The sequence below is a fragment of the Pseudorhodoplanes sp. genome (assembly GCF_059499825.1).
In genome coordinates this window covers 452,018-494,746 of sequence record NZ_JCABZI010000009.1, presented here as the reverse complement: position 1 = coordinate 494,746, position 42,729 = coordinate 452,018, and the positions used below count along the sequence as shown (strand labels likewise).

The 42,729-nt window shown below is 64.0% G+C and carries 43 protein-coding genes and 1 pseudogene; 18 read left to right on the top strand and 26 right to left on the bottom strand.

The annotated features are described in order from the left end of the window. The 4 genes and pseudogenes from AC5I5I_RS13795 to AC5I5I_RS13780 all read left to right on the top strand — a co-directional run. The coding region (locus tag AC5I5I_RS13795) for an FAD-binding protein (RefSeq protein ID WP_495973872.1) at positions 1-983 on the top strand (983 nt) is incomplete at its 5' end. 32 nt (positions 984-1,015) lie between these two features. Further along, entirely contained in the window at positions 1,016-1,795 is a 780-nt protein-coding gene (locus AC5I5I_RS13790; protein ID WP_495973870.1) for a succinate dehydrogenase iron-sulfur subunit, read from the top strand. Between the two features lie 35 nt (positions 1,796-1,830). Beyond that, positions 1,831-2,202, top strand: a pseudogene (locus tag AC5I5I_RS13785) (VOC family protein); the annotation flags it as partial. 224 nt (positions 2,203-2,426) lie between these two features. Further along, entirely contained in the window at positions 2,427-3,053 is a 627-nt protein-coding gene (locus AC5I5I_RS13780; RefSeq protein ID WP_495973868.1) for an OmpA family protein, read from the top strand. Positions 3,054-3,082: 29 nt separating this feature from the next. Here AC5I5I_RS13780 and AC5I5I_RS13775 read toward each other — a convergent pair whose 3' ends face one another. After that, a complete protein-coding gene (locus AC5I5I_RS13775; RefSeq protein ID WP_495973866.1) occupies positions 3,083-4,855 on the bottom strand; it encodes an alkaline phosphatase in 1,773 nt (590 codons plus the stop codon). Between the two features lie 228 nt (positions 4,856-5,083). Here AC5I5I_RS13775 and AC5I5I_RS13770 point away from each other — a divergent pair, with 228 nt between their 5' ends. Then, entirely contained in the window at positions 5,084-5,560 is a 477-nt protein-coding gene (locus tag AC5I5I_RS13770; RefSeq protein WP_495973864.1) for a pyridoxamine 5'-phosphate oxidase family protein, read from the top strand. 282 nt (positions 5,561-5,842) lie between these two features. Here AC5I5I_RS13770 and AC5I5I_RS13765 read toward each other — a convergent pair whose 3' ends face one another. Next, a complete protein-coding gene (locus AC5I5I_RS13765; protein WP_495973862.1) occupies positions 5,843-6,412 on the bottom strand; it encodes a hypothetical protein in 570 nt (189 codons plus the stop codon). Positions 6,413-6,517: 105 nt separating this feature from the next. Between AC5I5I_RS13765 and AC5I5I_RS13760 the strand changes: the two genes are divergently transcribed. Beyond that, a complete protein-coding gene (locus tag AC5I5I_RS13760; RefSeq protein ID WP_495973860.1) occupies positions 6,518-7,345 on the top strand; it encodes an OmpA family protein in 828 nt (275 codons plus the stop codon). A gap of 226 nt (positions 7,346-7,571) precedes the next feature. Here AC5I5I_RS13760 and AC5I5I_RS13755 read toward each other — a convergent pair whose 3' ends face one another. Continuing rightward, positions 7,572-8,573: a hypothetical protein gene (locus AC5I5I_RS13755; protein WP_495973858.1), complete on the bottom strand. Its 1,002-nt coding sequence runs from the start codon at positions 8,571-8,573 to the stop codon at positions 7,572-7,574. 12 nt (positions 8,574-8,585) lie between these two features. On the opposite strand from AC5I5I_RS13755, the gene AC5I5I_RS13750 reads away from it, so the two are divergent. Further along, a complete protein-coding gene (locus tag AC5I5I_RS13750) occupies positions 8,586-9,269 on the top strand; it encodes an OmpA family protein (RefSeq protein ID WP_495973856.1) in 684 nt (227 codons plus the stop codon). A 141-nt stretch (positions 9,270-9,410) separates the two neighbouring features. Here AC5I5I_RS13750 and AC5I5I_RS13745 read toward each other — a convergent pair whose 3' ends face one another. The 3 genes from AC5I5I_RS13745 to AC5I5I_RS13735 all read right to left on the bottom strand — a co-directional run bounded on the left by AC5I5I_RS13745 (position 9,411) and on the right by AC5I5I_RS13735 (position 12,028). Further along, complete coding sequence (locus AC5I5I_RS13745) at positions 9,411-10,652, bottom strand: argininosuccinate synthase (RefSeq protein WP_495973854.1); 1,242 nt, start codon at positions 10,650-10,652, stop codon at positions 9,411-9,413. A 197-nt stretch (positions 10,653-10,849) separates the two neighbouring features. After that, the gene (locus tag AC5I5I_RS13740) at positions 10,850-11,092 is read right to left on the bottom strand and encodes a DUF3551 domain-containing protein (protein WP_495973852.1); all 243 of its coding nucleotides are present in this window, start codon (positions 11,090-11,092) and stop codon (positions 10,850-10,852) included. 105 nt (positions 11,093-11,197) lie between these two features. Further along, the gene (locus AC5I5I_RS13735) at positions 11,198-12,028 is read right to left on the bottom strand and encodes a phosphatase PAP2 family protein (protein WP_495973914.1); all 831 of its coding nucleotides are present in this window, start codon (positions 12,026-12,028) and stop codon (positions 11,198-11,200) included. Positions 12,029-12,183: 155 nt separating this feature from the next. Here AC5I5I_RS13735 and AC5I5I_RS13730 point away from each other — a divergent pair, with 155 nt between their 5' ends. Continuing rightward, on the top strand, positions 12,184-12,792 hold the full coding sequence (locus tag AC5I5I_RS13730) for a 2-hydroxychromene-2-carboxylate isomerase (protein WP_495973850.1): 609 nt from the start codon (positions 12,184-12,186) through the stop codon (positions 12,790-12,792). Positions 12,793-12,955: 163 nt separating this feature from the next. Here the strand turns inward: AC5I5I_RS13730 and AC5I5I_RS13725 are convergent, their stop codons facing one another. Next, the gene (locus AC5I5I_RS13725) at positions 12,956-13,801 is read right to left on the bottom strand and encodes a YiiX/YebB-like N1pC/P60 family cysteine hydrolase (RefSeq protein ID WP_495973848.1); all 846 of its coding nucleotides are present in this window, start codon (positions 13,799-13,801) and stop codon (positions 12,956-12,958) included. 181 nt (positions 13,802-13,982) lie between these two features. On the opposite strand from AC5I5I_RS13725, the gene AC5I5I_RS13720 reads away from it, so the two are divergent. Next, a complete protein-coding gene (locus AC5I5I_RS13720; RefSeq protein WP_495973846.1) occupies positions 13,983-15,428 on the top strand; it encodes a flavin monoamine oxidase family protein in 1,446 nt (481 codons plus the stop codon). Positions 15,429-15,519: 91 nt separating this feature from the next. Here the strand turns inward: AC5I5I_RS13720 and AC5I5I_RS13715 are convergent, their stop codons facing one another. The 6 genes from AC5I5I_RS13715 to rpmI form a co-directional block, all read right to left on the bottom strand. Then, the gene (locus AC5I5I_RS13715; RefSeq protein ID WP_495973844.1) at positions 15,520-15,957 is read right to left on the bottom strand and encodes a BA14K family protein; all 438 of its coding nucleotides are present in this window, start codon (positions 15,955-15,957) and stop codon (positions 15,520-15,522) included. A 124-nt stretch (positions 15,958-16,081) separates the two neighbouring features. Further along, positions 16,082-18,499 carry a phenylalanine--tRNA ligase subunit beta gene (gene pheT, locus AC5I5I_RS13710; RefSeq protein WP_495973842.1) on the bottom strand — a complete coding sequence of 806 codons (2,418 nt, stop codon included), beginning with the start codon at positions 18,497-18,499 and terminating at the stop codon, positions 16,082-16,084. A gap of 4 nt (positions 18,500-18,503) precedes the next feature. Next, entirely contained in the window at positions 18,504-18,992 is a 489-nt protein-coding gene (locus AC5I5I_RS13705) for a hypothetical protein (RefSeq protein ID WP_495973840.1), read from the bottom strand. Between the two features lie 2 nt (positions 18,993-18,994). Then, positions 18,995-20,077, bottom strand: a complete 1,083-nt coding sequence (pheS, locus tag AC5I5I_RS13700; RefSeq protein WP_495973838.1) for a phenylalanine--tRNA ligase subunit alpha — start codon at positions 20,075-20,077, stop codon at positions 18,995-18,997. 105 nt (positions 20,078-20,182) lie between these two features. Further along, a complete protein-coding gene (gene rplT, locus AC5I5I_RS13695) occupies positions 20,183-20,548 on the bottom strand; it encodes a 50S ribosomal protein L20 (RefSeq protein ID WP_495973836.1) in 366 nt (121 codons plus the stop codon). A gap of 64 nt (positions 20,549-20,612) precedes the next feature. Then, the gene (gene rpmI / locus AC5I5I_RS13690) at positions 20,613-20,813 is read right to left on the bottom strand and encodes a 50S ribosomal protein L35 (RefSeq protein ID WP_495973835.1); all 201 of its coding nucleotides are present in this window, start codon (positions 20,811-20,813) and stop codon (positions 20,613-20,615) included. A 532-nt stretch (positions 20,814-21,345) separates the two neighbouring features. Here rpmI and AC5I5I_RS13685 point away from each other — a divergent pair. After that, the gene (locus AC5I5I_RS13685) at positions 21,346-22,323 is read left to right on the top strand and encodes a class I SAM-dependent methyltransferase (RefSeq protein WP_495973833.1); all 978 of its coding nucleotides are present in this window, start codon (positions 21,346-21,348) and stop codon (positions 22,321-22,323) included. Here AC5I5I_RS13685 and infC read toward each other — a convergent pair. Continuing rightward, positions 22,301-22,840 (bottom strand): translation initiation factor IF-3, encoded by a 540-nt coding sequence (infC, locus tag AC5I5I_RS13680; RefSeq protein WP_495973912.1) that lies wholly within the window; start codon positions 22,838-22,840, stop codon positions 22,301-22,303. The two genes, AC5I5I_RS13685 and infC, sit on opposite strands and share 23 nt — an antisense overlap. A gap of 176 nt (positions 22,841-23,016) precedes the next feature. Continuing rightward, positions 23,017-24,201 (bottom strand): glycosyltransferase, encoded by a 1,185-nt coding sequence (locus tag AC5I5I_RS13675; RefSeq protein WP_495973831.1) that lies wholly within the window; start codon positions 24,199-24,201, stop codon positions 23,017-23,019. A 285-nt stretch (positions 24,202-24,486) separates the two neighbouring features. Between AC5I5I_RS13675 and AC5I5I_RS13670 the strand changes: the two genes are divergently transcribed. After that, positions 24,487-25,284 (top strand): alpha/beta hydrolase, encoded by a 798-nt coding sequence (locus tag AC5I5I_RS13670; protein ID WP_495973829.1) that lies wholly within the window; start codon positions 24,487-24,489, stop codon positions 25,282-25,284. A gap of 46 nt (positions 25,285-25,330) precedes the next feature. Continuing rightward, on the top strand, positions 25,331-26,104 hold the full coding sequence (locus tag AC5I5I_RS13665) for an enoyl-CoA hydratase (protein ID WP_495973827.1): 774 nt from the start codon (positions 25,331-25,333) through the stop codon (positions 26,102-26,104). Between the two features lie 18 nt (positions 26,105-26,122). On the opposite strand, the gene AC5I5I_RS13660 is transcribed toward AC5I5I_RS13665, so the two are convergent. Beyond that, a complete protein-coding gene (locus AC5I5I_RS13660) occupies positions 26,123-27,583 on the bottom strand; it encodes a serine protease (protein WP_495973825.1) in 1,461 nt (486 codons plus the stop codon). 125 nt (positions 27,584-27,708) lie between these two features. On the opposite strand from AC5I5I_RS13660, the gene AC5I5I_RS13655 reads away from it, so the two are divergent. Further along, positions 27,709-28,515 (top strand): HesA/MoeB/ThiF family protein, encoded by an 807-nt coding sequence (locus tag AC5I5I_RS13655; protein ID WP_495973910.1) that lies wholly within the window; start codon positions 27,709-27,711, stop codon positions 28,513-28,515. A 51-nt stretch (positions 28,516-28,566) separates the two neighbouring features. Here the strand turns inward: AC5I5I_RS13655 and AC5I5I_RS13650 are convergent, their stop codons facing one another. Together AC5I5I_RS13650 and AC5I5I_RS13645 are read right to left on the bottom strand one after the other, a co-directional pair. Continuing rightward, positions 28,567-28,947: a hypothetical protein gene (locus AC5I5I_RS13650; RefSeq protein WP_495973823.1), complete on the bottom strand. Its 381-nt coding sequence runs from the start codon at positions 28,945-28,947 to the stop codon at positions 28,567-28,569. A 183-nt stretch (positions 28,948-29,130) separates the two neighbouring features. Then, the gene (locus AC5I5I_RS13645) at positions 29,131-30,132 is read right to left on the bottom strand and encodes a 2-hydroxyacid dehydrogenase (protein ID WP_495973821.1); all 1,002 of its coding nucleotides are present in this window, start codon (positions 30,130-30,132) and stop codon (positions 29,131-29,133) included. A 122-nt stretch (positions 30,133-30,254) separates the two neighbouring features. On the opposite strand from AC5I5I_RS13645, the gene AC5I5I_RS13640 reads away from it, so the two are divergent. After that, positions 30,255-30,803: an SH3 domain-containing protein gene (locus tag AC5I5I_RS13640; RefSeq protein ID WP_495764919.1), complete on the top strand. Its 549-nt coding sequence runs from the start codon at positions 30,255-30,257 to the stop codon at positions 30,801-30,803. A 51-nt stretch (positions 30,804-30,854) separates the two neighbouring features. On the opposite strand, the gene hisF is transcribed toward AC5I5I_RS13640, so the two are convergent. The 5 genes from hisF to hisB all read right to left on the bottom strand — a co-directional run bounded on the left by hisF (position 30,855) and on the right by hisB (position 34,431). Next, positions 30,855-31,634: an imidazole glycerol phosphate synthase subunit HisF gene (hisF, locus tag AC5I5I_RS13635; protein WP_495764918.1), complete on the bottom strand. Its 780-nt coding sequence runs from the start codon at positions 31,632-31,634 to the stop codon at positions 30,855-30,857. 10 nt (positions 31,635-31,644) lie between these two features. Next, positions 31,645-32,382 carry a 1-(5-phosphoribosyl)-5-[(5-phosphoribosylamino)methylideneamino]imidazole-4-carboxamide isomerase gene (gene hisA, locus AC5I5I_RS13630; protein WP_495764917.1) on the bottom strand — a complete coding sequence of 246 codons (738 nt, stop codon included), beginning with the start codon at positions 32,380-32,382 and terminating at the stop codon, positions 31,645-31,647. Between the two features lie 74 nt (positions 32,383-32,456). Further along, on the bottom strand, positions 32,457-33,107 hold the full coding sequence (gene hisH / locus AC5I5I_RS13625) for an imidazole glycerol phosphate synthase subunit HisH (protein WP_495764916.1): 651 nt from the start codon (positions 33,105-33,107) through the stop codon (positions 32,457-32,459). A 36-nt stretch (positions 33,108-33,143) separates the two neighbouring features. Continuing rightward, entirely contained in the window at positions 33,144-33,671 is a 528-nt protein-coding gene (locus AC5I5I_RS13620) for a DUF2628 domain-containing protein (protein ID WP_495973818.1), read from the bottom strand. 166 nt (positions 33,672-33,837) lie between these two features. Continuing rightward, positions 33,838-34,431 carry an imidazoleglycerol-phosphate dehydratase HisB gene (hisB, locus tag AC5I5I_RS13615; RefSeq protein WP_495973816.1) on the bottom strand — a complete coding sequence of 198 codons (594 nt, stop codon included), beginning with the start codon at positions 34,429-34,431 and terminating at the stop codon, positions 33,838-33,840. Between the two features lie 129 nt (positions 34,432-34,560). Between hisB and hslV the strand changes: the two genes are divergently transcribed. The 4 genes from hslV (at position 34,561) to AC5I5I_RS13595 (ending at position 39,411) form a co-directional block, all read left to right on the top strand. After that, entirely contained in the window at positions 34,561-35,118 is a 558-nt protein-coding gene (gene hslV, locus AC5I5I_RS13610) for an ATP-dependent protease subunit HslV (RefSeq protein ID WP_495973814.1), read from the top strand. Beyond that, complete coding sequence (locus AC5I5I_RS13605; RefSeq protein WP_495973812.1) at positions 35,108-35,647, top strand: GNAT family N-acetyltransferase; 540 nt, start codon at positions 35,108-35,110, stop codon at positions 35,645-35,647. The genes hslV and AC5I5I_RS13605 overlap by 11 nt, the downstream gene beginning before the upstream one ends. Next, the gene (gene hslU, locus AC5I5I_RS13600; protein ID WP_495973810.1) at positions 35,644-36,948 is read left to right on the top strand and encodes an ATP-dependent protease ATPase subunit HslU; all 1,305 of its coding nucleotides are present in this window, start codon (positions 35,644-35,646) and stop codon (positions 36,946-36,948) included. The genes AC5I5I_RS13605 and hslU overlap by 4 nt, the downstream gene beginning before the upstream one ends. Positions 36,949-37,206: 258 nt before the next feature. Continuing rightward, positions 37,207-39,411 carry a TonB-dependent receptor gene (locus AC5I5I_RS13595; RefSeq protein WP_495973808.1) on the top strand — a complete coding sequence of 735 codons (2,205 nt, stop codon included), beginning with the start codon at positions 37,207-37,209 and terminating at the stop codon, positions 39,409-39,411. A gap of 22 nt (positions 39,412-39,433) precedes the next feature. Here the strand turns inward: AC5I5I_RS13595 and AC5I5I_RS13590 are convergent, their stop codons facing one another. From AC5I5I_RS13590 to AC5I5I_RS13580, 3 genes are read right to left on the bottom strand one after another with little or no spacing between them, the layout of a single operon-like run. Continuing rightward, a complete protein-coding gene (locus AC5I5I_RS13590; protein ID WP_495973806.1) occupies positions 39,434-40,009 on the bottom strand; it encodes a Smr/MutS family protein in 576 nt (191 codons plus the stop codon). Then, positions 40,006-41,811, bottom strand: coding sequence for an MltA domain-containing protein (locus tag AC5I5I_RS13585; RefSeq protein WP_495973804.1), 1,806 nt, complete (start codon positions 41,809-41,811; stop codon positions 40,006-40,008). The genes AC5I5I_RS13590 and AC5I5I_RS13585 overlap by 4 nt, the downstream gene beginning before the upstream one ends. A gap of 58 nt (positions 41,812-41,869) precedes the next feature. Beyond that, entirely contained in the window at positions 41,870-42,565 is a 696-nt protein-coding gene (locus AC5I5I_RS13580; RefSeq protein ID WP_495973802.1) for a Tim44/TimA family putative adaptor protein, read from the bottom strand. Between the last annotated feature and the right edge of the window lie 164 nt (positions 42,566-42,729).

The window sequence follows — 42,729 nt, the reverse complement described above, 5'->3', positions numbered from 1 at the left end:
CCGAGGGCGAGCGCTTCATGGAGCGCTACGCGCCGTCGGCCAAGGACCTCGCCTCACGCGACGTCGTCTCGCGCTCGATGACGATCGAGATCCGCGAAGGCCGCGGTGTCGGCAAGAACAAGGATCATATCTATCTGCACCTCGACCATCTCACGCCCGAGGTGCTGCACGAACGTCTGCCGGGCATCTCCGAAAGCGCCCGCATCTTTGCCGGCGTCGACCTGACCAAGGAGCCGATCCCGGTGCTGCCGACGGTGCATTACAACATGGGCGGCATCCCGACGAACTTCCACGGCGAGGTGCTGACCAAGAAGAATGGCAATCCCGACACCGTGGTGCCGGGCCTGATGGCACTCGGCGAAGCGGCCTGCGTGTCGGTACACGGCGCCAATCGCCTCGGCTCGAACTCGCTGATCGACCTTGTGGTGTTCGGACGCGCCGCCGCGGAGCGCTGCAGCCAGACCGTGGAGAAGAACGGCAAGCAGCCGGACCTGCCGAAGAATTCGGCAGACCTCTCGCTCTCGCGTCTCGACAAGTTCCGTCACGCCAATGGCGGCACCCCGACCGCTGACCTGCGGCTCAAGATGCAGAAGGTCATGCAGGGTTACTGCGCGGTGTTCCGCACCGGCGAGACCCTCGACGAGGGCCACAAGCTGATCCACGAGGTCTATACCGGCATGCCCGACGTGCGGGTCACCGACCGCTCGCTGACCTGGAATTCCGATCTGGTCGAGACGCTCGAACTCGACAACCTGATCGCCCAGGCGGTGGTGACGATGGATTCGGCACAGAACCGCACCGAGAGCCGCGGCTCGCACGCGCGCGAGGACTTCCCCGATCGCGACGACAAGAACTGGATGAAGCACACGCTCGCGTGGTTCGATCCGAAGACCGGCAAGGTCTCGATCGAGTACCGGCCGGTGCACACCTACACGATGACGAACGACATCGCCTATATCGAGCCCAAAGCTCGGGTTTACTGATGGCGCGGGTGTACTGAGGAAGCACACAGATCATGGTCGAATTCACGCTGCCGAGAAATTCCAAGGTCACCGAAGGCAAGACTTGGCCTAGCAAACCGGGTGCGAAGAACGAGCGCGAGTTTCGCGTCTATCGCTGGAATCCGGACGACGGCAACAATCCGCGTGTCGACGTCTACAAGGTCGATATGGACGATTGCGGCCCGATGGTTCTGGATGCGCTGATCTGGATCAAGTCCAACATCGACGCCACGCTGACCTTCCGGCGCTCATGCCGCGAGGGCGTGTGCGGCTCTTGCTCGATGAATATCGACGGCACCAACACGCTCGCCTGCACGCGCGGCATGGACGAGATCAAGGGCACGGTGAAAATTTATCCGCTGCCGCACATGCCGGTGATCAAGGACCTGGTGCCCGATCTCACCCAGTTCTATGCGCAATATGCGTCGGTCGAACCATGGCTGAAAACCGAGACGCCGACACCGCAGAAGGAATGGCGCCAGAGCGAGGACGACCGCAAGAAGCTCGACGGGCTTTACGAGTGCATCCTGTGCGCCTGCTGCACCACATCCTGCCCAAGCTATTGGTGGAATGGCGACCGCTATCTCGGCCCGGCCGCGCTGCTGCAGGCCGGCCGCTGGCTGAAGGATTCGCGCGATGAAGCAACCGGAGAGCGGCTCGACTTCGTCGAGGATCCGTTCCGGCTGTATCGTTGCCACACCATCCTGAACTGCTCGAAGGCCTGTCCGAAAGGCCTCAATCCGGCGAAGGAAATCGCCGACATCAAGAAGATGATGGTCGAGCGGCAGGTCTAGCCGCCGCTCGCGAGCCTTCCCGATTATGCGGTTTCATGATCGACCATATCGGCTTTCCTGTTTCCGACTATGCGCGCGCCAAGGCCTTCTACGCCGCTGCGCTCGCACCGCTCGGCTACACACTGATCGTGGAAGTCCAGCAAGACCATAATGGCGCCTCCGCTTGCGGCTTCGGCATCGGCGGCAAGCCGGATTTTTGGATCGGCGGCGAAGGTTCGCTGAACAAACCGCTTCATGTGGCATTCGCGGCGAAAGACCGTGCCTCCGTCGATGCCTTCTACACCGCCGCGCTTGCGGCAGGCGGTCGCGACAACGGCGCGCCCGGCATACGCGCGCATTATCATCCGAGTTATTATGCGGCCTTCGCGCGCGACCCGGACGGTCACAATATCGAGGCGGTTTATCACGGTGAGGGCGATGCCCCGGTGCAATCGGCGTTCACCAGCAGCAAAACCTGGCGCCGCAGCTTGATCGCGCTTTGGCTTCCGGTCGCGCAACCGTGATCGCAGCGCCTTGACACCCACGGGATTCGCCGCAATCCGCCGTTAAGCATGCCGGTCTAATCATCCGAACGCATGCGCGTTTGCATGCGTCGAAGACCGCGAACGCCCGTTTCAATCGGAGGCTTGTCATGCGTGAGGTTTGCGTAAGCCTTTTGCTCCTGCTCGCCAGCGCGATGTCGGCAAGCGCCCAAGGCACCATTCAGCAGCCGGGGCAGATCCAGGCACCAAAGGGCACCATCCAGACACCGGGCGAGATCCGGGTCCCGAAAGGCACCATTCAGACACCGGGCGAGATTCAGGTGCCTCGCGGCACCTGGCAGGTCCCGGGCGACATCCAGGTCCCGAAGGGTATCCAGGCGGTGAAGACGATCCAGAGCGGCGCATGCGAACGCCGTCTGAGCGTGGTCGGCGACGCGCTGTTCGATTTCGATAAAGCCGCTCTGCGCATTGATGCGGAAGAAACGCTTGTCGCCGCGTTGCCCGAAATCCAGAAGCTCGGCAGCAAGCCGGCGCTGGTCGAGGGCCATACCGATGCGATCGGTTCCGACAGCTACAACCAGAAACTGTCCGAAGCGCGGGCCAAGACTGTGCGCGACTGGCTGTCGCAACGCGGCGCCATTCCGGCAGCCACCGCGATCAAGGGGTACGGCAAAGCCAAGCCGGTCGCAGCCAATACGACCGAAGACGGCAAGGATTATCCGGAAGGTCGCCAGAAAAACCGGCGTGTGGAAGTCGTGTTCGATAGCTGTCGCTAGGGTGATTACGAAGCTAAAGCAGATCAAACCTATGGTGCGGCCTTCGATGTCGTGCTGCTAGCCGAGCCGAGCCCCAGCGCCTCCGCCATCACGCGGAACACATCCGTGTTGTCCAACTGGCCGCGGACGCCCTCGCTGCCCGGACCGGACGCGGTGACGATGATGTCCTCGCCGGAATGCACGCTGGAATTGACGAGCCGCGGCAGGTTTCCGAGCCGGAACACTGCGCCGGGCATGCTCTTGTAGCGCTCGTTGGCCTCGAAGCTGCCGGGCACCTTGCCAGCAACTGTCGGCTGGTTCGGATCGTCGAGCCTGGGCCGGAAGGTTTCGTAATGGTCCGGCAGGCTCGCAGAGAACATCGCCAGTCTCCGGCTGACATCGACGCGAGCGGGGTAGCCCTCCTCATCCGGCGCGGCGTAATTCGGGAAGCCGGCCGCGCCGTAGACGCGCACACGCTCGCGTAATGGCACGTTCGGTTCGCTGGCCATGTCGTCATCGATGGTGCCGACGATTGCAACCGGATGGGCGTGGTCGGCGAGCACCAGGATCAACGTGTCGTCGCCGCGCGCCTTCGACCAGTCGCGCACCAACTTCACCGTGTTATCGAACATGATGGTGTCGTAGACCGCACGCTCCATGTCGAGCAGATGCGTGTATTTGTCGATCATCCCGGCTTCGACCATCAGGAAGAAGCCGTTCGGATTCTGCGACAGGATATCGAGCGCCTTCGCGGTCATCTCGGTGAGGTCCGGTTGATCGGCAAAGCGCCTGACGCTGCCGGCTTTCAGGAATTTGCGATCCAGCACGCCGTCCATGTTGCGCAGATTGAACAGGCCTAGCAGGCGCCGCGTATCCTGCGGCAGCGCCTTCAGCTCGGCCGCGTTCGCCGCGAAGGCATAGCCCGCGTCCTTGAACCGCGCGACATAGTCGATCTGATCACGCCGCCGCGCACCTTCGGCGCCCTGGGGCAGGAAATTTGCAAGTCCGCCGCCCATCAGCACGTCGGGCTGCGCGGCAAAATATTGCGCGACGATCTGATCGTAGGCACCCCGCCGCCGCGTATGTGCGACCATCGCGGCCGGCGTCGCATCCTGAATCTCGGTATCGGTGACGATCCCTACCGCCATGGCGTTGCGCCGCTTCACCAGGCTGACAAGGGTCTCGACGCGAGGGTCGTCGAACGGGTCCGCCGTGCGGTCGGCATAGACGCCCATCGCACCGGCCGCGGTCTTGTGTCCGGTTGCATAGGCGCTCGCGGAGTTTGCGGAATCGGTGATGATCGAATCGGTGCCGGCGGTGGCGACCAGCGCCATCTGTGGCATGTCGTCCATCGCAAGCTTGCCGAAGGCCTTGCCCTCGGCGATGCCCTTCGACAGCAGGCGCGCGGCGGTCCGGTGCGCGAGCGAGAGCCCGTCCCCGATCAGCAGCACGACGTTCTTCGCCTTGCGCGGTGGCGTGTCGTAAACGGTCCAGCGAATTTCACCGGAGACGCCCGGCGCCGCGACCTTGACGAGATATTCGCCCGGCCGGTCGAGCGACACATCGCGCAGGATCAACGCGGATTGCTCCTTGCCGTCCTCGCGCGCGATGAATTGCGCGGCCTTGCCGAAGATGGCTGCGTGGTCGGCGCCGTTCACGGTCAGCATCGTATCGCCAGGCGCAACGAGGCCCGGGAACTCGACCTTCACGTCGAAACGCGCTCCCGCGAGAATGCCGGCGCGATCGACCGGATAGACGGTCTGGGCGGACGATGCGGAGATGGCGATCGCGAGGATTGCTGACGCCAGTATCGGCCTACGCATGGCTGAACCCTTTCATGGTTCCGTCGAAAATACCTATGAGCGGTCCGTGACAGACATATTGCAGGTGCGATCCGAACTTTTTCGATCGCGCGTGATCTGCCCCGCCTCCTGACCCGTTCCCCGGTACATACCAAAGCACCAGCGCGCGCCGTCGATGCGGCCCGGGAACGTCTGCCCGATCCCGCAGTTAACGTCTGTTGAAATAAGCGAACAGCCGAGGAGTACCGCATGAGCGACGATGCCGAACGTGTGTGGGACCTGATGGAGAAGATTTCCATCTGCATGCTGGCGAGCTGGGACGGCAACGAACTCACCTCCCGCCCGATGGGCGCCTTCGTACGGCGCAAGAACAACGCAGTCTATTTCCTGACTGATGTGCGTCACCACAAAGACGACGATATCCGCAAATATCCCAAGGTGTGCCTGGCATTCGCTGACCCCGGCAGCGAGCGCTTCGTGTCGCTCTCCGGCCCGGCCGAAGTGTCAGCCGACCGCGGCGTGATCCGCGACTTGTGGTCGACGCCCGCGAAGGCGTGGTGGGATTCGCCGGACGATCCAAACATTCGCATGCTCAAGGTCACGCCGGAGGATGCGCAATTTTGGGAAGGCCCCGGCAAGGTCGTCAGCAGTGTCAAAATGGCGATCGCTGCGGCGACCGGCAAGCGGCCGGACATGGGCGATAACAAGAAGGTTGCGATGGGCTGATGCGCGTCTGTACGTGTCCTGCGCAAGCGAGCGGCCTGCAAGCAAGCGGCACGTGAATGAACCACAAGTGAGTGGTCCGATTGACGGACGTTAATCGGAGGGCCACGTCCCCGCCATCGTTGCATTCTACAAATAAAATGAAACGACCGACGGACAGGGCGGAAGCGGTGAGCCGCGCCCGCCCTGAAATTCCTCATTCGAACAAGCGAGAACAAGATGCGTCTAAAAGGACTGCTCCTGACCGGAGCCGCCATTTCCGTAGTTGCTTTCGGACACTCAGGTTCAGCGCGCGACCTGTCTGCAAATTTCATTCTGGCGCAACAGGACCAGGAGCAAAATAAAGGCGACCAACGGCGCGACCAGAAGCAGGACCAGAAGCGCGACCAGCGGCAGGAGCGTCGTAGTCAGGAGCAGCAGCAGAACCAACAGCGGCAAGAACTTCGGCAGGAGCAGCGTGACCAGGATACCAAGGGCAGGGAGCGCCGCGAGCAACGCCAGGAATTGCGGCAGCGGCAGGAACAGCGCAACGAAGACAAGCAGCAACGGCAGCAGCAGAAAGAGCAGCGGCAGGAGCTGAGGGACGACCAGCAGAAGCAGCAGCAACATAGGCGGCAGGAACAGCGTCTCGAGCAGGAGAAGAAGCAGCAGGAGCGCCGCGATGAACGCGGGCAGCGCCAGGACCAACGCCAGGACCAGAGGCGCGATCAGAACCAGCCGCAGAACCAGCCGCAGGACAAGCCGCGCGATCAGGGCAATCAGGGTCAGGAGCGCCGGGATCAACCTCGGGATCAGCGCAATGGCCAGCAACAGGAGCAGCGCGGCGGTCAGTCCGGTGAGCAGCGCGGCGGTCAATCCGGCCGCGATAACAACGCGCGCAGGCTGGACGACATTCGCGGCGAACGCCGCGAGCGCAAGGAGGGCGACCGGACCATCATCCAGGAAGGCAACCGGACTATCGTGCGCGATGGCACCCGCACCATCATCCGCCGCGACGAATCCGACCGGTTCCGCCGCGTCGGTCGCGATGTGAATGTCCAGCGCGTCGGCAACGAAACCCGGACCGTGGTGGTCGGCCCGAACGGCGAGCGCATCGTCACCGTCACCGACGCGAACGGGCGGCTGCTGCGCCGCTCGCGCTTCGTCAACAATCGCGAGGTCATCATCATCGATAACCGCCCGCGCGGCGGTCGTCGTGCCGATGCATTTTTCGTCACGCTACCGGCGCTCGCGATCGCGTCGCTCGCCATCCCGCGCGACCGCTATATCGTGGAGGCGGAGAGTGCGCCGCCGGAATACATCTACGACGCGCTGATGGCCCCGCCGGTGGAGGCGGTCCCCCGCGCCTATACCCTCGACGAGATCCGGTACAGCCCGGAGCTGCGCGACCGCATGCCGCGGATCGATCTCAATACCGTCACCTTCGATCTCGGATCGTGGGACATCGCGCCGGACCAATATGACCGGCTGGCGCCGATCGCCGACGGCATCAAGCGGGCGCTCTCGCGCAACCCCGATGAGGTGTTCCTGATCGAGGGGCATACCGACGCAACCGGCAATGACGACGACAACCTGTCGCTGTCGGATCGCCGGGCGGAAGCGGTGTCGATCATTCTGACCGACCATTTCCAGATACCGCCGGAAAATCTGGCAACGCAGGGCTATGGTTCGCAGCAGCTCAAGGTGCAAACCCAGGCTGCAGAGCGCGCCAATCGCCGCGTGACCGTGCGGCGGATTACACCGCTGCTGCAGCAGGGTCAGGCAGCGGGCGGGCCGGCGCCGCGATAGCTTGCGACATACGTGAATGCAAAATGGCCGGGGACTCCCGGCCATTTTTTGGCTCCGACCCACCATGCGGCGACGGGATCGCGGAGAACAATCCGGTATTTGCTTCCGAACCCTGATTTAGGGCAATCTGTATCCAGCAGCACATTGCCGTACCCGGCAGCGCGCAGCCTTCGACGTCCGGGAAAGCGTCCTCCTAACCAGCGAGTCCGATATGCAACCGAAGAGCCTACTCCTGATCGGAGCGGCGATCCTGTCCGCTTATGCCTTCATGTCCGTTTCGAACTTTGACGGAAACTTCTCTGCCCGCGCCCAGCAAGACCAGGGCGGCATGGGCGGCATGGGTGGTGGCGGCCAGGGCGGTGGCATGGGCGGCATGGGCGGCGGTGGCCAGCAGCAAGGCGGCATGGGTGGCGGCGGTGGCGGCGGCGGTGGCGGCGGCGGTGGTGGTCGCCAACAAGGCCAAGGCGGCGGAGGTGGTGGAGGCGGCGGCATGGGCGGCGGCGGCGGCGGAGGTGGTGGAGGCGGCGGCATGGGCGGCGGCGGCGGCGGCGGGATGGGCGGCGGCCAAAACCAGCAGCGCCAGCAGGAGCAACAGCAACGTCAGCAGCAGCGGCAGCAGCAACAGCAGCAACGCCAGGATCAGCGGCGGCAGGACCAACAACAGCGGCAGCAGGACAATCAGCAGCGGCGCCAGCAGGAGCAGCAACAGCGTCAGCAGCGCCAGGACCAGCAACGGCAGCAGCAACAGCAACGCCAGGATCAGAGGCAGCAGGATAGGCAAAAACAGCAGCAGGAGCAGCAGCAGCGCCGCCAGCAGGAGCAGCAGCAGCGTCAGCAGCAACAACAGCAGCGCCAGGATCAGAGGCGGCAGGAAGAGCAGAAGCAGCGCGAGGATCGCCGCGGGCGGCAGCAGGATCAGCAGGACCGTCAACAAGACCGTCAGCAGGGGCGCGACCGCAATCAGAACGATCAGCGGCAGGATTCTCGCCAGGATCGTCGCGACCGCGACAACGTGCGCAGGATCGACGATGTGCGCGGTGAGCGCCGCGTTACCCGCGACGGAAATCGCACCATCATTCAGGAAGGCAACCGGACCATCGTTCGCGACGGTAACCGCACGTTCATCCGCCGCGATGAGAACGATCGCTTCCGCCGCACCGGCCGCGACGTCAACGTGCAGCGCTTCGGCAACGAGACCCGCACCGTTGTGGTCGGCCCCAACGGCCAACGTTTCGTTACGGTGACCGGACCGGACGGGCGGCTGATCCGGCGCTCGCGCTACGTCAACGGCCGGGAAGTCGTTATCATCGACAACCGTCCGCGCGGCGGGCGCCGCTATGACTCGTTCTATGTGGCTCTGCCTGCACTTGCCCTCGGAGCGCTGGCGATCCCCCGCGAACGCTACATCGTAGAGGCCGAATACGCGCCGCCGGAATATATCTACGGCGCGCTGATGGCACCGCCGGTCGAGGCGCTGCCCCGCGCCTATACGCTCGACGAAATCCGCTACAGCCCGGAGGTGCGCGATCGCATGCCGCGGATCGATCTCGACACCATCACCTTCGATACGGGATCGTGGGAGATTTCTCCGGACCAGTATAACCGGCTCGCGCCAATCGCCGAGGGCATCAAGCGCGCGATTGCCCAGAACCCGGACGAGGTGTTCCTGATCGAAGGCCACACCGATGCGGTCGGCAACGACGACGACAACCTGTCGCTGTCGGACCGCCGCGCGGAAGCGGTGTCGATCATTCTCACCGACCAGTTCCAGATTCCGCCGGAGAACCTGACGACCCAGGGTTATGGCTCTCAGCAGATGAAAATCCCGAGCCAAGGGCCTGAACGCGCCAACCGGCGCGTCACGGTTCGCCGCATCACGCCGCTGCTGCAGCAGGGTCAGGCGGCGGGAGCGCCCCCGCAATAAGGCCGCGTCTGCGAAGCACTACATGCGAATGGCCGGGCAAACGCCCGGCCATTTTTATGCGGACCTAGCCTGCCTTGAGCGCAGCGAAATGCGGCGCGGCGCTCCCCGGATGTCGTTCTGCTCAGTCCGGGCTGCGTTCGGCTAAAGATTTCGCTTCTTCCGGCGCTGTCCGAGGGTGCGCAGCCGCAGCGCATTGAGCCGGATGAAGCCCGCGGCATCGCGGTGATCGTAAGCGACCGCGCCTTCCTCGAAGGTGACGAGATCCTGATCGTACAGCGAATACGGGCTCTCGCGGCCAATCACCCACGCGCTGCCCTTGTAAAGCTTCAGCGTCACGCGCCCGGTCACGTGCTCCTGCGACTTGTCGATCGCGGCCTGCAGCATCTCGCGCTCGGGCGTGAACCAGAAGCCGTTATAGATCAGCTCGGCATATTTCGGCATCAGCTCGTCCTTGAGATGCCCGGCGCCGCGATCGAGCGTAATGCTCTCGATGCCGCGATGCGCGGCCAGCAGAATGGTGCCGCCGGGCGTCTCGTACATGCCGCGCGACTTCATACCGACGAAGCGGTTCTCGACCAGATCGAGCCGGCCGATGCCGTTGATCTTGCCGAGATCGTTGAGCGCCTTGAGCAGCGTCGCCGGCGACATTTTCTTGCCGTCGATGGCGACCGGATCGCCCTTCTCGAAATCGATGGTGATGATCGTCGGCTTGTCCGGCGCGGTCACCGGATCATCGGTGCGCGAATAGACATAGTCCGGCACTTCCTGCGATGGATCTTCCAGCACCTTGCCTTCGGATGACGCGTGCAGGAGGTTCGCATCGACCGAGAATGGCGCCTCGCCGCGCTTGTCCTTGGCAATCGGGATCTGGTGCATTTCCGCGAACGCGATCAATTGCTCGCGCGAGCGCAAATCCCATTCGCGCCACGGCGCAATGATTGTGATGTCGGGCTTCAGTGCGTAATAGGTCAGCTCGAAGCGAACCTGATCGTTGCCCTTGCCGGTGGCGCCGTGACACACCGCATCAGCCCCCACCTTCTCGGCGATCTCGATCTGTTTCTTGGCGATCAGCGGCCGCGCAATCGAAGTGCCGAGCAGATACTGGCCCTCGTAGACGGTGTTGGCGCGGAACATCGGGAACACGTAGTCGCGGACGAATTCCTCGCGCAGGTCCTCGATGAAGATGTTTTCCGGCTTGATGCCGAGCAGGATCGCCTTGGCGCGCGCCGGTTCGAGCTCCTCGCCCTGGCCGAGGTCGGCGGTGAAGGTCACCACCTCGCAGCCATAGGTGGTCTGCAGCCACTTCAGGATGATCGAGGTGTCGAGGCCGCCCGAATAGGCGAGAACGACCTTTTTGACGTCTTTTTTCGGGTTGTCGGCCATGGATCCAGTTCCGTCTGATCATTGGCGACCGGACGGGAAAACGGTGTCCACGTCCTGGTCGCGCCTGAAGGCGGGCGGGACTATAGGCAGAACCGGAACCGGTGCAACTTGCCCCGATGAAAAGACAGAGCCGCGTCGGCGACCGAGCCGGCTGTTTGGGTAAAAATCGGCCGGACCGCGGTGCCGGGTCGGCAGCCCTACCGCGTGCTCCGGGCGGGCTGCTTTTTCCGCCTCTGCGGCGGCACGTATCGCGGGTTTTGCTCGCAGCGCCCGCCGATGCCGGAGATGGTAGCGAGGCATTGCTGGAAGCTGACAAAGCCGCAATTGCGCGTCGTCCAGTCGTATCGCGCGCACCAGGGATATTCCTGGGCCTGGGCAGACCCACCGCCGAGAACGCCCGCGACAAGCATTGCCGCCACTGCAACCAGAATCATGCGCATGGAATCGATCCCTTTGCCTGCAGGCGCAACGTCGCGACGTCGGGCCCGGTTCCGGCAAGTCTAAGGATCGTCGGCGCGGCCGCAACGCTTCGGCAGCGACAGCGATCAGCGCCGTGAGGCAGCCCCCGAGACCCGAGCGAGCCGGGAACCGATGCCGGCCATCACGAAGCCCCGCGCCGCTCCGAGCCTTTGACCAATGGTGGCAACGCCCGCCCGCGCGCGACGGCCGGCATCGCCGAGCGCATCCTCGATCCTGCTGTCCGACAGCGCCCGCAGGCGCCAGCGATACAGCCACCCGTGCAGGGTCCAGACCAGCAACGCGCTTAATGCGCCGGCGAACAGCACGTCGGTAAAGAAGTGGCCGCCGAACGCCACGCGCAGGAAGCCCATCATTGCGCCGAACAATGCCGCCGCGCCGATCGCCGTCATCTGCCACGGCGCGGATACCAGCGCGGCCGGTGCCAGCATGGCGAAGGCCGCGGCACTTTCACCCGATACGAACGAGCAATTCCTGCGGCACTCCCCGCTTGCATCCCACCAGGGTTTGAAACTCATGGCGCCACCAAATTCCTGGACCAGTCCGGGCCGCGGCCGATTCCAGTTCTCCTTCAAGCCGGCATTCACGATCAGTCCCGGTCCGATTGCGATCGACATCAGGATCAGCAGCATGGCACGGCCCGGAAGCAATGCCGGGCGCGACGGAAACAGCATCTTCCCGATCAATGCGATGGCGGGAATGGCAATGCCGATCGCGATGGCCCAAGACGTCACGAAGCGAAAGCCGGCCAGAAACCGGTCGTTCTGCGCCGGAAAAATCCCGCGCGCCGGGTCGAAGAACACCGCGGAAATTGCGAGATCGAGTTCAGGATAGAGCGTGAAGACAATTACGGTCAGCGCTGTCGCTAACCCGATGACAACAAGTCCGGCACGTGACACAGCCAAGTCCCCCAATCTCGGGTCAGGCTTAAAGTTCGCGATTGACATCGGGGTGACGGAATTATGATGCGGCGAAGAGTGTGGAAAGCGTCACACGCATTTCGAAAACAGCTGCCTGCCTGTTGCGGGCTTCGCTTGGTGAGAGCCCTGGTCCCATGAGCAAGCCGGTTGTCGATTTCTGGTTCGAATTCGCATCGACGTATTCCTATCCGGCGATCATGCGCGTGCAGACACGGGCCGAAGACGCTGGCGTTGCGATCCGCTACCGCCCCTTCCTGCTCGGGCCGATATTCAAGGCGCAGGGCTGGGATACGTCGCCCTTCAACATTTACGAGAGCAAGGGCCGTTATATGTGGCGCGATCTCGAGCGGCTTTGCGCCGACCTGTCGATTCCGTTTTGCCGCCCCGATCCGTTTCCGCAGAACTCGCTCTTAGCCGCAAGGATCGCCGTCGCGGGTGAGGGGCAGACCTGGCGCGACGCATTTTGCCGCGGCGTATTTCGCGCGCAATTTGGCGAAGGCCGCCGCATCGACGATCCGGCGGTGCTCGCAGGGAAACTGGAGGCAGCCGGCGCGCCGGCGGCTGCGATCCTTATTCACGCGGGGTTGGAGCCGGTGAAACTGAAGCTGCGGGCGGAAACGGAGCGGGCTGCGGCACTCGGCATTTTCGGCGCACCGAGTTTCGTCACGGCGGACGGCGAATTGTTCTGGGGCAATGACCGTCTGGATACGGCGCTCGCTTGGGCGAAAGCGCACCAGGAATAGGCGGCCGATCTTCAACCTTGGTCGCAGGGAACTGCCGGCGCGTCTGACGAGTTGGAACAGGCTGGGCGTCGGAGCTTCAACGTCCCATCTTCACTCCGCCTCCCGGTGGCCCCGGCCCAACAGCCGGGGTCTTTTGTTTACGGGAGCGGCAGCGAAACAATGCTCACGCCGCCGCCAGAGCCTTCCCCGCCGGTCGGGCCGACGACTCCTGACCGACGGCGGGCGAGCTTTCGACCTCGACGGTGACCTCGATATCGATGCTGACTTGCCGGTCGGCCCATTGCACTTTCTTGTAATCGAAGCCGTTAACCAGCGTCGGTTTCACCACCTCGAAATAGGGAGAGATATCGAAGTCACGCGGCGCGTAGAGCGACGAGTGCCGGATCTCCAGTATTTCCTCGCGTGCGGATTCGCTTTCCACGCGGCTGATCTTCGGCAGGATCGGGTAACGCACCGAGTCGAAGGCCTGCGCGATGAGGGCCGAACAGATGATCCGGGTCGGATGGCCGGAGCCCATGCTCATCATCTTGCGCCGCCATTTCTGCGGCAGCGGCAGCGGCATCAGGAAGCGCATCAGGTCGATGATATTCTTTACATCGTAGTCGAAGCCGATCCGCTCCTTGGCATAGGCACAGACCCTGGCGCGATCTTCCAGTGTCAGTCCGGTCGGCCGGCAGATGCGGGTGTGATAGCGCGCATATTTCGACAATTCCGCACCGACCACGCCTTCCCCGAGATTGGCCTCGACCAGGACCAGCGGTTCGCCGGCCGCGGTCTCGCGATCGCCGATGCGGCCGACATAGAGCGCGGCATGAGACCAGGTGGATTGGGTGAGATACTTGATGATGCCGGAAACGTGATTATTGCCTTCGACCAGCAGCACATCGCCGGGCTGCAGCGTTGCCTGCAGGGCGCCGAAGTCGCTCGGCGTGAAGGGTTCATAGCCCTGCACCGGCTTTTCCAGATAGCGGGCAAGGAACCGCCCGATTCCGTCGAGCATGAAGCTCATGGCCGTGACCTCCCGTACGCGGCTCGTCTCCGCGTATCCGGTTGTTTTGCTGCATTTTCGTCGAAAGCGGTTGCAATCCGGTTCACCGGTTTCACGCCCCGGTGACAGCCCGGACATCGGATGTTTGCAAAACCTTGCTTTTTCCGGGTAGTGAGGCGGGAGTGCAAAGCCTCCGGTAACCATGGACGCAATCTCCCGCCGCAAGTTTCTCGCGATCACCGCCGGAGCCACTTCGCTCCCGGCATGGGCACGCATGGCGACGGCGGCCGAAACCGATGTGGCGATCGTGGGTGCCGGGGCCGCCGGCATTGCCGCGGCGCGGAAACTTGCCGCCGCCGGCCGCCGCGTTGTGATCCTCGAGGCCGCCGACCGGGTCGGCGGCCGCTGCATCACCGATACCACGACCTTCGGAATTCCGTTCGATCTCGGTGCCCACTGGCTGCACGCCCCCGATATCAATCCGCTCTCGAAGCTCGCGCCGCGCACCGGGCTTGAAATCTATCCGGCGCCGCCCGGTCAGAAGGTGCGGATCGGCCGTCGCAATGCGCGCGAAAGCGAACTCGAACAGTTTTTCGCGGTCCTGGTTCGCGCGCGACGCGCGATCGAGGATGCCGCGCGCGGAAAGTCAGATATGTCGCTGGCGCAGGCCATGCCGAAGGACCTCGGTGAATGGGCGCCATCGATTGAATTCTATCTCGGGCCGTTCAGCTGCGGAAAAGACTTCGCGGATTTGTCGGTGGTGGATTTCCAGCGCTCGAATGAGCGCGATGTCGACGCCTATTGCCGGCAGGGTTTCGGAACATTGCTTGCGAAGCTGGCCGAGGGTCTGCCGGTGCAGTTGTCGACGCCGGTGACGCGCATCGCTCCGCAACGCGGCGGCATCACGCTCGAGACCGGGAAGGGCGCGCTGCAGGCGCGCGCCGTCATCGTCACGGTGTCCACCAACGTGCTGGCCGACGGCAAGCTCATCCCCGATTTGCCGAAGCGGCAGCTCGACGCGCTGGCTCGCCTGCGTCTCGGACACTACGAGCGGGTGGCGCTGCAAATTCCCGGCAATCCGTTCGGTCTGGCCGGCGACGATCTGGTTTTCGAGAAAGCCGACGGCAAGCAAACTGCTGCTCTGCTCGGAAATGTCGGAGGATCGTCGCTGGCTTATGTGGACATCGCCGGATCATTCGCGCGCGATCTCGCTTCGAAAGGCCAGCGCGAGATGACGGCCTTCGCACTCGACTGGCTCGACAAGCTGTTCGGCGCGGACGTGAAGAATGCGGTCGTGCGCACGCATGCAACGCAATGGGCATTCGTTCCGAATGTGCAGGGCGCGTTTTCGGCAGCCTCGGTCGGCGGCCAGCCATCGCGCCGCATCCTGATGACGGAGCCGTTGCGCGACCGTGTGTTCTATGCGGGCGAAGCGGCGCATGAAACGCTGTGGGGCACTGTTGGCGGCGCATGGGAATCCGGCGAGCGCGCGGCGGAGCTGGCCCTTAAAGTGGCAACGCCACTCACCGGCACCGTGCCGGCCCAGAAAGCCCAACCGGGGAAACAACCGGTTCGCCGGCGGCAGGAACAGCAGAAAGCACCGAGGCAGCAGCAATGGCCGTCCGGCACGCCGCGGATCAGCAATTGATGCCGGATATCGCCGACTGACAGGCCCAATGAAAAAGGCCCCGCGCGACGCGGGGCCTTTGCCTTTGGTACTCTGTGTCAGCGCCGTGGCGTTACTGACAGGGATGATACTGGCCGTCATAGCCGAGATAGAGCCCGGTGGCCGGATTGAAGGACCGGTATTTCGACGAGCAATAGGCGATCCAGTCGGCCCCGCCGCCATAGGCAGGCGCATAGGCCACCGGGGGAGGCGCCGCATTGGCGCCGGCGATAACCGCGCCAAGCGCCAGGCCGCCGATCACACCGGCCGCAACCGCGCCGCCGTTTCGATAGCCACGATACCCGTAGCCGCGATAGCCATAGCCCCGGCCGCGATAGTAGCCGCCCCGGCCGCGCCATTGCACGTGCTGCACATGTTGCGTATCGACCGATCCCAGCGACGACAGGCCCGCTCCGGCAGGCGCTGCAGCGGCCTGCGACGGCGCAAGAAACGCGGCCAGAGCAAGCGCGGACAGGCCGGCCGAGGCGCTCAGGAATTTGGATGCTGCCATACTGTGATCTCCACTTGATTGAACGAGGTCCAGAGTCTCGAACGAATGCAGCGGGAGATTGTTCCTACAGCAGCGGCGACAACACGACGCATCGCACCTTAACGTTTGTCCATGACGTCGCGCGTCATGAGCGCAGCACGCCGCCGGTGCGCTTGCCGATTTCGGCCACGATCTTGCCGGCGAGCGCATCGATCTCGGCGTCGGTCATCGTCTTCTCGCGCGGCTGGATAGTGACCGCGATCGCGATCGAGGTCTTGCCCGGCTCGATGCCCTTGCCTTCATAGACGTCGAACACCGTCACGCCGGTGATCAGCTTCTTGTCGACATTCTGCGCCGCGCGCACGAGGTCGGCCGCCTTCACGCTCTTGTCGACGATGAACGCGAAGTCGCGCGACACCGGCTGGAATGCCGACAATTCGAGTGCGGGCCTGGCACGGGTCGGTTTCGCTTTCGGCTCCGGGATACGATCGAGAATGACTTCGAAGCCGACGATCGGGCCATCCGCCTTCAACGCCTCGAGCGCGCGCGGATGCAGCTCGCCGAAATGGCCGAGCACGTTCTGCGGACCGATCTGTATCGTTCCCGACCGGCCGGGGTGGTACCAGGCCGGACCGCCGGGCACGATCTGCAGCGCCTGCATCGGCGCGCCGGCTGCCGCAAGCGCGGCCAGCGCATCGGCCTTGGCCTCGAACGCATCCGCCTCCTTGCTGTCGCCGGCCCAGAAGCGTCCGCTGCCGGTCGCGCGCGACAAACCGTGACGCAGGCCCGCGGCGGCAATGAACTGGTCCTCGGGGCGGTCGCCCTTGAACACCTGCCCAACCTCGAACAGCCCGGCATCGGCGATGCCGCGATCGGCGTTGCGCTGGATCGCGGCGATGAGGCCCGGAAGAAGGCTCGGCCGCATGTCGGAAAGGTCCGACGCAATCGGATTGGCAAGCGCAAGTTCGGGCTGACCGCCGCCGAACAATTCCGCATCCGGCTTCGAGATGAACGACCAGGTCACCGCTTCCGCCAGATTGCGCGCGGCGAGCGCGCGCTTGGCCTTGCGGGTGCGGTTCTGGATCGGCGTCAGCACCGCCTTGCGGGGCGCATCGCCGCGCTCGAATGGGGTCAGCGGCACCTGATCGACGCCGACGATCCGCACGACCTCTTCGACGATATCGGCCTTGCCTTCCACATCGGCGCGCCAGGACGGCACCGCGATCTTCACCGCCTTACCGGTGCCGGCGACGAAAAAGCCGAGATGGCCAAGGATGCGCTTGATCTCGACCAGCGGGACATCGAGGCCGGCAAGGCGCTTGACTTCGTCGAGCGGAAAATCGATCGGCCGCTCGTCGGCGGGCTCGCCGCCGACCACCACATTCTCCGATGGCTCGCCGCCGCAGAGATGGAGCACCATCTGCGTCGCCAGTTCGAGGCCGGGTACCATGAAATTCGGATCGACGCCGCGCTCGAAGCGATAGCGCGCATCGGAATTGATGCCGAGCTTGCGTCCGGTCTGCGCGATATTGATCGGGTCCCAGAGCGCCGATTCGATCAGCACGTCGGTGGTGTTCTCGTCACAGCCCGACAATTCACCGCCCATGATGCCGGCCAGCGATTCGACGCCCTTGTCGTCTGAGATCACGCAGATGCTGTCGTCGAGTTTGTATGTCTTGCCGTCGAGCGCGAGCAACTCCTCGCCCGCCTTGGCGCGGCGCACCACGAGATTCCCGTGCACTTTCTGCGCGTCGAAGACATGCAGCGGACGGCCGCGGTCGTAGGTCATGAAGTTGGTGATATCGACCAGCGCATTGATCGGCCGCAGCCCGATCGCGGTCAGCCGCTTCTGCAGCCATTCCGGCGACGGGCCGTTCTTCACACCGCGCACCAGCCGCAGCGCAAAGCCCGGACAGAGCGACGGCGTCGATCCGAAATCGAGGGCCACCTTGACGGGACACGGAAACGTACCCTTCACCGGCTTCGGCGTGCGCTCGAGGAACTTGCCGATACCGGTGGCGCCAAGATCGCGCGCGATGCCGGACACGCCGGTGCAGTCGGCGCGGTTGGGCGTGAGATTGATCTCGATGATCGGATCGTTAAGGCCCAGCACTTCCGCGAACGGCACACCCACCGGCGCATCGGCCGGCATTTCGATGATACCCGAGTGATCGTCGGAGAACGCGATCTCGGCGCCCGAGATCAGCATGCCCTGACTTTCGACGTCGCGAATCTTGCCGACCTTGAGCGTGATGTCTTTCGCCGGAATATACGTGCCAGGAAGTCCGAGCACTGCCTTCATGCCGCCACGCGCATTCGGCGCACCGCACACGATCTGCAGCGGCTTGCTGTCGCCGGTATTGACCATGCAGACCCGCAGCCGGTCCGCATTCGGATGCTGCACGGCGGAGATGACTTCGACCACCTTGAACGGCGCGTATTTCTCGGCCGGATTTTCGATCTTTTCGACCTCGAGTCCGATCATGGTGAGCTTGTCGGCAATCGCCGGCAGCGGCTCGTCGGTCTGGAGATGCTCTTTCAGCCAGGACAGGGTGAATTTCATCGGGTCAACCCTTCGGCCGTATCCACCACAAGACAGGCAAGCTTAGGAAAACGGCGGTCGTAAAGTAGATCGAGATTTGATTGCACAGACGATAGAGTTCGTGCCGGATCACCAGTTCGCGCTGCACAGTCTGCCTGAAATCGCGGCCGGATCCGTGCAGGGGCAACGAGCGCGCCACCGAAAGGCAGCGCAGACAACCGACAGCGATGAGGAGATAAATCGATATCTCCAAAATGATCACCGCCTCTTCGATCCAGTGCTGCGCCAGCAACGGCATGCAGATGCCCAGACCTGCGATCATCATCGACACATGGGTCAGAAGTCCCGTTGCCTTTGTGTCGATGGTCTGGAACGTCGCCGTAGTCGCTGCCGTCTCCGCGGCGTCATGGTTCTCGAGAGCGCTGGTGAAGGATGCGAGTGTCTTCGCGTCCCACTTGCGCGTCAGCGCCGCATAAAGCGCACCGGTGCTGCCCTCGCCGCTTTTCTCGGCCATGACTAGCTGCTCAAGCCTCCCGCGAGCGTCGGGAAATCGAGCGGGCGGAATCCGTAATGCGACAGCCAGCGCATGTCCGCTTCAAAGAACGGCCGCAGGTCAGGCATGCCGTATTTCAGCATGGCGATGCGGTCGATCCCCATGCCCCAGGCAAAGCCCTGATAATCGTCGGGGTCGAGCCCGCAATTGCGCAGCACATTCGGATGCACCATGCCGCAGCCGAGAATCTCCAGCCAGTCCTCGCCCTCGCCGAAGCGGATCTCGCCCTTGTCGCGCCGGCACTGAATGTCGACCTCGAGCGAGGGCTCGGTGAACGGAAAGAACGACGGCCGGAACCGCATCTTCACGTTGTCGACTTCGAAGAACGCCTTGCAGAACTCGGCCAGAATCCACTTCAGGTGGCCGAGATGCGCGCTCTTGTCGATGACCAGGCCTTCGACCTGATGAAACATCGGCGTGTGCGTCTGATCGGAGTCGCTTCGGTAGGTGCGGCCGGGACAGATCACGCGGATCGGCGGCTTCTGCGTCAGCATCGTGCGCACCTGCACCGGCGAGGTATGCGTGCGCAGCAAGAGCCGAGAGCCGTCCGGCTTCGGATTGAAATAGAAGGTGTCGTGCATTTCCCGCGCCGGATGACCCTCGGGAAAATTCAGCCGCGTGAAGTTGTAATCGTCGGTCTCGATGTCCGGACCCTCGGCCACCGCAAAGCCCATGTCGGCGAAGATCGCGGTGAGCTCGTCGATCACCTGGCTGATCGGATGGATGCGGCCGGTCTCGGTCGGGCTTTCGCGCACGGGAAGCGTGACATCGACGCTCTCGGTGGCGAGGCGCGCATCGAGCGCCGCATTCTTCAGCGCATCGCGCCGCGCGGTGAGCGCTGCGTTCACGGCATCCTTGAGGCCGTTGATCGCCGGCCCCCTGGACTTGCGCTCCTCCGGCGTCATGGCGCCGAGCGTCTTCAGCAGCGCCGATACCGATCCGCTCTTGCCAAGCGATGCGACGCGCACCGCTTCCAGCGCAGCCTCGTCGGCGGCTGCGGCGATGTCTGCAAGGACCGATTGCTGAAGTTGCTCGATATCCGACATGACGAGTCTCACTTGCTCGTCATGGCCGGGCCTGTCCCGGCCATCCACGTCTTGCGTTACGACAGGAAAGGCGTGGATGCCCCGCCTGCGCGGGGCATGACATCATCAGGCCTGCGCGGGCAGCGCTGCCTTGACCTTCTCGACGATGACCTGGAACGCCGCCGGCTCGCGGATCGCGAGATCGGACAGAACCTTGCGGTCGATTTCGAGCCCGGTCTGGTTCAGCCCGTTGATGAACTGGCTGTAGTTCAGTCCGAACGGACGGACAGCGGCGTTGAGGCGCTGGATCCAGAGAGCGCGGAAGGTGCGCTTGCGACGCTTGCGGTCGCGGAAGGCGTATTGATTGGCCTTCTCCACCGCCTGCTTGGCGATCCGGATGGTGTTCTTGCGACGGCCGTAAAAGCCCTTTGCGGCCTTCAGGACCTTCTTGTGCTTGGCGTGGGACGTAACGCCCCGTTTGACGCGAGCCATGGCTGATCTCCTTTAACGAAACACGGAATTTGCAGAAACGAAGAAAGACGGTGGCGGAAGGCACTCAGCCGTTCGGCATCCAGTATTTCTTGATGTTTTCCCCGTCGGCCTTGAACAGGACGCGGGTGCCGCGAAGATTGCGGATCTGCTTGGTGGTTCGCTTGATCATGCCGTGACGCTTGCCGGCCTGGGCGGACACAACTTTCCCGGAGCCGGTGATCTTGAAGCGCTTTTTGGCGCCCGATTTGGTCTTCAACTTGGGCATTTGGCTCTCCTGATACGGCTGACGAACGGCAATAGCCGAGCGTTCGCCGAAAATGGCTCGAAAAACGAGCGTTTGCTGATTGAGCAAGTGTCGCCGCCACGGCAGCCCTGACAGCCGGGCGACGAGCGGCGGGGTTATGGCAGAGAGGCCCATTTTAGGCAAGTCCCGCAGGATTTTAGGGATCTGCCGCGTTGGAGCCCGAGGTCTGACCCGCGGCGGACGGACCGGAAACGCTGCCCAGGGTCGCCGCTCGTCCGGTGAGCCACCCCGGCGTCGGCACGCCTGCCCCGTTTGGCTGATTCCGAGCCGCGCACGACAGGACCGATCGTGTCGCCTGAGGCAGTCGCGGCACAATATCGTTTCGGTGACACGATATGCCGCGCCCCCGTCGGTTGAGCGAACCAGCAAAATGACTATACGTTCAGCAATCCCAGCCAACTCGTCCGAACCGATCACGCGCGATTTTGCGCGAAGCCATGCTTTTCCGCGCACCTGATCGCGTGGGCAAGCCGACCAACGGGGGCAAGACTCGATGCAAGCATCTTTTTCCGCGATTAATGAATCCAAGGCCAATTTCGATCACGTCTATGTCGAGAACGATCCCAGGCAATATTTCAACTATCTCGGCGAGCTCGATTACATCATCCCGCATCTGGCACAGCCGGTTTTCGACCAGCTGATCCGCGCCCGCGCCGCGACTCAGGATCGTCCGGTCACCGTCCTCGATCTGGGCTGCTCGTATGGCGTCAACGGTGCGCTGATGAAGTACGCGCTCACCTACGATGCCTTGCGCGATCGCTACACGGCGCCGGCTCTGCAGGGGCTCGGCCATGACGACATGCTCGAACTCGACCGCGCATTCTATATGTCGTGGCCGCGCAACCGGAATGTCCGCGTCATCGGACTGGACGTCTCCGAGACCGCGGTCCGCTACGGCCAGGCCAGCGGCGCCATGGACATGGCCTTTTGCGCCGATCTTGAAGCCGGCGATCCGAAACCCGAAGTCGCGTCGGCCATAGCGGAAGCGGACATCATCGTTTCGACCGGTTGTGTCGGTTACGTCGGCAGCCCGACATTCGACCGCGTCATGGCGCTGGCGCGCGAAGGCCGCAGCGCCTGGGTCGCGTCATTCGTCTTGCGGATGTTCCCCTACGACCGGATCGCAGCGACACTTTCGCAATACGATCTCGAGACCGAAAAATTCCTTGGCGCCACCTTCGTCCAGCGACGGTTTGCCAACCGGGAGGAAATGGAATCGGTCGTGCGGGCGGTGGAGATGCGCGGGATCGATACGCGCGGCCATGAAACCGAAGGCGTCTATCACGCCGATCTGTATGTTTCACGTCCGCGCAGCGAGATCGAACGCATCCCGCTGCAGCAACTCGTCAATGTCGTGAGCGGTGCCAACAAGCCCTGGTCGATCAGCACCAATGTGATGGGGCAGCACGGCCCCGGCGCGCGGCAGCGCGCGCGGGGTGCGCGGCGCCTTACCTTGGCGCCAAAATCATAATCATCTGACGGCCCTCGAACCGGGCGTCCATCTCGACTTTTGCGAGGGGCGCCAGGTCGGTCTTGACGCGGTCGAGCAACTGCGTACCGAGCTCCTGGTGCGCCATTTCGCGGCCGCGGAAGCGCAACGTCACCTTGACCTTGTCGCCTTCGTCGAAGAAGCGCTTCATGGCCCGCATCTTCACGTCGTAATCGTGGTCGTCGATCATTGGCCGGAATTTGATTTCCTTGACCTCGACGACCTTCTGTTTCTTGCGGGCTTCGGCGGCCTTCTTTTGCGCCTGGAATTTATACTTGCCATAATCCAGGAGCTTGCAGACCGGCGGGTTGGCGTTGGGAGAAATCTCGACAAGATCGAGCCCGGCCTCTGCGGCCCTCGCGAGCGCATCCTGAATCGGAACCGCGCCAAGATTGGTGCCGGTCTGGTCGATCAGCTGGACCTCGCGGTTGCGGATCTCCTCGTTGACGCGCGGACCGTCCTTCTGAACGGGGAGCGCGGCCTTCATTGGACGACGAATGGAAAATCTCCGTAGCTGTTGCGATAAACCGGCTGGTGCAGCGCGCATTCAAGGCGGTCGGCCAAGCGTCCGCAGCCAGCGATGGCGGTCAAGATCGGGACAAAACAGGGCCAAGTCAACGGCAGACCCTGCTAAAACCGGCAGAATCCTGCGGAATTCTGACACACCGGGCCGTATCAGACCGAATTTTTGCTGCCCACGAGCCCCGAATAGAGCCGCAACGTCAGGTCGCTGACCGCCGGCTGATTGAAATGCTCGGTCACCCACTGGCGGCCCCGAAGGCCGATCGCCGCCTGCTGCGCGGGCGGCATCGAGAACAGCCGGATCAAGGCGGCGGCCAGCGCCGCGGCGTCGCCGGCGGAAAAACGCAGACCCGTCATCCGGTCTTCCGGCACGATCGGGGGCGCCAGAACCGCGTCCGGACCAGCGCCGAGGTCGGAGACAATCACCGGCCGCTGCATCGCCTGCGCTTCCAGAATCGTACGCTGCAATCCTTCCGTCTGGATCGCGGCCGAGACCACCACCGATGCGGCGGCATAGGCAGCCGGCATATCGTCGACCGGACCGATCAGCCGCACCACATCGGTCAGCTCGCCGGCCAGCACCTGGTCCCAAACTTCCCCGCCATAGCTGCTGTTGCCGCCGGACTCGCCCACGAAAATGAATGTGAAATCCTTGAGGCCCATCTCCTTGAGACGGCGCGCCGCCTGGACCGCGACATGGTGCCCCTTCCGCCGCAACATTCGTCCGACCACAAGCACGACCCTGTCGCCAGCGGTCACGCCGAACGTCCGGCGCATCTGCTCCAGCCGCTCGGACGACATCAGCGAGGGATCGAATAGGCCCAGATCGACACTGGCCGGCACCACGTCGATCCGATCCGCCGGTACGCGATAACGCTCGCTGATCATATCCGCGAGCTGGTCGCTGACCGCGACGATCCGGTCGCCGCGCGCCATCACGCTGTTATACAATCGCTTCAAGGCATTCTGTTCGCGGAAGCCCTTGTACCAGCTGGTGACGAGGGGAACGCGCGTCAGCTTGGCAGCGACCAGGGCGCTCCAGGCCGGCGCCCGCCCGTGAGCATGGATGATGTCGCAATTTCGGTTGCGCACGACGCGCGAAATCAGCGCAGCATTGCGCGCCATGATTGCCGGATTCTTGCTCGCCACATCGGCGTAAATGAATTCGCCGCCCGCCGCGGCGATGCGTGACTCGAGCCGTCCGCCGCGCGACATCACCAGAGCGCGATGACCGGCGGCTGTCAGGATGCGCACCAGATCGACGGCGCCCATCTCGGCGGCGCCCGCCTGCAAGGTCGGCACCACCACCAGAACCGTCAGCGGGCGGAGTTGAGTCACGACGCTGCGGGCCTGCACAGAAGCGGTTGCCGTTTCGTCAACGGCGGTCTCCATCCTTCGCGCTGCGGAACGGGAATTCACATTCGGCCTCTTCTGCAGTCGGTCTGCGGCGCACATGCAATTGCGCCTGACGCGATCTCGCTGACGGAATGCGGCCTGGGAAGCCCGATCACGCATCGACGTGATAAGACTTCTCGGGTCGCGAGGCAAACGTGTTGCAGGATATCGTCGCCCGATGCGAGGCTGCATCCTGCTTTGGGGCGAAAAGATGATTGGGAGACCGGCTTGGCCATCAGTGACGTAGAATTGACCGCGATCGAGGTTGGCGAGGGCAGTCTGCGCCGAACGATCGCGGTCCGGCGCCGCAGCGGCCGCGGGCCCGCGCTGTTCTGGATTGGCGGCTTCAAGTCCGACATGAAGGGCACCAAGGCCGAAGCGCTCGACCGCTGGGCCGCCGAACAAGGCCGCGCCTGCATCCGTTTCGACTATTCGGGCCACGGCGAATCCGGCGGCGCCTTTGCCGACGGCACCATCGGCCGCTGGCTGGAAGAATGCCGCGCCGTCTTCTCGCAGTTTTGTGACGGCCCAACGATCGCGGTCGGCTCGTCCATGGGAGGATGGATTTCACTGCTGCTGGCGCGCGACATCCGGGCGGGCAACACGCCCGGCGCGAGTACGGGCACCGGATCGCTTGCCGGGCTCGTGCTGATCGCGCCGGCCGTGGACTTCACCGAAGTGCTGATGTGGCAGAAGATGACGCCGGAGATCCGGCAGCAGATCGAGACCACCGGCTCCTGGCAGCGGCCGTCGGACTATTCCGACGAACCCTATCTGATCACCCGGCAATTGATCGAGGACGGACGCAATCATCTGCTGCTTGGCGGACTGATCGAAACCGGCTGCCCGGTCCGCATCCTGCAGGGCGTCAAGGACGACGACGTTCCGTGGGAACATGCGGTGGCGCTTGTTTCCCGAATCGCGCGCGACGACGTTGTGCTGACACTGGTCAAGGATGGCGATCATCGGCTGTCGCGGCCGGAGGATATCGAGCGGCTCTTGGCGGCCATCGGTGAATTCAGTTAGACCATCCAGTTAAAGCATATGCATCACTTTCCGGGCAGGCAACGCAATGAGCTACAACACGATTCAGGTTGAAACGCAGGGGCGGGTTGGACTGATCCGGCTTCATCGACCGCAGGCGCTGAATGCGCTCAATTCCGAACTTGCTGGCGAACTGAATGCCGCCATCGCCGCGTTCGAGGCCGATGCGAATATCGGCTGCATGGTCATCACCGGATCGGACAAGGCGTTTGCCGCCGGCGCCGATATCAAGGAGATGGCCGGCCAGAGCTACATGGATACGTTCATGGACAACTTCGCCGCCGGCTGGGACGCGGCGGCGCGCGCGCGCAAGCCGGTGATCGCTGCCGTCGCAGGCTTCGCGCTCGGCGGCGGTTGCGAACTCGCGATGCAATGCGACATGATCATTGCCGCCGACAACGCGAAATTCGGACAACCGGAGATCAAACTCGGCGTCATTCCCGGCATCGGCGGTACGCAGCGTCTGACCCGCGCGATCGGCAAGGCCAAGGCGATGGAGATGACGCTCACCGGCCGGATGATGGACGCCGCTGAGGCCGAGCGGTCCGGGCTGGTCGCGCGCGTGGTGCCGCTTGCGTCACTGATGGACGAGACGATGAAGATCGCCACCACGATCGCATCGATGTCGCTGCCGGCGGTGATGATGGCGAAGGAAGCCGTGAACCGTTCGTTCGAGACCACGCTGGCCGAAGGCGTGCTGTTCGAACGCCGGGTGTTTCATTCGCTATTCGCAACGGCGGACCAGAAGGAAGGCATGGCGGCATTCGTCGACAAACGGCCGGCGAAGTTCGAGCACAAGTGACGGCGGCACGGGCGCGCGTTACTTCCGCACGCAGATCACTCGCACCACCGCATTCTTTGCCGCCGCGACATCGCCGCGGCCGGTGACGGGCGCCACGCCGGCGCCTTCCAGGAATTTGCGGATGCTGGCAGTCGGGACAAACGAGGCCTGGCCGGCGCTGGCCCCCGGGCCCGCAACGGCCGCCGACGCGACGTCGATCATCCCGGCAAGGCGGCCCTCGCCATCGAGCGCGGCACCTCCGACGAAGCCGCGCGCCGGCACGGTATCGATCAACACGCGCGCGCCATCGACGCCGCGTAATTTTGCCGGCACCGTCGTGACATTGCGCGCGCCCGCCTGCGCCGCCGGCTCGGCGATGCCGACCAGCGTCAGGTCGGTGCTTTTCGGTGGCTCAGCGGAAAACGGCGCCGCGTTGAGATTGCGCGCGCCATTGACGCGGATCAGCGCGAGATCCGACGACGCATCCTCGGCAATCCGGTCCGCACGCCCGACGCCTGCGACAACGATACCCTGACAATCGTCGGTCAGCTGGCGCTCGGTGACGACGTATCCGCGCGCGCCCACCACGATGCCGGAGCCGTAGCTGACGCGCCGTGAGGTCGACGCCGTCGCAGGATCGCCGAATGGCAAGTACGAACTGGTGATGATGTCGACCAGCGGCAGCATGATGGTTTCCATCGCCTGATCGAACAGGATGGTCAGCCCGCGCGCCTCGTTGTCCTTGAGATAAACCCGGACATGAAATTTCTTCAGCCCCTGCAGTCCCGAGAGCGAAAAAGAATTGGCCTGGATCGCATTCTGCTCGACGCGCCGGTTTGACGGCCGTCTCTTCATTTCGTCGAACAGATCCTGCAGCGCCGCGCCTGCCATTTTCTCGCGGAAGGTCTCGATCTGGATTTCGCCGCGCGTTGACGACCAGCGGGTGCCGACGGTGCCAATCTCGGTATTCGGCACGAGCTTAGACGGCACGCCAAGCCGCACGCCCGGCGTTGCGATGTCCTCGACCAGTTCCCAACCGTTATAATCTTTGCGGCTACGCATCGAAGCAGCGAGGGTTCGGCGCTGTTCGGGCGTGAGGATGCCGGTGTCCTCGAATTTGTTGCGTCGCTGGAAGGCGCGGACGGCCGCGATCGCGCGGTCGCCGAAATCGGTATCGATCGACCCCGACAGGTCTCCGGTCCAGATCAGGTCGGACTGGATCGCGATCCGTTCCGCCACCGCAACAGCCGCATAGGCCGCGCGTTGCTCCGGCGTGGCGGTGGCAACCGCCGCCGCGGGCTTTTCCGTCTTTGCGGCTTTCTTGTCGGTTTTTTTGGCGGCCTTTTTCGGAGGCGTCTCGGCGGGCTTGGCTTTCGCCTTGTCCTTGGCCGCCGCAACCTGGGAGCCGGTCGGGGCCTGTGCCGCGGGCGTCTGGGCCTGTGCCGACGCCTGCGAGAGCAGCGCGAACGCGATCGCCGTGACCCACGCAACGGCACGCATGTCAGCCAACACCCCTAAGCCACCCTTGTCGGCCTATGATGACCGGGCAATTAGGAATTGCGCAAGGCCTTGACGGGCACCCTGCCCGGAGACGCAGAATGGCGCGTGAATTGGGAGCGAACGCAATGCTGAGCCGGGAGGAACTGGAGCGCTATGCCCGCCACATCGTGTTGCGGGACGTGGGCGGCCCTGGACAGGCGGCGCTGAAGCGGGCCCGGGTGCTGGTGATCGGCGCCGGCGGGCTGGGCGCGCCGGTCCTGTTCTATCTGGCAGGCGCCGGTATCGGTACCATCGGGATTGTCGACGACGACCTGGTTTCGCTCTCGAACCTGCAGCGGCAGGTGCTCCACACCACCGCCGATATCGGCGACGCCAAGGTCGATTCGGCGGCCGCCGCGATCGGGCGCCTGAACCCGCATGTCTCGGTCGAGCGCCATTCGGTCCGCATCACCGCCGGCAACGCGCTGGAGCTGATCGCGCAATACGATCTGGTGGTCGACGGCTCGGACAATTTCGCGACCCGCTATCTGGTCTCCGACGCCTGCTATCTGGCAAAGCGGCCGCTGGTCTCCGGCGCGATCGGAACCTTCGATGCCGCGCTCACCACCTTGCGGGCGCATGAGCGCTCGCCGCAAGGCGAACCCAATCCGACCTATCGCTGCCTGTTTCCGGAACCGCCGCCGCCGGGATCAATTCCCGCCTGTTCGGAGGCGGGAGTGCTGGGCGCTTTGCCCGGGATCGCCGGATCGATGATGGCGCTGGAGGCGATCCGCGAGATCGTGGGTTTCGGCGAGGGCCTGGTGGGGCGGCTGCTGATGATCGATACGCGGTCGATGCGGTTCGAGTCGCTGAGCTACGCCTGGGACAGCAACAATCCGCTGTCGGGAGACGCGCCCAGCATCACCGATCTGACGATCCACGAAAAACCTTAGCCCGAAGTCGCTCGCGCGTCTTCACGCCAGTGACGAGAGGTCTTGCGATGATCAAAGCTGCGGCTTGGTCCAGCTCGCGACCGTGACTGCGCCTTTCATCACCGACCATTTGGCGTCGTCGAGCGAGTTTGGGACCAGGCGGTAGCAGGTCGCGGGCGAGCCCTGTTTCCACGAGGTGCAGAACCCTTCCTTGACCACTTTCCAGGTGCCGACGGTCTTCTCGGGCTGCTCGCCGGAAGCCTTCTTGAGCGGCTCGCGCGTCGCCTTGCCGTCGGGCGTAAACACCATGGTGAAGCGCTGGCGCGTGGTGGAGGTGGCGACAAACGGTTTGCCGTTGAAGAACGCGGCCTTGATCTCGTCTCCGGTTAGCGCCTGCGCATGCGCGGGCGCATATAGAAACGGGAGCAATGCGAGAGATACGAGTGCGCGCATTGGGAGCCTCCGGCGAAGTCGATTTCGGCCATTCTAGGCCCGGAACCGGCGGGGCAAAAGCGCAACAACGTCACACGGGAACCCGTTCCGCAGGATTGGTTAAGGCGCCGCGATCCGGCACCCTATCAAGGAAAAGCCCGGCGGGCGCGCAAAATCGGGACCGATGACCGGCCGGCAAGACCGTCAAAGCATCGACGGCAAGACCCGGTCCGGCGGCTTGTGCCCGTCCATGAAGGTCTTGATGTTGATGATGACCTTCTCGCCCATGTCGACGCGGCCCTCGACCGTCGCCGAGCCCATATGCGGCAGCAGCACGATCTTGCCTTCGCGGGCGAGCTTGACGAGCCGCGGATTCGCAGCCGGTTCATGCTCGAACACGTCGAGACCGGCGCCGGCGATTTCACCCGCGGAGAGCATTCGGATCAGCGCGTTCTCGTCGATCACCTCACCGCGCGCGGTGTTGACGACATAAGCGTCGGGGCGCAGCAATTTCAGCCGGCGCGCCGACAGCAGGTGATAGGTCGCAGGCGTGTGCGGGCAATTCACCGACACGATGTCCACACGCGCCAGCATCTGGTCGAGGCTTTCCCAATAGGTGGCGCCGAGTTCTTCCTCGATCTGCGCCGCCACGCGGCGGCGGTTGTGATAATGGATCTGCAGCCCGAATGCGCGGGCGCGCCGGGCCACCGCCTGCCCGATCCGGCCCATGCCGATGATGCCGAGCCGCTTGCCCCAGATGCGGTGGCCGAGCATCCAGGTCGGCGACCAGCCGGTCCAGTCCTGGTCGCCGGTCAGGATCTGCGATCCTTCGGCGAGGCGGCGCGGCACTGCGAGGATCAGCGCCATCGTCATGTCGGCGGTGTCCTCGGTGAGCACACCCGGCGTATTGGTCACGGTGATGCCGCGCTGAAGCGCGGTCGCGACGTCGATATTGTCGACGCCATTGCCGAAATTCGCGATCAGTTTCAGGTTCGGCCCGGCATGGCTCAGCACCGCCGCGTCGATGCGGTCGGTCACGGTCGGAACCAGCACGTCCGCGACCTTGACCGCCTCGGCCAGGTCGCTCTGGGTCATCGGCTTGTCGTCGAGATTGAGCCGCGCGTCGAACAATTCCCGCATGCGGGTCTCGACCCGCTCGGGCAGCTTTCGCGTCACGATCACCAGGGGCTTCTTGCGGTTCGACATGTCTCGGTGCGAGCCTTCGGCATTTCTTCGAGCGGCGTTGTGCGATGCCGTTCAGGCCTCCTTAACCGGCCTCCCCGACACTGCGCCGTTCCGTATCCGGCGTCTTCGTTCCCATGTAGCAGATGACTGTAGCAAGACAAACCATCCGACCGGGCGCACTCGCCACCATCTTTCTGGGCACCATCCTGGGCTCCGTCTCGGCTCCGCAGGTCTGGGCGGCCGGCGAAGTCGCAGCCGGCACCGCCAGTGGTCTGCCGGTACCGCGCTATGTCAGCCTGAAATCCGACCGGGTGAATGTGCGCAGCGGGCCGACCAAGGATCACGACGTTGCCTGGGTGTTCACCCGGTCCGGGCTGCCGGTCGAAATCACCGCCGAATTCGAGAACTGGCGCCGCATCCGCGATTCCGAGGGCTCGGAAGGCTGGGTCTACCATTCGCTGCTGTCCGGCCGCCGCACCGCCGTGGTCACCGCGCGCGACAAGGATCAGCTCATCGCGGTGTCAGATAGCCCGAAACCCGAGAGCGAGGTGACGGCCCAGCTCCAGCCGGGTGTCGTCACCCAGGTCAAACGCTGCGACGGGAAATGGTGCCGGGTCAACGGCAAGCAGTTTGACGGCTGGGTGCCGCAGGAACGGCTCTGGGGCGTCTATCCCAACGAGAAGGTGGACTGATCCGTCACCTTGAAGTGGCCGGCGAAGCCGGCCTTCGAAAGGCGGCGCCACTCACGGGTCCAGCCGCATCGGCAGACCCGCTTTTGCCATGTGCTCCTTGGCCTGGCGGACCGTGAATTCCCCAAAATGGAAGATCGACGCCGCCAGCACCGCGGTGGCGTGACCGTCGCGGATGCCTTCGACCAGATGATCGAGCGTGCCGGCGCCGCCCGAAGCGATCACCGGAACCGGCACCGCATCGGCGATGGCGCGCGTCAGCGGAATATTGAAGCCCTGTTTGGTGCCGTCGCGATCCATCGACGTCAGCAGGATTTCGCCGGCGCCGAGACTGACGACCTCCCGCGCGTATGCGACCGCATCGATGCCAGTCGGCTTTCGTCCACCATGGGTGAAGATTTCCCAGCGCGGTGTTTCGCCGGGCCCGGACACCGTCTTCGCGTCGATCGCGACCACGATGCATTGATCGCCGAATTTCTCCGCGGCCTCGCGCACGAAGTCGCGCCGCTCGACCGCCGCGGTGTTGATCGACACCTTGTCGGCGCCGGATTGCAGCAGCACCCGGATGTCTTCCACCGTACGCACACCGCCGCCAACCGTCACCGGCATGAAGCAGGCCTCTGCCGTGCGCCGCACCACGTCGAGCATGGTGCCGCGATTTTCATGGCTCGCGGTGATGTCGAGGAATGTCAGTTCGTCCGCGCCCGCCGCGTCATAGGCGATTGCCGCTTCCACCGGATCGCCGGCATCGCGCAAATCGACGAAGTTGACGCCCTTGACCACGCGTCCGTCCTTGACGTCGAGGCAGGGAATGATGCGGACTTTGAACGTCATGTTCGCGCGCTCATGCGCCCTTCGCTGCGCGGATCAGCGCCAGCGCCTCGGCGGGATCGAGCCGTCCGTCATAAAGCGCGCGTCCGGCAATCGCGCCTTCTAGCTTGCTCGCGCGCGGATGCAGCAGCGACTTCACGTCGTCGATCGAGGCAAGTCCGCCGGACGCGATGACGGGAATCGAGACGGCATCCGCCAGCGCGATGGTGGCATCCCAGTTGATGCCCTTCAGCATGCCGTCACGCGCAATGTCGGTATAGACGATCGCAGCAACACCGGCATCTTCGAAGCGCTGCGCGATCTCCAGCGCGCTCAGCTCGGAGGCTTCCGCCCAGCCCTGCACTGCGACCTTACCGTCGCGCGCATCGAGTCCGACCGCGACGCGTCCGGGATAGGCCGCGGCAGCGGTACGCACAAAGGCGGGATCGCGGACCGCCGCGGTGCCGATGATGACGCGATTGACGCCCTTGTCGAACCAGCCTTCCACCGTCGCCATGTCGCGAATGCCACCACCGAGCTGCACGCGTATATTGGTCGCCTCGAGGATGCGATCGACTGCGCGCCCATTCACCGGTTTGCCGGCAAAAGCACCGTCGAGATCGACGATATGCAGATATTCGAAGCCCGCACGCTCGAACGCATGGGCCTGATCGGCCGGGTCGGTATTGAATATTGTGGCGCGCGCCATGTCGCCCTGCTGCAGGCGAACGGCCAGGCCGTCTTTCAGATCGATGGCAGGAAACAGGATCACGATATGCTGCCTTCACCCTCCCCCTTGTGGGGAAGGTCGATCGCCGCGCAAAAGCGAAGCGATCAGAGTGGGGTTCAAGGCTTCCATTTCAGGAAATTGGCGATCAGCGCAAGCCCGAGTTTTTGGCTCTTTTCCGGATGGAATTGCGTGCCCACCATATTGTCGCGACCGACAATGGCCGTGACCGGCCCGCCATATTCCGCCTCCGCGATCAGATCGTCGCGGCTGGCCGGCGTCAGCTGGTACGAATGCACGAAATAGGCATGCAGCCCGTCGTCGCCGGTGGCGATGCCGTCCAGCAGCGGATGCTGCTTCTGCGCCCGCAGCGTGTTCCAGCCCATATGCGGAATCTTCAGCGCCGGATCGGACGGATGGATGCGGTCGACCTCGCCCGCGATCCAGCCCAACCCATTCATCACTTCTTTCTCGTGACCGCGCGAGGCCATCAGCTGCATGCCGACGCAGATCCCGAAGAACGGCTTGCCGCGCTGTCCGACCTGCTCATTCAGCGCCTCGACCATGCCGGGCAGCGCATCGAGGCCGCGGCGGCAATCGGCAAACGCGCCGACACCCGGCAGCACGATCCGGTCGGCACGCGCGATCCGATCCGGATCGCTGGTGACGACGATCTCGCCGTTCAGCGCGTGTTCGCGCGCCGCGCGCTCGAAAGCCTTCGCCGCGGAATGCAGATTGCCGGAACCGTAATCGACGATGGCCGTGGTCATTCAAGTGTCGTCATTCAGGTTTGGTTGGGATGTGCGTCACGGCCGGCGATCGGGCTCGGGGAACGAGCCGATCACGCCGGACGCTTCGTTGCGCGGATAGGGCGCGCGCAGCGACGGCGCGACAGGACCGCGCACCACGCTCGCCGCCTGTGCAGGCGGTGGCGCGGCGTTCGGCCGCGCACCGGCCTGCCAGTTGACGAAGAAGCGGCGCTCGGCATCGTCCTGATTGTCCGCGATCACGACGCCGACATTGGTCCAGCCGCGCAGCTTCAGGGTCCAGCGGCGCAGCGTCGCGCCTTCAAGCCCGACCAGAAAGGCCGGCGCGACAAGGATCAGCGTGCGCCATCCGCTGCTGACGCCTGCATAGCGCAAACCTATTTCGAGCAGAATGATGAGCGCGACGAACAGCACCGCGGCCAGCCACAGCCGGTGCCGCAGCATCCAGAAAAACGACAGCAGGAAACCCCAGACATAGAAGCCGTCGCGCACGAATGTGAAGCGCGCAGGGTCCGGCGCATTCTCGCCCTTTCCGAGCGGCGGCTGATGAACGGTGTAAACGGCCATATGGTTTTTGGTCCTGTTTCCGCGCGTGCCGCTCCAAATGCCGTCATCCTGAGGTGCGAGCGCAGCGAGCCTCGAAGGATGCACGGCCGATGCGGCGCCACTTTGGCCGCCGCCCTTCGAGGCCGTTGCTTCGCAACGGCACCTCAGGGTGACGGGGATAGATACATCACCCGCCCAGACTGCCCTTGGTCGACGGAATTTCGCCCGCCGCCTTCGGATCGATCGCAAAGGCCGCACGCAACGCGCGCGCGAGCCCCTTGAAGCAGGACTCCGAGATATGGTGGTCGTTGGAGCCATACAATGTCTCGACATGCAGCGTGATGCCGGCATTCATCGCGAAAGCCTGGAACCACTCGTTCACCAGCTCGGTATCGAAGGTGCCGATCTTGTCGCGCCCGAATTTGACCTTGAACAACAGAAACGGCCGCCCCGAGACGTCGATCGCGACGCGGGTCAGCGCCTCGTCCATCGGCAGATGCACGTCGGCGTAGCGGGTGATGCCTTTCATGTCGCCCAGCGCCTGTTTCACCGCCTGGCCGAGCGCGATGCCGACGTCCTCGGCGGTGTGGTGGTCGTCGATATGCAGGTCGCCCTTGGCCCGGACCGTGAGGTCCATGCGCGAATGCCGCGCCAGCAGATCCAGCATGTGATCGAGGAAGCCGATTCCGGTCGCGATATCCGAACGGCCGGTCCCGTCGATTGCGACCTCGACCGCAATGTCGGTTTCCTTGGTTTTGCGCGCCACCTGGCCTTTGCGCATGGCTTTAATGTTCCGGTTGAGATTTCGGGGCCTTTTAACAGGGGTCCCGCCATTCTGCCACCGGCGTCCTGCCAATTTGCAAAGACCGCCGCTCGTCCTTAGATCACCGTTCGCACAGGGTTAATCCATATGTCCTCAGCCGAAACGTCGCCGCTCTGGCACGGCACCACCATTCTGACCGTCCGCAAGAACGGGATCGTCGCGATCGGCGGCGACGGTCAGGTCTCGGTCGGCCAGACCATCATGAAGGCCAACGCCAAGAAAGTGCGGCGGTTGGGGAAGAGCGACGTGATCGGCGGCTTTGCCGGCGCCACCGCCGACGCCTTCACGCTGTTCGAGCGGCTGGAATCGAAACTCGAGCAATATCCGGGTCAGCTCCTGCGGGCATCGGTCGAGCTGGCGAAGGACTGGCGCACCGACCGCTATCTGCGTCGTCTGGAAGCGATGATGATCGTGGCCGACAAACAGGTCTCGCTGGTTCTGACCGGCAACGGCGACGTGCTGGAACCCGAATCCAGCATTGCCGGCATCGGCTCGGGTGGCAACTACGCGCTCGCCGCCGCCCGCGCACTCGCCGACGGCCCACTCTCGGCCGAAGAGATCGTGCGCAAGTCGCTGGATATCGCCGCCGATATCTGCGTCTACACCAATCGCAGCATCACCGTGGAAACGCTTGATGCAGTCTGACCTGCGGCAGATCGGCTTCGTTCCCGTACAGGCGGACCATTACCCGTTGCTGGAGGCCTGGCTCAACGCACCGCATATGCGGGAATGGTGGGGCGATCCGGACGAAGAACTCGGGTTCATCCGCGACATGGTCGAGGGTCGCGACACCACGCGTCCGTTCCTGATCGTGCTCGACAATGAGCCGATCGGTTACATCCAGTACTGGTTCATCGGCCATCACCAGAACGAACAATGGGTGAAGGACCATCCCTGGCTGATGGAATTGCCCTCCGATACGATTGGCGTCGATCTGTCGATCGGCGACCCGCTGAAATTGTCGCGCGGCATTGGCTCTGCGGCGCTTGCGGCATTCGTGCGCATGCTTCGCGATCAAGGACACGATACGATCATCATCGATCCGGACCCGCTTAACACCCGCGCGGTGCGTGCTTATACCAAGGCCGGTTTCCGGCCGGTGCCGCATCTCGAAGGCCGAACCGACGGCGTACTGATCATGCAGCACCACGCGTTTGCACACGAGTTGACATGACCGACTTCTCTCCCCGCGAAATCGTATCCGAGCTGGACCGTTTCATCATCGGCCAGCATGACGCCAAGCGCGCGGTCGCGATCGCCCTGCGCAACCGCTGGCGGCGCCTGCAACTCGACGACAAGCTGCGCGAGGAAGTGCTGCCGAAGAACATCCTGATGATCGGCCCGACCGGCGTCGGCAAGACCGAGATTTCGCGGCGCCTGGCCAAGCTTGCGGGCGCGCCGTTTCTCAAGATCGAAGCCACCAAATTCACCGAAGTCGGCTATGTCGGCCGCGACGTCGAGCAGATCGTGCGTGACCTGGTGGAAGTCGGAATCGCGCAGACCCGCGAGCGCAAGCGCAAGGACGTGATGGCGCGGGCCGAGGCCGCGGCCGAAGACCGCGTGGTCAATGCGCTGGTCGGAGAGAATGCGAGCCCGGCAACCAAGGAATCGTTTCGCCGCAAGCTGCGCGCCGGCGAACTGAACGACAAGGAGATCGAGATCGAAGTGTCGTCCGGCGGCGGTGGCATGCCGATGTTCGACATTCCCGGGATGCCCGGCGCCCAGATGGGCGCCATTTCGATCGGCGACATTTTCGGCAAGCTCGGCGGCAAGTCGAAGACTCGCCGCATCACGGTCGGTGAATCGCACGATGTTCTGGTCAACGAGGAAGCCGACAAACTGCTCGATACCGAGACCCTGGTGCAGGAAGCGATCCGCGTGGTCGAACAGAACGGCATCGTGTTTCTCGACGAGATCGACAAGATCACCGCGCGTGACGGCCGCGTCGGCGGCGACGTGTCGCGCGAGGGCGTGCAGCGCGATCTGCTGCCGCTGATCGAAGGCACCACCGTGTCCACCAAGCACGGGCCGGTGAAGACCGACCACATCCTGTTCATCGCCTCCGGTGCGTTCCATGTGTCGAAGCCATCGGACTTGTTGCCCGAATTGCAGGGGCGCCTGCCGATCCGCGTCGAACTGAAACCACTGACGCGGGAGGATTTCCGCCGGATCCTGACCGACACCGAAGCCTCCCTGATCAAGCAATATATTGCGCTGATGGGGACCGAGGGCGTTACTCTCGAGATCACCGACGACGCCATCGATGCGATCGCCGATATCGCCGTGCTGGTGAATACCAGTGTTGAGAATATCGGCGCGCGACGCTTGCAGACGGTGATGGAGCGGGTGCTGGACGACATCTCCTTTACCGCGACCGATCGCAGCGGCGAGACGCTGACCATCGACGGCGACTACGTGCAGAAGAATATCGGCGACCTCGCCCGCAACACCGATCTCAGCCGCTTCATCCTGTAGAGCGCGGACAAGCTCGCGCTCCGCACCCGCGGTTCACGAATCACTTACGAACGACGAAGCGCGAGCCCGCGGGCTCGTGCGCAGTCCCGGTGATTCGCGGGACATCGCCGGCGGCCTGACCTGATTGCCGTCGACCGAGGCCCTCCAGCCACACTGCCGTTGCTTCCGTGACCAAGCCAGCGCCACAGCCCCCGTGCGCGTTGACACTCATGGCCAACAAAATGTTATATTATAACATCACTGGGAATGGGGACTATCATGGCTGCTCGCCGTGTTGCTGCTATAGCGCTGATATCGCTGCCGGTTTTTGAAACTCCGGCCGTTGCGCAATCGGTCGAACTGCCTGCCATCACCGTGACCGCCAGCCCCATCGTACGCCGCGCCGTTCGCCCGGCGCCGACGCCCGGCCCGCGCGAGAGCGCGCCCGACACGCCGTTCGATGCCGCGCCGACGCCTCCCGCGCCGGAACTCTACCAGGGCACGCTGCCGATCGTGGCCGACCAGTTTGCGACCGTCACCCTGATGCCGCGCGGCGAAATCGATCGGTCCACCGGGCAGACGCTCGGCGAAATCCTGCAGGAAAAGCCCGGCATCACCTCGTCCGGATTTGCGCCGGGTTCAGCCAGCCGCCCGATCATCCGCGGTCTCGATAACTACCGGGTCCGCATCCAGGAAAACGGCATCGGCTCGAGCGGCGTGTCGGAACTCGGCGAAGACCATGGCGTGCCGATCGATCCGCTGGCCGCGCAAACGGTCGAGGTCATCCGTGGACCGGCAACGCTGCGTTACGGCTCGCAGGCGATCGGCGGCGTCGTCAATGCGGAGAACAACCGCATCCCGACCTCGATCCCGGGACGCGGCCTCGCGCTGGAGGGCCGCGGCTCGATCACCACCGTCGATCGCGGCCGCGAAGGTGCGGTCCTGCTCGATGCAGGCGGCGGAAACTTTGCCGTTCACGCCGACATCTGGGGCCGCAATTCCGGCGACTATCAGATTCCGTCCTATCCGTATCTGTTTCCGGAACAGCCAGCGCCCTTCGTCAGCAAATGGCAGCCGAACTCCGCGCATCAATCGAACGGCAACTCGATCGGCGGTTCGTATGTGTTCAACCAGGGCTATTTCGGTTTCGCCTATACGAATTTCGAGAGCAAGTATCAGGTGCCGGGCCAGGAGGCGACCGAGACCCGCACCAACATCGACATGAAGCAGACCAAGCTCACCAGCAAAGGCGAGTTTCGTCCGGACGGCGGTGTGGTCGAAACCATCCGCTACTGGTTCGGCGCCACCGACTACAAGCATGCCGAAATTGCCGATGAAGGCGGCTTCTATGGCGAGCAGCAATACTTTCTGAGCAACCAGAAGGAAGGCCGCGTCGAGGTCCAGTTTCATCCCTTCGATCTGCGCTTTGCCGCGCTCACGGTCGCGCTTGGCGTGCAGTCGAGCCGCGAAAAACTCGATGCGCCGGGCCTCGAGGGGGGATTGTTCGATCCCAACACCACGCAAAGTGTTGCCGGTTACATCTTCAATGAATTCCGCTTCAACGCCACGCAGCGCATGCAGCTGGCCGGCCGCATCGAAAGCAACACGGTCAAAGGCACTGTCCCCGACCTGTTCGTCGATCCCGACGCAAACATCTGGCGCAACCGCTCGTTCACGCCACTCAGCGGCTCGGTCGGCTTCCTGCAGGACCTGCCGGGCGACCTGGTCGCGGCTGTAACCTATCAGCATGTCGAGCGCGCGCCGCGCGCGCCGGAATTGCTGTCGCGCGGCGTGCATGAAGCCACCGGCACCTTCGACATCGGCAATCCGAATCTCAACACCGAGCTTGCCGATTCGGTCGAAGTGAGCCTGCGCCGCGCGACCGGCCCGCTGCGTTTCGAGGCGACCGCGTTCTATACCCGCTTCAACGGCTTCATCTATCGAAACCTGACCGGCCAGACCTGCGGCGAGGATTTCGCAAGCTGCGGCTTTGGCAATGGCGAGGAACTGGCGCAGGCGGTGTACGACCAGCGCGACGCCACCTTCCGCGGCGCCGAAGTGCAGGCTCAGTATGACGTCGCACCGATCCTGAACGGCGTCTGGGGCATCGACGGCCGCTACGACATCGTGCGTGCCACCTTCACCGACGGCACCAACGTGCCGCGCATCCCGCCGCAGCGGCTGGGCGGCGGCATCTATTATCGTGACGGCAACTGGTTCGCCCGCGTCGGCATGCTGCATGCCTTCAACCAGAACGACGTCTCCGACTATGAAACCCCGACCGGCGGCTATGACCTGCTGAAGGCCGAACTCAGCTACTCCACCAAATGGGCGGGCGATCGCAGCGGCCTGACCGAGCTCAAGTTTGGCGTGGTCGGCGACAATCTGCTGAACGACGACGTTCGTTTCGCGCAATCCTTCAAGAAGGACGAAGTGCTGCAGCCGGGTCGCACCGTGAAGGTATTCGCGACGGTGAAGTTCTGATCCGGAAGTGGCGAGCTTGGCTTTACCGGTCAGGCTCGCGCAATTTTCTCAGCCGCACATACAGCGCGCCCTCGCCGCCATGACTGGCGGCGGCGGCATCGAAGCCGATCACCATCGTCCGGAATTCCGGCAGCGCCAGCCACAGCGGCACCGCGCGCTTGAGCACGCCACGATCGCTCTCGCCGCGACCGCCCTTTCCGGTGATGACCAGAACCACGCGGCCGCCCTTCGTCTGGGTCCGGCGCAGGAATCGTAACAGCACGTCATGCGCTTCGGCTTGCGTATGACCATGCAGGTCGAGTCTCGCATCGATGCTGTCGTGGCCGCGCGCGATCTTCTGCCTGGTCTTGCGATCGAGTGCGGCAATGGGCGGCGGCATTTTCGCGACGGGCCTCGCAACCGGCGCGGCCGCGACGCGCTTCGGCGGTTTCGGCATCTTGAGCGGCTTGGGTGGACTTGGCGCCAGTTCAGGAACGGCGACCGCGACCACCGGCGGCTTTCGCTTCCGCAACGGCCGCACCGAGCGGGTGACCCCGTCCCACAGCGCAATATCGTCCAAGGAAAGCCGCCGTCCCCTGCGGCTTTCGTCCGCGGTCATGACGACGGCTTGCTCGCAGGTTTGGTTGCCGGCTTCGTTGCAGGGCTGCCGGCAGGGGTCGACGAAATCGGCTTCGGAAACGGATTGCCGTTCTTCGCGGCCGGCGCACGAGGCTTCGCCGACGGAGTGTCGCCTTTGGTCTGTGCGGTCGCGCCGGTTTGCGGCTTGGCCGCCGGGGCAGGCTTGGCGCCGGGCTTGGTATCCGGTTTCGGATCGGATGCGGCCGCCTGAGGTTTGGCTTGCGGCTTCGCTTGGGGCTTGGGTGGCGGCGTCGCTTCAATCCTGGGGGCTGGATCGCTTTTCGGCGCAGGCTTGGGCGTTGGCGCCGGGTCGCTCCGCGCGGTGGTCTGCGGTTTGGACCTGGGGTCGGGCTTGGGCGTCGGTGCGGCGACTGAGGGGACGGCAGCCGCGGGCATAGCGGCCGCGGGCTTCTCGTCCGATTTGCCTTGCGGCGTCACGCTGGCGACAACACTGGTGTCTTTCGGCCGCGGCTGCGGCAATGGCATCCCGAGCGCCTCATCGTCCGGATCTAGCTCGTTCGGAAGCAGCATCACGAACTGACCGGGATGCTTGAAGCGGCCGGCCGCCCGCGCCGCCTCGTCGCCCGCACCGAGATAGATGTCGCCGCGCGCCGGACCGATGATCGCACCACCGGTATCTTGTGCAATCAGCAGTCTTCGAAACCAGGTGTCGGGCTTCTCGCTCACGATCGGCAGCAATGCGTTGACGAAGACCGGCATGCCGTAGGTGTGGATTCTGCGGTCGACCGCGAGCGAACGCGCCGCCGACAGAGAAATACCCTGCGCACCGATCGCCTCGTCATGTTCGCCGAGATCGGTTTCGCGGAAGAACACATAGGACTTGTTCATCCGCCGCAGCTCTTTGCCCTCTTCCGGATTCTTCTCCATGAACTCGCGAATCTTCTGCATCGAGATTTCTTCGCGAGTAACAATGCCGCGCTGCACCAGCACCGAGCCGACCGCGAAATACGGGTGGCCGTTTTTGTCGGCATAGTTCAGCCGGACCACCTTGCCGTCTTCCAGGCGAACGCGAACCGAGCCCTGGATTTCAGCGAAGAAACCGTCGATCGGATCCTTCAGCCAGACGATTTCGAGGCCGCGGCCGGCGATCGCACCATCCTCGATCTGGGCACGATCGTAATAGGGCGCGCTGGACCGCTTCACCGTCCGCTTGCCGGCCTTGCCCTTGCCGCCGGAGCGCCGCAGCCGTTGCGTGACGAGATTGGGCGGCCGCGCATAAAGCGGCGTGGTGTAGATATCGCTCGGCCAGCGGGCGCCTTCGACCACCGGCTCGTAATAGCCGGTGAAAAATCCGTTCGCTTCGCCCTGTGCGGTCAGCCGGATCGGTCGAAAATTCTGCTCGAAGAAATGCCGTGCTCCGGTCTGATCGAGCGGGACCGCAGCGACCGCCCGGCCGCAGACCGAAAACAGCGCGCCATAGGTTTCGCCGCGCGTGGCTCTCGCTTTTTCCGAACTGCGCAGGATCGGCTTGCAACTTGCCAGGAAGGTCGAGAATGCTTCGGCGTGATCGTCTTCGATCCAGCCCTTGACCTCGTGCCAGGCCATCCCTTCGAAGTCGCTATTGGGGATTTTCAGCGGATGCGCCTTGCTGGCGCGCTTCTTGGCAGACTTGGTTTTTTTCTTCGACGACGCGGCGCCGGTGGTCTCGGCCTCCGAGGCCGATGAAGGCTGAACGAGAAGCAGCGGAGCCGCGGCAATCGCGAGACCAAGGGCAAGAGCCAGACCGGCGTACCGGACCGGGCGCGCCTTCAGACCTCTCAATATTCGCCGACGGACCCCAGTCAAACCAAGAGAACCCCGCTAATTCAGTTCACCCCGATCACTGCCCGGCTTCGGTCGCCACCAGCTTCCAGTTCGGATCGCGTCCGGTCACGTCGCGGGCGAAGGTCCAGACGTCGGTGACCTCGGTCACCCTGTCGGGACTGCCATCGATCACATTGCCGGCCCTGTCGCGCGTCGCCGAGATCAGCTGCGAGACGAACCGGACGGTGACCTGCGCAGTGTTGCCGCGCAATTCCGCCCCGATGATGTCGGCGGTATCGAGCGACACGAATTTGTTCTCGACCGACTCGCCCTTGGCCTCGCGGTCGCGAATCGCGGCCTCGAAGCCGTCATAGACCTCGCGCGAGAGCAGCCCCTTGAGGCTCTTGCGGTCGCCTGCGGCGAAAGCGCTCACGATCATCTCGTAGGCCTGGCGCGCGCCGGTGACGAAATGTTTGGCGTCGAAGCTGCGATCCGCTCCGGCAATGGCATCGAGCCCGGTGGCGACGGCGCTGCCCTCGTCGGCAATCCCCTTCCAGCGATCCGGAGCGGGTTCCGCCGGGCGCGCCACGGATTCGGCGTTTCGGGTCGGCAGGGTGACGACCTTGTCGCTGGCCGGTGCCCGCGCATCGCGGGCTGAATACGGATCATAAGGCGGCCGCTCACGTCCGGTGCGCTGGCCGAGCACGCTGCGCAGGCGAATGAAAATAAAAATCGCCAGCGCGAGAAAGATGATGGTGTAGATGTCGAACACGTCGCGAATGCCTTTGCAGCCCGGGACAGACGGGGCCGCCGCGTCAGCCCGAAAGCGGAAGAGGCGCCGACCGAGGCTATAATCTAAGCATGCGGCCGGTCTTAGCCATAGGTCGCTTCGAACCAAAAACTGAGCTTCGAGCCGATTTTAGACGAACCCGGCCG

Excerpts from the sequence above, each read along its gene's own strand:
- AC5I5I_RS13790 (WP_495973870.1), top strand. The coding sequence starts at position 1,016 with ATGGTCGAATTCACGCTGCCGAGAAATTCCAAGGTCACCGAAGGCAAG.
- AC5I5I_RS13780 (WP_495973868.1), top strand. The coding sequence starts at position 2,427 with ATGCGTGAGGTTTGCGTAAGCCTTTTGCTCCTGCTCGCCAGCGCGATG.
- AC5I5I_RS13775 (WP_495973866.1), bottom strand. The coding sequence starts at position 4,855 with ATGCGTAGGCCGATACTGGCGTCAGCAATCCTCGCGATCGCCATCTCC.
- AC5I5I_RS13770 (WP_495973864.1), top strand. The coding sequence starts at position 5,084 with ATGAGCGACGATGCCGAACGTGTGTGGGACCTGATGGAGAAGATTTCC.
- AC5I5I_RS13745 (WP_495973854.1), bottom strand. The coding sequence starts at position 10,652 with ATGGCCGACAACCCGAAAAAAGACGTCAAAAAGGTCGTTCTCGCCTAT.
- AC5I5I_RS13740 (WP_495973852.1), bottom strand. The coding sequence starts at position 11,092 with ATGCGCATGATTCTGGTTGCAGTGGCGGCAATGCTTGTCGCGGGCGTT.
- AC5I5I_RS13730 (WP_495973850.1), top strand. The coding sequence starts at position 12,184 with ATGAGCAAGCCGGTTGTCGATTTCTGGTTCGAATTCGCATCGACGTAT.
- AC5I5I_RS13725 (WP_495973848.1), bottom strand. The coding sequence starts at position 13,801 with ATGAGCTTCATGCTCGACGGAATCGGGCGGTTCCTTGCCCGCTATCTG.
- AC5I5I_RS13720 (WP_495973846.1), top strand. The coding sequence starts at position 13,983 with ATGGACGCAATCTCCCGCCGCAAGTTTCTCGCGATCACCGCCGGAGCC.
- AC5I5I_RS13715 (WP_495973844.1), bottom strand. The coding sequence starts at position 15,957 with ATGGCAGCATCCAAATTCCTGAGCGCCTCGGCCGGCCTGTCCGCGCTT.
- pheT (WP_495973842.1), bottom strand. The coding sequence starts at position 18,499 with ATGAAATTCACCCTGTCCTGGCTGAAAGAGCATCTCCAGACCGACGAG.
- AC5I5I_RS13705 (WP_495973840.1), bottom strand. The coding sequence starts at position 18,992 with ATGGCCGAGAAAAGCGGCGAGGGCAGCACCGGTGCGCTTTATGCGGCG.
- pheS (WP_495973838.1), bottom strand. The coding sequence starts at position 20,077 with ATGTCGGATATCGAGCAACTTCAGCAATCGGTCCTTGCAGACATCGCC.
- rplT (WP_495973836.1), bottom strand. The coding sequence starts at position 20,548 with ATGGCTCGCGTCAAACGGGGCGTTACGTCCCACGCCAAGCACAAGAAG.
- rpmI (WP_495973835.1), bottom strand. The coding sequence starts at position 20,813 with ATGCCCAAGTTGAAGACCAAATCGGGCGCCAAAAAGCGCTTCAAGATC.
- AC5I5I_RS13685 (WP_495973833.1), top strand. The coding sequence starts at position 21,346 with ATGCAAGCATCTTTTTCCGCGATTAATGAATCCAAGGCCAATTTCGAT.
- AC5I5I_RS13665 (WP_495973827.1), top strand. The coding sequence starts at position 25,331 with ATGAGCTACAACACGATTCAGGTTGAAACGCAGGGGCGGGTTGGACTG.
- AC5I5I_RS13660 (WP_495973825.1), bottom strand. The coding sequence starts at position 27,583 with ATGCGTGCCGTTGCGTGGGTCACGGCGATCGCGTTCGCGCTGCTCTCG.
- AC5I5I_RS13655 (WP_495973910.1), top strand. The coding sequence starts at position 27,709 with ATGCTGAGCCGGGAGGAACTGGAGCGCTATGCCCGCCACATCGTGTTG.
- AC5I5I_RS13650 (WP_495973823.1), bottom strand. The coding sequence starts at position 28,947 with ATGCGCGCACTCGTATCTCTCGCATTGCTCCCGTTTCTATATGCGCCC.
- AC5I5I_RS13645 (WP_495973821.1), bottom strand. The coding sequence starts at position 30,132 with ATGTCGAACCGCAAGAAGCCCCTGGTGATCGTGACGCGAAAGCTGCCC.
- AC5I5I_RS13640 (WP_495764919.1), top strand. The coding sequence starts at position 30,255 with ATGACTGTAGCAAGACAAACCATCCGACCGGGCGCACTCGCCACCATC.
- hisF (WP_495764918.1), bottom strand. The coding sequence starts at position 31,634 with ATGACGTTCAAAGTCCGCATCATTCCCTGCCTCGACGTCAAGGACGGA.
- hisH (WP_495764916.1), bottom strand. The coding sequence starts at position 33,107 with ATGACCACGGCCATCGTCGATTACGGTTCCGGCAATCTGCATTCCGCG.
- AC5I5I_RS13620 (WP_495973818.1), bottom strand. The coding sequence starts at position 33,671 with ATGGCCGTTTACACCGTTCATCAGCCGCCGCTCGGAAAGGGCGAGAAT.
- hisB (WP_495973816.1), bottom strand. The coding sequence starts at position 34,431 with ATGCGCAAAGGCCAGGTGGCGCGCAAAACCAAGGAAACCGACATTGCG.
- hslV (WP_495973814.1), top strand. The coding sequence starts at position 34,561 with ATGTCCTCAGCCGAAACGTCGCCGCTCTGGCACGGCACCACCATTCTG.
- AC5I5I_RS13605 (WP_495973812.1), top strand. The coding sequence starts at position 35,108 with ATGCAGTCTGACCTGCGGCAGATCGGCTTCGTTCCCGTACAGGCGGAC.
- hslU (WP_495973810.1), top strand. The coding sequence starts at position 35,644 with ATGACCGACTTCTCTCCCCGCGAAATCGTATCCGAGCTGGACCGTTTC.
- AC5I5I_RS13595 (WP_495973808.1), top strand. The coding sequence starts at position 37,207 with ATGGCTGCTCGCCGTGTTGCTGCTATAGCGCTGATATCGCTGCCGGTT.
- AC5I5I_RS13590 (WP_495973806.1), bottom strand. The coding sequence starts at position 40,009 with ATGACCGCGGACGAAAGCCGCAGGGGACGGCGGCTTTCCTTGGACGAT.